The sequence below is a fragment of the Methanosphaera sp. genome (genome assembly GCF_022768985.1).
GTDB lineage: Archaea > Methanobacteriota > Methanobacteria > Methanobacteriales > Methanobacteriaceae > Methanosphaera.
The window spans coordinates 1-57,671 of record NZ_JALEKL010000011.1 but is presented as its reverse complement, the minus strand read 5'-3'; the positions used below and the strand labels follow the sequence as shown (position 1 = coordinate 57,671).

The following is a 57,671-nucleotide window of genomic DNA, read 5'->3' as shown; positions in this document are numbered from 1 at the left end:
GAAATTCCACTTGCAAAGGATCTTGCAGAACGTGTAGAGGGGCTTGTAGGTCCTGAAGGTGTGGCAAAACGTATAAAAGAGCTTGAAGAGTCAATGTCACGTGAGGAAGTTGCATTTCAAATAGCAAAGGAAATTGCAACACGTGATGATGTTGACCAGGGTGAAAATGACTATGAAGTACAGGAAAAAAATGCAGATAGTGCAATACGTACAGCACTTGCTATTCTTACAGAAGGAGTAGTTGCAGCACCACTTGAGGGTATTGCTAAGGTAAAAATTAAAGATAATCCAGATGGAACTAAATGTTTTGGTGTATACTTTGCAGGTCCTATACGTAGTGCAGGAGGAACAGCTGCAGCACTAAGTGTACTTCTTGGTGATTATATTAGGATGGCACAGGGACTTGACAGATATAAGCCTACTGATGATGAAATTGAAAGATATGTAGAAGAAGTTGAATTATATGAATCAGAAGTTACAAATCTTCAGTATTCACCAACATCAGATGAGGTAAGAAAAGCTGTTCGTGGAATACCAGTAGAAGTAACAGGAGAACAAACAGATCCAATCGAGGTACAAAATAGGGATCTTCCACGTGTTGAAACAAATCATATTCGTGGAGGGGCACTTCTTGCTATAGCTGAAGGTATTATTCAGAAGTCAAGAAAGATAGTTAAATATGCAAATACTCTTAAAATTGATGGATGGAAATGGCTTGAAGATTTCACAGCACCAAAATCTGAGAAGAAACCTGTAGAAGATGAAAAGAAAGATGAAGAGGTAAAAATTAAGCCTAAAAAGAAAGCAAAATACATGGAAGATATAATTGGTGGACGTCCTGTAATGTCCTATCCTGGGGCAAAAGGAGGATTCCGTCTACGTTATGGAAGAACACGTGATAGTGGTCTTGCATCAATGGCAATACATCCTGCAACAATGGAAATTGTACAATTCCTTGCTGTTGGAACACAGATGAAGATTGAAAAACCAGGAAAAGGTAACTGTGTTGTTCCATGTGACTGTGTTGAAGGACCTATTGTTAAACTATCAAATGGAGATGTAGTACAGGTAAGTAGTGTATCTGAGGCAATAAAGATAAGACGTGATGTTGTCGAGATCATATTCCTTGGTGATATGCTTGTTGCATTTGGTGAATATCTACGTGGTAATATTCCACTTGATGTATCAGCATGGTGTGAGGAATGGTGGGCACAGGAAGTTGAAGTATCAGATTACTATAAAGAAAGTCATGATGATTTTGGCATAAATTTCAGGGAAGAACTTGAAGTTGATGATCTACTTGCTTTAGATATTGATGCTAAAAAGGCATTTGAAATAGCACAATTAACTGATACACCACTTCATCCAAAGTATACATTCTACTATCATGATGTGACAAAAGAGGAATTAAATAAGTTACATGACTTTTTATATGAAAATATACAATCACCAGATGATGTATTTAATTGTGATGTAAATCCACTGCCACGTACATATCATAAAAGAATACTAGAAGTACTTGGTGTTACACACAAAGTAGAAGATAATAATATTATAGTTTCAAATGATGATCTTTATGCTTTAATGATGACTATACCAGCTCATCTTTCAGATGATGAGAATATTAATACAATTGATGCATTAAATATGATAAGTCCAACAACTATTAAAGCTAAAGCTCCTACATATATTGGTGGTCGTGTTGGTCGTCCAGAGAAAACAAAGGAAAGACTTATGAGACCTGCACCACATTCACTATTTCCAATTGGAAACTATGCAGGAAATATACGTAATATAGTTGAAGCATCAAAGAAAGGAAAGATAAAAGTTACACTTGCAAAGTGTAGATGTACAAATCCTGACTGTCTTGTAACATCATATAGGTCAATTTGTCCTGTTTGTGGTGAACGTACAGAACTTCAAAATTCTGGTCTTAAAACTATAAATCTTGACAAGGAACTTAATCGTGCATTTGAAAATGTAAATATTAGACGTCTTGATGAGGTAAAAGGTGTTAAAGGATTAATATCAGAAGATAAATATCCTGAACCACTAGAGAAGGGTATTCTTCGTGCTCGTAATGGAATTTACACATATCGTGATGGTACTGTACGTCATGATTCAACTGATCTTCCACTTACACATTTTATTCCTAGTGAGATCGGTGTTCCATATGAAAAAATTAAGGAGTTAGGATATACAGAAGATATTTATGGTAATCCTATTGAAAATGATGATCAGATTATTGAAATTAAGATTCAGGATGTTGTTGTAAGTGAAAGTTGTGGAGATTATCTTCTTAAGGTTTCAAAGTTTATTGATGATCTTCTAGTTAAGTATTATAATATGGAACCATTTTATAATGCAGAAAGTCGTCTTGATCTTGTAGGTGAACTTATTGCTGGTCTTGCACCGCATACATCTGCTGGTGTTCTTGGTCGTATTGTAGGTTATACTAAGGCTGCAGGTTGTTATGCTCATCCTTATTTCCATTCAGCTAAAAGACGTAATTGTGATAGTGATGAGGATGCTGTAATGCTTCTTCTTGATGCTCTGCTTAACTTTGGAAAAACTTATCTTCCAAGTACTCGTGGTGGTAGTATGGATGCACCACTGGTTTTAAGTAGTCGTATTGATCCTGAAGAGATAGATGATGAATCACATAATATTGATTGTATGTGGAGAATTCCTCTTGAAATTTATCATAAAACAGAGGAAGGTGGTGTGAAACCTTCTGATGTAAATGATCTTATTGATAATGTTGAATCAAGACTTGGTACTGATGAGCAGTATCATGGTATTATGTATTCACATCCAACATCATCTATTCATGCAGGTCCTAAGATTTGTCTTTATAAGTCTCTTGATTCTATGACAGAGAAAGTTGAAAGTCAGATTGCTCTTGCTGAGCTTCTTCGTGCTGTTGATCAGAAGGGTGTAGTTGAGGGTGTTCTTAATTCTCACTTCCTTCCTGATATGACTGGTAATATTCGTGCTTTTTCAAGACAGAAGGTTCGTTGTACCAAATGTGGTGAGAAGTATAGACGTATTCCACTTTCAGGTCAGTGTAGTTGTGGTAATAACTTGATTTTAAGTATTTCTAAGGGTTCTGTTCTTAAGTACTTGGAGATTTCTAAGGATTTAGCACATCGTTATCCTATTAATCCTTATGTTGTTGAGCGTATTGAGGTTCTTGAAACTTCTATTAATTCTCTCTTTGAAAGTGATAAATCTAAGCAGAGTTCTCTTGATGTATTTTTCTAATACATCTACTTTTTTTTATTAAAAATTTAGTATACCCATACCCGTATAATGTTCGCTAGTTTTTGAACTAAATATTACTTAAATTCTTGAAATTATTGCAAAATTTGACATTTTAAAAAAATATTATCTTAGAAATAAATCTAGTTTTAATTAAAAATATTGCACAAAATTATTTTAAAAATGGATTTTAAATTTTTTAAATTAAAAAATAATACTTTAAATAACTTAATTTAATAAATAAATTAAAATTAATGTTTTATTATGTTAAAAAATTAGTATAAATCCTATTTCACTATATTTTTTATTATTTTTTAACTTCATTTTTATTCATTTAATTGTTTGTTTAACTACTAATTATGTTCGTATAACTTTGAACTATTTTTAGTTAAATATATATAATCTTTTAATCAAAATTAATAATACAAAGAAAATATGACTAAAAAAAATATATGGGTGTGTGATAAAAAATGATGAAAGATCCTGAAACCATACAAGATACATACAATCTAAACGACATATATGTAATGAAAAACGATGGTATAAAAGAAAAATTCAGCTACGAAAAACTAGTAAAATCCTGTATAATGATAAACATTCCACTAGGACTAGCTGAAAAAATAGCATACAAAGTGTCCAAAGAAGCACACGAAGATATGACAACAAAGGAAATAAAAAATAAAATATACAACTTCCTTAAAGATGAAAACGAAACACTAGCAGACAAATACTACAACTACAACACACTACGTGTAAGAACAGCAAGAGACACAATAGAACCATTCGACAAATCAAAAATCGTAAACACACTCGTTCAAGAAACACAAACAACACCAAAACTTGCAAATAAAATAGCAAACGAAGTATACAAAGAACTTAAAAAACTAGAACTAGACTACCTAACAGCACCAATAATAAGAGAAATGGTAAACACCAAACTCACAGAAAACGGACTTGAATCACTAAGACGCAAATACACAAGACTAGGAATGCCAGTATACAACATAACAAACCTAATTGAAGCAGGAAACAAAGACAATGCAAACATGATGCATAACCCTGAAACAATCCACAAATACGTAGCAGATGAATCACTAAAACAATACGCACTACTTAACATCTTACCACACAATCTTGCAGATGCACACATGAATGGAACAATCCACATACACGACCTTGAATTCTTTGCAGGAAGACCAATAAACTGTCTCCAACACGACCTAAGACAATTCATAAGATATGGATTAAAAGTAGATGGAACAGGAGATCACACAAGTGTAGCAGGAGCACCAAATCATATTGAAACACTCATGAACCACTCAGGAGAAATAATGCTTGCAGCACAGCAAAACATGAGTGGAGGACAAGCAATGAGTCTATGGAACGTATTTGTAGCACCATTTGCTGTAGGACTTCCATATGAAAAAATAAAACAAGCAGTAGAAATGCTTATATTCAACCTCAACATGGCATATGCAGCACGTGGAGGACAAGTACCATTTACAAGTATAGGACTTGAATTCACAGTACCAGATTTCCTTAAAAATGAACCAGCATACGGATCTGGAGGAAAAGTAGTAGGAGTATATGGAGACTTTGAAAAAGAAGTAAGACTTCTCCAAAGAGCATTTACAGAAGCATTAATTAAAGGAGATTCAGAAGGAAAACCACACCTTTTCCCTAACACAATCTACTACCTAAGAAAAGAATGTCTAACACCAGAATTTGAAGAAGACATAAACCGTGTACACTACCTATCAGCTAAATTTGGAACAGCATACTTCATAAACATGCTACCAGACTACATGGGAAACATGGCAAACTACATGGGATGTCGTACAAGACTTTCAGATAACTGGACAGGTGACTGGGAAAAAGACTGTCTTAGAACAGGAAACCTCGCATATGTAACAATGAACCTACCAAGAATAGGATACGATGCAAGAGATGAAAATGAAATATTTGACTATCTTGATGATTACATGCAAATATCACAAGATGTACTCATGCTAAGACGTCAAAGAGCACTTAAATGTCTAAATGACTACAAAATCTTACCATTCCTTACACAGAAAATGGGAGAAGATCCATACTACATGGTAGATAACAGTACATTATCATTTGGATTTGTAGGACTTAATGAAATGCTTCTTGCACAAACAGGAGCAGGACTAGAAGATCCAAGTTCAAACAAACTCGGACTTAAAGTAATAAAATACATCAATGAAAGAGTAGATGAACTTAAAGATGAAACACACCTAAGATGGGGAGTAATCCAAACACCAGCAGAAAGTACAGCATACAGATTTGCAACAATGGATCGTGAAAGATACCCAGATCAAGTAATATGTAATGGTGATAGTGATGCTTCATACTACACAAACAGTAGTCACGTACCTGTAGATACAGCAATGAGTCTTCCTGAAAAAATAAAAATAGAATCAGAATACCATCCATTAACACAAGGTGGACACATATTCCATGCATTTATGGGAGAATCATACAGTGACCCTGACAGTTTAATGAGTCTTACAAATAAAATTACAAGAAAAACAGATATTGGATTCTGGGCATACAGTAGTGCATTAAGTTTCTGTATCAACTGTAAAACATTAATGAAAGGACTTCAAACAACCTGTACACACTGTGGAGAAACAAGAAATGTGGAATGGTATGACCGTATAACAGGATATGTACAACAAGTAGGTCATGCAGAAAGTTCATCCGGTGGATGGAATGCAGGTAAAAAACAAGAATTAATGGACAGAAAAAGATGGGAAACTCAATAGAGTTTTCATCACGCCCTGACCCCCTAAATTTAACCTTCACTTAAATTATTATTCTAAAAATTAAAGACATATTATTATTCTAAAGAAAAATGGTGTAGAATATTAATCAAAAGTAAAAAAAGGGGAATTAATTTAAAAATTAGACAAACCTTTTTTTCTTTTATTTTTTTTTATTTTATTTACAACTTAAAATCTGAACTTATTTTAAAGATATTTCTCATCAATAATAACAGCAGTTCCATATGCAATTATCAGCATATCAGGTGGAAGTTGTTGATTATAATTAGTATATTCAACTTTAAGATTAACAATAGCATTAGCACCTATATCATGTGCCTTTTTTTTCAATTCATTAATAATAAAATCCTTAGCCTTAAGATAATCATCATGCTTAATTTTCATCTTATCATCAAGAGAACTTCCAATATAATCCATAACTTCACTTTTTGAACGTTCCTCAAATTCAATAATATCTTCAACAACAATCATACCAAGATACTTTTTAATATCAATACCATTATCTTCATTAAAAATTAAGATATTATACTCATCTTTAATATCATCAATAGCATTAAATTCAATAACATTACTACGCCCTGATAAATTAAGCTTACGACGAATCCATGAAATACAACGTCCAATATTATTAACAATAAAAAGAAGAACACCAATAAGAATACAATTTATTGTAAGAGGAAATGCTGCCTGGATCATAAGAAGAAGTCCACCAACTGTAAAAATATTAAATTTAATAGGATTTGCCGGGAAAAACCATCCAATAATATTTGTAACAATAAATAAAATAATAGCACTTATAGCACCAGATGTCTGTTGTGTAAAATAACGTGCAAGTACAGTTTCAACAAATCCTGCAATAACAGGAGATAAAATAATACAAATATTAAATCCAAACAATGCTAAATTAAATCTAAGACATACCTCAACAGAAAGCAGTCCTGCAATTGTTCCTATAATAATTGCAAAAAGATGAATTCCAGTTTTCTTATTAAATAACTTTTCAAACATTTTATCATCAAAAATTAATTTTTCATTTTAAATAATAATATATAGTTTTTATAGAGTTAAATTATTAATCTTTATTAATCAAAATATGGATAAGTTTATTTCAAAAAATAGATAATTATCTTTATAATAAAAATTTACTATTATTATAATTTAATAATAAACTACTTATGAATTATAAAAAATAATAAATAATTATACTTAAATCATATTTTTTAATAGATCAATATTTACAACATTTACCTTTAAGAAAAAAAAGTCTTTTTTTATATAAATGTAAAATAAGATTCCATAAAACTACTATGGAAAAAATATGTGAAAATAATAAATTAGTAGTAGCAAATTTAGAAAATAAATTCAAAAAAAACTTTTTTAGTAAAATCCATAAGGAGGATTATAAAAATGGCAAATACAGATTTACTAGTAATAGGACATACATGCTTTGATTATATCATGCAGGTAAAACAGTTTTCAAAAGTAAATACATCAGCAAGAGTTAATAAAATGGATCGTTTATATGGTGGAGCAGCAGGAAATGTAGCAGTTATTGCAGCAAAACTTGGTCTTGATGTAGAACTTATCTCATGTATAGGAAAAGATTTCAAAAACAGTGACTATGAAGATCAATTAAAACAAAACAATGTTGAAATTTCAAACATGATCCTAGATGAAAATCTTAACACACCAACAGCATTTGTTCTAACAGATCCTGATGATCAACAAATGTTCTACTTCTACTGGGGAGCAGCAGAAAAATATGAAACAACACCAGTTCCAGAAGATGCAATACTTAATGCAGAAGCACTACACATTGCAACAGGAGATCCTGAATTTAATATAAAATCAGCAAAATTTGCATATGAAAATGATAAACTTGTATCATTTGATCCAGGACAAGATTTAAACTTATATTCAACAAAAAACTTAGAAGAAATAATAGCAAACTGTAACATTCTCTTTGGAAATGAACATGAAATTGACTGTATTTGTGATTTAATGGAAAAAAATATTGATGAATTAATAGAATATGGTCCTGAAATTATAGTAAAAAGTCTTGGAGAAAAAGGAAGTATAATCTATGTTGATGGAGAAGATCCAGTAGAAATTGATCCAGTAGTAGTAGATGCACAAGATCCAACAGGAGCAGGAGATTCATACCGTGCAGCATTCCTTGTACAATACATACGTGGAAATGATATACGATATAGTGGAGAGTTTGCATCAACTGTTGCATCATACATTGTACAAGCACAAGGAACACAGACAAATATTCCAACAACAGAACAAGCACTTGAAAAAATGAATGATTCATTTAATAACTAAAAATAAATTTTAATCATCATCACCCCTAATTCTTATTTTTTTTTATCTTTTTTGAATATTATTTTTAATAAATTTAATTGTAATATTTTGGTGATTTTTACTTTTTTACAAATTACTTGAAAAAAGTTTGAAACTGTTAATATTTTTTACATAAAATCTATAAATTCCCAGTTTTTCAACTAAATTTTAAAAAATTTGGGCAAAAAAATCAAACTCTTTAAATACTATTTTGTAAACATCTATTAGTAAGTCTTAAAAGATAGGCAAAAAATCAAGTGTTAAAATTAAAAATTATCAAAAAAATGGATTATTAACATTAGATGTGTAACTTTCTTTTTTATCCCAGATATTTGGAAGTTAAAATAAACTATCTTAGACATGAAATAAAACATAGGAGTTTATAGATATGACACAAATGTTAGAAGCTATGAAAGGAAACATTACAGATGCTATGAAAGCTGTAGCTGCAGATGAAAAATTAGATCCTGAATACATCAGAAAAATGGTTGCAAAAGGATACATTGCAATACCTGATAACAATCAGAGAGAAACTGTAGCAGTTGGTATAGGTGAAAACTTAAGAACAAAAGTTAACGCAACAATCGGAACATCAACTGATATTAACGACCTTGACATGGAACTTGAAAAAGCAAAAATTGCAGAAGAAGCAGGTGCAGATACACTTATGGAATTAAGTATCGGTGGAGATCTTGACAACATAAGAAGAACAGTACTTAAAAACACAGACAAACCTGTAGGAAGCGTACCTATCTACCAAACAGCTGTAGAAGCAATTGAAAAAGATGGATCAGCTATCACAATGGACCCAGATGATATGCTTAAAAACATCGAAAAACAAGCAAAAGATGGTATCGACTTTATGGCTATCCACTGTTCTGTAAACCGTGAAACATTAAAAAGACTCAAAAGACAAGGACGTAAAGGTGGACTTGTAAGTAGAGGAGGATCATTCATATCCTCATGGATGGTACACAACGACTGTGAAAACCCATTATATGAAAACTACGACCAAGTTTTAGATATTGTAGAAGAATACGATGTATGTTTAAGTATGGCAAATGCTATGAGAGCAGGAGCACTTACAGACTCCACAGACAGAGCTCAAATACAAGAACTAATTGTACTTGGTGAATTAGTAGACAGAGCAAGAGAAAGAGGAGTTCAAACCATCGTAGAAGGTCCAGGACACATCCCAATTAATGAAATTGAAACAAACATCAACATACAAAAGAAAATGTGTAGAAACGCACCATTCTACATGCTCGGTCCTATTGTAACAGATATTGCACCAGCATACGACCACATAGTATCTGCTATCGGAGCAGCACAATGTGCAAGATACGGAGCAAACTTCATATGTTACGTAACACCAGCAGAACACCTTGCATTACCAGGTCCTGAAGATGTAAGAGAAGGAGTAATTGCTACAAGAATCGGAGCTCACGCAGGAGACCTTGCAATTGATCTCGAAAGATTCGGAGAAGAAGACATTCTCATGGCAGATGCAAGAAAAGAACTTAACTGGGAAGAACAATACAAACACGCACTCTGGCCAGAAGATGCAAGAGCTATCAGAGATAAAAGACCACCTGAAGCAGATGATACCTGTACAATGTGTGGTAACTACTGTGCAATTAAAATCGTAAATCAATGGTTAGATAAAGCTGACAAAGACGCTTTCGATAACTAGATTTGGAAGGTAACTTAGGAGTAATTTTCTACTCCTATTTGTAAATCTTTTTTTTATAAGCATTATAAAAAAATTATTAATTAAATATCACAATACACAAACACAAAAAAAATAATTATAAGTCATATTTACTATCTGAATCTAAAATTCAAATATTAGGAATGTGTGTAATATGACACACAATATTATTTTTTTTCAAGAAAGAAGCTAATTTTTTCAAAAACTTATTTTTAAAAACTTATCTTAAATTTATTATTACTACTAAAATTTATTATTTTAAGGAAATTATTAACTTTAAATATAATAAAAAAAATTAAAAAAAAGTAAATTAGGTGGTTATGATCCTTTTTTTGGGGTGTATTATTTTTTTTATAGTATTAATTTTATGATGCAAAGAATTTTGTTACTTCATCTACATAGTCTGACTTTGTAAGTACTGATATTTTCTGATTTTCACTGAATTTTGTATCTTTTTGAGGTATTATTAATTCATTATCTTCATCATATACAGCACATACTATGAAGTTTTCAGTAGGGCTGTGGTCAAGAACATATTCTCCAAACAAATCCTTATTTTCAATTTTAAGATCAAGAAGTTCTGTTGTTCCACGTCCAAGAACTATGAGATCTGCAATTTTTGGTCTGGTTATGATACGTTCAAGATATGTTGCAACTGTTGATTCTGGACTTACTGTAATTTGAATTCCTGCCCTGTTAAATGCTTCTACATGTTCAAGGTCATTTACTCTTGCAATTCTTTTTTGAATATTTGTATATTTCTGGCTAAGTACTGATGTTAGAAGATTTACTGTATCATGTCCTGTTGCTGCTACAAATACGTCTGCTTCACTAATATCTGCATCTTCAAGTATTTGTATTGATGTTGCATCTCCATGAATTACCATTGCATTTACTTCATTTGCAACTTCTTCTGATTTATTTTCATCATTTTCAATAAGAGTAACTGTTATTCCCTGTTTTATTAGTGAATTTGCAAGGTTTAATCCTACTCTTCCTGCTCCTACAATGATTACATACATGTTAATATCACCCTCATATTTCTATTAAAATATATTCATTTTAGTTATATTATATTAATATGTTAATTTTATTATTATTAAATAATATTTGTATTTAGAAAATTATTTTTTTCATAAAAGTAATTATATTACATATTATAAATATTAAAATATATAAAAAACTAACTTTTTTTTATTATAATGAATTTTTTTTTAATTTATGATCTCTTTAACATGGGATAAAATAAAAAAAATTAATATGAAATAATAAATTTTTATAGGAAATTTACTAAATTAAAACTAATATATTTTTGTGATATAAATGACTAAACATTGGACAGAAAGAATAGCTGAGGAGTTATATAAACAAGGTAAAGATGAATATATAGTAGGTAGTGGAACATCTATTTCAGGATCAATACACATAGGAAACAGTTGTGATGTATTTATAGCAAATGCTATAAGTAAGGAGTTAAGAAAACTTGGAGCAAACTCTAAGACATTATGGATTGCTGATGATTATGATCCTCTACGTAAAGTACCATATCCATTACCTGAATCATATGAAAAATATCTAGGACAGCCATACTATGAAATTCCATGTCCAGAAGGATGTTGTGACAACTTTGTAGAACACTTCCAAAAACCTTTCACATCAACACTTGATCAGTTTGATATTGAAGAACTTGAAATTAAAAGTGGAGCTCAAATGTATAAAAGTGGAGCATATATAGAAGCTACAAAAATTGCACTTGAAAATGCTGATCGTATCCGTGAAATATTTAATCAATACAGAGAACATCCTCTTAAAGAAGATTGGCTTCCATATAATGCAATATGTTCTGAGTGTGGTCGTTTAAATACAACAGAAGCATATGATTATGATGGAGTAAATGTAAAATACAGATGTCAATGTGGACATGAAGGAGAAGTAGATTATACAAAAGCTGAAGGAAAACTCACATGGAGAGTTGAATGGGCTGCAAGATGGAAAATCCTAAATATTGTATGTGAACCATTTGGAAAAGATCACGCAGCAAGTGGTGGATCATACGATGTAAGTAAAATTATATCAGAAGAAATATTTGATTATCCTGCACCATTCCCAGTACCATATGAATGGATCACACTTGATGGTGATGCAATGAGTAAATCAAAAGGAGTATTCTTCTCACCTGATGCATGGCTTAAAATTGCAAAACCTGAAACATTAAACTACTACATCTTCAGAAACAAACCATTAAAACCAAAAGATTTCACACCAAAAATGGGATTCCTTGACTTAATGGATCAATATGATAGAATGGAAAGAATCACCTATGGTGAAGAAGAAGCAAGTAATGAAAAAGAAAAAGAAAAACTTTCAAAAATCTATGAAGTTTCACAACTTGGAGAAATGGCTGAAGAAATGCCATTCCAGGCATCATACAGATTCTTATCTGTTGCATATCAAATTGCAAATGGTGATGAAGCAAAAGTTTATGAAATTCTTAAAAAGAACAATCAACTACAATCAAGACTTGCTGATGTTGAATTTGATGAATTAAATGATACAGATCGCACAGATTTCATTGCAAGACTTGGATATATCAAAAACTGGCTTGATACATACGCACCTAAATTTGTTAAATTCCAAGTTATGAAGAAAATGCCACGTCTTGAACTTGCAGATGATCAGAAAGAGTTCCTCTCACAACTTGCAGATGTTCTTGAAAATGAAACATTTGATAATGATGTAGCATTCCACGATAGAATGTATGAAGTTCTTGAAGCTCTTGAAATGAAACCACAAAAAGCATTCCAGGCTATTTATAAAACCATTATTGGTAAAAAACAAGGACCTAGAGCTGCATCATTTGTTCTTTCACTTGATAAGGACTTTGTTATTAAAAGATTCAGATTTGAAGAATAAATATTTTAAACCCCAACTTTAACTTTTTTTTATTTTTTTATTAGATTATTCAAGTAAGTGTTTGAAACCAAAATCAACAGTTGTATTTTGTGCATTATGTGATGCAAAATTAAGAAAACTTTCAACTAAACTATCATTTTTAACATTCAAAGCACTAATAATATGACTGGTATGTTGTTTTAATATATCAAATGTAGGCTGTGATCTATAGGACATACTATTATTTATAAAAGTATAGATGTTTTCATCACCTTCAGTAATCTTTAAAGCCTCATGAAATGAATGGACACTTCCTACAATATCAAAATTAACATCATAATCAACAAGACTATTCCATACAAGACGTTGAGCAGAATTTTCAACTTCAATAAAAGACAAACCATCAAGATCATAAATTGATGTAAAACTTTCATTCTCATGTGCAACAAGACTAAGAAAATCACGACCAAGAGCAACAGGTTCAATATCATAAATATATGCTTGAACAGGATCATCAAAACCTAAAATATCAACCATACCACGATTTGCAAGATCATATGCTGTGTCAATATCAGTTTCAATAACACGAATATTATCAAGATTATAACCAATAGCAAGAGCCTTTAGAAATTCACAACTAATAGGACCTCCTGCAACTGTAATATCACCATCAAAATCATTAAGCCTAAGACTATAAGTTTCATATTCATCAAGAACATTAAATGCAAAATCACTAAGATATGATCCACCACGTGATACACAAACAAGACTCTCATTAAGTTTTGCCTCAGCATTAATAATACGTCTATTAAGAACAGAATGAGAAATTCCAAGAGACTTTGCAGCAGCACGCTGAGAATGAGTTTTATTAATTGCATCTAAAGTTTCAAAGAACTTATAATCAAATAAAACATCTTTAATATACATACTTAATTTCATGTCTTTCATAATAACCTACATCATAACCCTTTTTATATTAAAATTTTAAAATTAGATTCTATTACTAAAATATATGTTATGTAATTATTATTAAAAAATGTTATAAAAAAAAATAAAAAGATATAAGAGGGGGTTAAAAATATAATCTGTGTAATTTAATTATTCTTATGTTATGATTACATCAAGTTTATCTTGAGCAATTGCATTTTTAATTTCTCTTGAAATTCTACGACCCATACTCATTTCTTCACCAAACTGGATGTAGGAGTATGCTGATCCATTCATGAAACTGTTTGTACCACCATCAATTCTTGCACTCATTTCAAAGATAACAATTTCACGGTCATCATTTACAAGACATTGTAGACAGAAAGGACCATTCATTCCAGGAGCAACAAGTTCTTTTGCACTTTCAACTAATTTATCTCCATTTTCAAATACTTTTGGAAGGAGTGATTCACGAATAACAACAGGATGGTTTCCACTTACAACGTATGATGGACTTAAGTTTGCTTCAATTTGATCTTGAGCAGGAATTCTTACAATACCATCAATGTTTGTTTCATATCTGCTGTCCATACCAAGAACTTCAACTTCATCATTTAATGCTGAGTAGAAGTAGTGTATACAGAAGTTAGTACCACATACATATTCTTCAATATGTGCATCTTTTACATCATCATCTGTAATCCAGTCTCTTGCTTTCATTTCATCAATTTTTTCATTAAATTCATCAAAGCTTGAACATATAAAGTATCCTTGTCCACCACGTGCACCAGGGAATTTTACCATTACAGCTTTATCAATGTCTTCTGGTTTATCATACTTATTAGGCATTCTGATTTCTGCTTTTGTAATCATTTCTCTTTCTTTGTCTCTTTCTGCTTCCCATCTTAGAATGTCACGGTTTCCAAACATTGGAACATTAAATTTATCTTCAACATTACTAAGTCCTGCATATGCAACAAATGATCCATGAGGTACAACAATAGCATTAAGACTTCTGAGTTTTTCTTGTACTTCTTCTTTTACAATATCTTTATATTCATCTACAAAGATAAATTCATCAGCTACACCAAATCTTTCATATGGTACTTCTTTTCCTTTTTCACAAACAACTGCTGTTTTAAATCCTTCCTGTTTTGCTCCACGAAGAATGTGAAGTGCTGTGTGACTTCCAAGTGTTGCAATTGTTATATCACTTTTATCATAACTATCAAGAATTTCCATTATATCTGATTTTTTAACTTTTCCCATAAAATTTACCAACCTAATTAAGTTCTTTTTTTTATAAGTAATGTTTATAATTCTATAATTTATCATTATTATATTAGATAGATTATAAAACATGATAATTTAATGAATTAATATTAAAATCTATTAAACTTCTAAATTCAATCAAAAAATATTAATTTTAAGTTAGCTTTATTGTAAATTTTATTAATTAAAAAAAACATAGTAATGATTATATAAAATTATAATGGGAATTACTAAAAACATACAATGTTTTATATCAATCTCTTTTCTATTGTAATAAAATGAAAAATGTTTAATATAATATGAAAAGATTTATTATTTTTTTAATATGAATTCTAAGTATCCTTACTTTAGAGATGCAAAGAAAGTTTGAAATTATTTTTTTATTTTTTCTTTTATCAAATCTTCAATATTTTTTTCTATAAAATAAAATCATCCAATCTAAAAAAAATGTGATAATTAGAATTTTTCATATCTAAAAGTAAGAAATTATAAAAAAAAGAAGAAAATTATTTTTTAGGAGTATAATTTTAAATGTTAAAAATCAATCAAGATCACTGTCTAGGATGTGGAGCATGCGTAATAGTATGTCCTGTAAATGAGCAGATCTGTCCTGAAATAACAGGTGGAAATGGACCTGATACAACAGATGTAATAATGCTTGTTGAAAATGGAGTAATAAAACTCTTCCATCCTGAAAAATGTCAAGAATGTATGATATGTAATAAAACCTGTCCAACAAAAGCAATATATCATGGAAGTGAATAGATAATGCAATCATTAGATGTTAAAATAAATACAGGAACAAGTATAATTCAAGCATTTTATGAAAAAAAGGGTTCAACACTAAAAGATGAATACAGACAATCAACAGCTGTAGCATTTATGGACCTACGTGACATGGAAAAGTTATCATTAAAACCACGAGATAAAATAGAAATAAAAACACAGTGGGGAGAAGTAGTTGTATTTGTTGATAAATCACACGATGCACCACATGAGGGAATGATATTCATACCAAAAGGACCATGGGCAAACATAATAATAAGTCCACAAACACACTGCTGTAGTATACCAACATATAAGGGAATTGATGCAAAAATAACAAAAACAGACAAAGAAGTACTTCTAGTTGCAGATTTAATAAGTCAAACATATAATAAATATGGAAAGTGTGAAAAATCACTAGGACAAAAGCCAGTATTTATAAAAAAAGGGGAATAAAAGCGTATGATACAAAAACCAGTAGAAGATTATGATGAAGAAATAAGAAACTGTTCATGTTCATACTGTGGAAATAACTGTGATGATATAACATATCTTCTAAAAGATAAAAAAATTGTAGCAGTAAGACATGCATGTCGTTTAGGTGCAAGTAAAATAATAAATGATGAAGATCAAAGACTACTAAATCCAATGATACGAAATGAGGAAGGAATACTCAAGGAAGTAAGCTGGGATGAAGCACTAAATAAGGCAGCATCACTACTAAAGGAAAGTGTAAGACCACTATTTTATGGATGGGGTGAAACATCAGTTGAAGCAATAAAATGTGGAATAAAAGTTGCACAAAAAACAGGAGCAGTAATGGATAACCAGTCAACAATATGTCATGGAGCATCAATACAGGCATTTCAAAACATTGGACATCCTGTAATGACACTAGGTGAGGTAAAAAATCGTTCAGATGTAATAATATACTTTGGAACAAATCCAATGGATGATCATCCAAGACACCTGTCACGCTACAGTGCATTTCCAAAAGGATTTTTCAGAGAAAATGGACGTGATGATAGAACAATCATAACAATAGATCCAAAATATACAAACACAGCAAAAGTATCAGATCGTGTAATAAGCTACGCAATGGGAGAAGATTATGCATTCCTAAATGCACTTCGTGTAGCAATACAATCAAAAGAAATCAAATCTGAAGAAATTGCCGGAATAAAACGTGAAGAAATCTATGAACTAGCTGAAATTATGAAAAATGCAGAAAATGGAGCACTGTTCTTTGGACTTGGACTTACACAATCTGAGATGAAACGTAACATAGATATACTTATCCAAATAGTAGAAGATCTTAATGCATACTCTAAATGGTCAATGCTTCCAATGCGTGGATTTTTCAATGTTAATGGATTTAACATAGCAATGACAACAGAAACAGGATATCCATATGGAGTAGACTTTGCACGAGGATATCCAAGATATATGATAGGAGAGACAACAACAATCGATCTTCTAAACCGTCGTGAAGTAGACTTCTTTGCAGCAATTGCAGCAGATCCTGTAATACAATTCCCAGGACATTCAATAAAACACCTAGCTAATATTCCAACAGTACAGATAGATACACACTGGGGACCATATACAGAAATTGCAGATGTAGTACTTCCAAGTACAAGAGTAGGTGTTGAAACTGCAGGAACAGGATATCGTATGGATTCAGTACCAATATATATGAAAAAGGTAATTGAAAAGCCAGAAAATTGTCATTCAGATGAATGGATTTTAACAAAATTATATGAAAAACTACAACAAGATGAGGATGGTAATTAATTATGGAATATACTTTAAAAAATGGTATAGTATTTGATCCAGCAAATAATATCAATGGAGATATGATGGACATCCATGTGCGTGATGGATTTATAGTAGAGGATGTCACATCATCTGCAAAAACAATAGATGTAACAGGAAAACTTGTTATGCCAGGTGGTGTTGATGCACACTCACACATTGCAGGTCCAAAGTTATCAGTTGGAAGAATTTATCGTCCAGAAGATATAAGACGTGGAATAAAACCACCTGTTAAGGGAAAAGTTCAAGGATTTGAGGCAGGATTTTCACTACCAACATGTCCAACAATAGGATACAGATACACAAAGATGGGATATACAACAGTTACAGAGGCAGCTGTTCCACCACTTGAGGCAAAACATGCACATGAGGAAATTAACAGTATTCCAAATCTTGATATTCCAACATTAACACTCTTTGGTAACAACTGGTTTATGCTTAAGTTTGTAAAAGAAAACAATATTGAAGATCTTACACTTTTCATATCAAAATGGCTTAAACTTGCAAAAGGATACGGTGTAAAGATTGTAAATCCATGTGGAAGTGAAGCATGGGGATGGGGACGTAATGTTCATGGAATAGATGATCCTGAAGATAACTGGAATGTAACAGGACGTGAAGTTATACGTGCTCTTTGTATGGCTAATGAAAATCTTGCACTTCCACATTCAATACATGTTCATACAAACGATCTTGGACATCCAGGAAATTATGAAACAACACTTAAGACATTTGATTGTATAAAAGATATTAAGAAAAATCCAAATGTTGAAAGAAACCAGGTAATGCATTCAACACACCTTCAATTCCATGCATATGATGGAACAAACTGGCGTGATGTAACATCTGCTGCTGATAAAATTATTGATTATATAAATAAACATGATCATGTTACAGGTGATATTGGACAGGTAACATTTGATGAAACAACAACAATGACAGCAGATGCACCTATGGAGTATGACTTATATAAACTCACAGGTCTTAAATGGGCAAATAAGGATATTGAAGTTGAAACAGCATCAGGTCTTATACCAACAATATATTCAAGTAGATCTCCTGTTGGAGCATTCCAGTGGGCTGTAGGTCTTGAATTCCTATATGGTATTAAAGATCCATGGAAGATTGTTCTTACAACAGATTCACCTAATGGTGGACCATTTATACGTTATCCAAAAATTATATCCTGGCTTATGAGTAATGAAAAACTTAATGACATGCTTGATAATGAAGTTCACAGCTGGGCTACAAGACGAACAACACTTGCAGAGTATGACCGTGAATATTCATGGAATGAAATTGCAACAATTACACGTGCATCACCTGCTAAGATTTTAGGTCTTACTGATCGTGGACATCTTGGTGTTGGTGCTAAAGCTGATATATCAGTATATGATATTGATGTAAATGATTTTGATGCAACACGTAAATGTAATTCACCAATTGTTGAGGAAAAACTCCTAAATAGTCTTTATACTATTAAAGATGGTGAAATTCTTGTAAAGGATGGTGAAATTACAAAACTTGTTGGTAGTAGACATGTATGGACTAATGTATGTGGACTTGAAGATAAAGAAGAAGAATTAATTAATAGAATAAAACCTGACTTTAATAGATTCTATACAATAAAATATGAAAACTATGGAGTTTCAGATCATTATCTTGAATGTGAAAATAGAGTAGATGTAAAACCTGGATGTGATATTTAATGAAAATTATAACATTATCTATGATAAAGTATTCCCAAATTCCACTAGAATTTGATAATGTTCTACCAGAGCTATTATATGATAAAACACTCAAAGAAATAGGGGATGTAATTGTTTATCGTGGAAATTCGCAGTGTGCTCTTAGTGAATACTTTGATGTTGCAGTTGAAGGTGAATGTAATTGTGCATCTGATTGTAAAATCATAATGAATGGAAATCTTGAACGTGTAAAATACATAGGACTTAACATGTCAGAAGGTATGATTGAGGTAAATAGTGGTGTAGATTTACATCTTGGAGCACAAATGAGTGGTGGACATATCATAGTAAATGGTGATGCTGAAAGCTATGTTGGACGTGAAATGAAAGGTGGACTTATTGAAGTTAATGGTAGCACTAAAGAGTTCTGTGGTGCATCCTATATGGGTGAATGGAGAGGAATGTCTGGTGGAAAAATTATCATTAATGGAGATGTTGGAGAGCAACTTGCTGAATGTATGTCATCTGGTGAAATCTATGTAAAAGGTAATTGTGGAAAGCTTCTTGCAATACACATGATGGGTGGATATGTTCAAATTGATGGTGATGTTGACAGATGGCCTGCAGGACAGATGAAAAAAGGTACTGTTGTAATTAATGGATCTGTTGGTGAAATTCTTGAAGGATTTACTAAAAAAGAGACAGTTGCAAATCCACTAATTAATGGTAAATATCACATTGGATCATACACTCTCTATGTGGGTGATGTAACAGTACGAGGAAAAGCACAACTTTGGATTAAAAACTAGAGGAGTGGATATATTTGGCAGATGAAGTTATATTAGAAGAATGTGAAGTTATAGACTATATTGATCATAATTTCAGGGAAGGAGCACTTATTGAAATAACATATAATCGTGTTTTTATTCCTGGAAAACTATTATATTTTGAATATGATGATGGTGATCTTATTTTAACATTACAACTTCAAGGTGAACTTCTAAGTCAAGTTGTTGATATTAATATTAACAATATACTAGATGATATCATTGAAATATGTTATACATATGATGATAATGAAACAATTCTAGTTATAAAATAAGCTTTAAATTAGTTTTGGAGTTTAAATTTATAGAAAAAGGATTTAATTATAAAATCCTTTACCCTACTATTTTTTTTATATATTTATTCAAGCACAGTATGTCTTGCTTTAAGATCTTTTTCTGTTTGATGTAAATCTTCCATAAGCTGTGCAATTATTGAATCAAGGAAGATTAAACTACTAATTTCAAATATTGTTCCCATTGGTGAGAGTGTGCTGTGAAGTCCACTTATTTGACGGGATGTGTAGTTGTTATCTTCATCTATTTTTGTTCTTCCTTTAAGTTGAATTATGATATCTGCTTCATTTGCAAGAGAACTATTAGTATAGGATGTGATTGCTATTATTTTTGATCCTATATCTTTTGATGTTGCCACAGCACTAAGTATGTGACTTGTTTCTCCTGATCCTGATATTGCAATAAGACAATCATTTGGTCCTATTGCTGGTGTTGTTGTTTCCCCTACTACAGCAACACTTAATCCAAGGTGCATTAAACGCATAGCAAATGCTTTTGCTACAAGTCCTGAACGACCTAATCCCATAACAAATATATTTTCAACTTCTCTAATCATTTGTGTCATTTGTGTGACATCTTCATCTTTAACACCGTGTGTTGTTTTGTTTACATTTTCTATTATGTCATTTAATGCATCATCAAAAATCATTTTATTTAATTCCCATAAAATTATTAACGTTTTGTATATATACTTATATGTTGAATTTTATATTATAATCTTTTTATATTATTAATTTAGTTGTGTTAAATCTAGGTTTATTTTCATAAAAAAAGTAATAAAAAAATTATGTGTGGGGGTTAATTTAAATTAAAAGGCTTTAATTTATTTATAATGTTAATGCTTCATTTGGGCAGTTTCTTATACATAATTCACATGAAGTACATGCTGCCTCATTAATTACAGGATATCCATTAACATCATCTATAGCATCTAGTGCACAAACCATTATGCACACTCCATTTCCAGGACATTTTTCTATTCCATTACATCTATCTTTGTAAATTGTTACAACCATTATTACACCAAATTTTTGATATATATTCCATATTTTTTTTGAATATATAATTTAAATAAATTTTTTTTTATACTAATATATTAATTTCTAAAAATATAAAAAGCTTTTTTATATAAAAAAATAATTTAATACTTTAATTAGTTTAAATAAGGGTAGTTATGTAAAATATGGAAAAAATAGTAAATAAGGGAATTATAATTCTTCAAATTCATTATAATTCATAATACTTTCAAGAGTTTTAACTTCAACAGGTATACCATTTTCTTTTATTGCAACAACAGGATTTAATCCTCCAGATAAGACATATCCAAAGTTATACTTTTCAATTCTTGCATTGTATGTGTATTCATTAGGTTTTCCAATACAAAGAGCATCAAGTCCTGTACTTTCAAGTTCTTCAAATATTGATACGGTTTTTTCACGTGCAATATATGGTACTGTATGAACACTTGCAAGAATTTTACCATTATCATCAATTGCATCTGTAACATTTTGCATATTCTTTTTAATGAATATTTCATGAGGATCAAGAGATGAACCCTGATATGATATTAATTCAATAAATCTCTTATTATTACCATAAATATCTAGAACACCACTATATTTAGGTATGGAATTTATACCAAAGTTTGTAAGAATTCCATCAAGTGTAAGACTACAAATTGTAGCAATACCAACTTTATCTGAATTTGGCACATCAACTAGAGCATATCTGTTTCCAACACAAAATTCAGGCTTATTTTTATAAACACTATTCATAATTTCAATTGCATCATCAACATATTTTTTATCAATATATGATGTATTTGCAAGAACATCTCCTTGTTGAGTTTCAGGATCAAATGAAACATTAGATATTAAATTATAAATCTTGTTCATTAAAAATTCTACTTCCATTGATATGTCAGGATTTATTTCATTAAATGGAAGTTTTGTATTGTAGATATTTGATGATTGCATAGATTCATAATTTGCATAGGAATCTGCAACTTTCACATCAAGATCATATCCTTCCTCTTGTGCAGCACATAGTGGTGTAACACCTCCAATAACTACAATTCCTATCATTTGATCACGAACAGGTATTCCAAGTACTGGTTTTCCAACATCTCCAATACTTATTACTCCACCAATTCCTATCTTTTCAAGTTGCCGGAGAATTGATGTTGCCTTATCTTTCATAACGGCTGGTATTATTCTGAAGTTTGCAGGTATAATTCCTGTTCCTGAATTCATTACATCAAGTACTGATGTTGTATCTTCTCCTGTAAATGCTTCAAGTGGTGTTAGTGATGTTTTTGTATATGATATTTGTTCAATAAATGATATTGGTGTGTTATCTTCAACTTTCAGAAGTCCTCCACATATTGGCTTTGTTATAATACCTTTTTGTTGGAATACTCCATCTATTGTTGTACCACATACTGTTTCTATGTATTTTTTTTCATTATGTTCTACTATGTTGTATCTGTCACTTACTGCTAATCCCTTTTCTAGGACTTCATTTAGTGTTGATTGCATTGCTTCATGATCATCTATTGATGACATATTTACAATTACAGAACCTTTTCCTGTTAGTGGATTAATTGATACATTATACATTTTCTCTTGAAATCTTGAAAATGTAAAATCTACTTGGTCATAGATTAATCCTTCTTTTAGTTCTTCAATTCCTTTTTTTGTTATTTTACGTCCTTTATATCCTACTTTTTGGGTAAGTTCTTTTTCATCTAAGATATGCATATGGTATCTTACAGCTCTTTCTCCTAGTGAATATCCTCTTTTTTCAAGTTCTTCTGATATTACTTTTGCACCTAGAATTTCATTTTTGCTATATAGAATACGTAAGATTTCCATCATTTTCATATCTGTTTCTTGTTTTATGGAAATAGTATCATATCCTCCTTACTTGGGGCTAATTTTTTTTGTTATGATATTTTTCATATATTTTTTTTGATTTACAAGTTTAAAGGACGACTTTGCCTTTTTAACAAAAAAAGTGTTCATGTGTTTAGTTTTTAAAAAAAAGATAAAATAGTGGGGGGTTAGGTTTTAATTAAACATTTATATGTTTAAGAATTTATCACGTTCGTAGTCAAATACTTGTATTCTGTAGTCATCCCATTCTGCTCTTTTTATGTTGTAGAATTGGTTGTATACATACTCACCAAGTGCATTTTGTACAACTTCATCTTTTTCAAGTGCATGGTATGCTTCCCAGAGACTTGTTGGTAGTGTGTCAATACCTTTTTCTGCAAGTTCATCTGGTGTTAATTCAAATGCATTGAATTCTGTTGGTGCTCCTGGATCAATTTGGTTGTCCATTCCGTCAAGTCCTGCTTCAAGAAGTGCTGCAAATGCAAGGTATGGGTTACATGATGGATCTGCTGATCTGCATTCTACTCTTGTTCCAACTCCTCTTGATGCTGGGATTCTTAGAAGTGTTGATCTGTTTCTAAGTCCGTATGCTATGTAACATGGTGCTTCATATCCTGGTACAAGTCTTTTGTATGAGTTAATTGTTGGTGAAAGAATTGCTGATAATGCTTTTGCGTGTTCAAGTAATCCTCCAATGAAGTACATTGCTTCTTGTGATAGTTGTGTTTCTGTATCTGGGTCGTAGAAGATGTTTTCTCCATCTTTAAATAGACTTTGGTTACAGTGCATTCCACTACCATTAATTCCGAAGAATGGTTTTGGCATGAATGTTACTTGACATCCGAGGTTATCTACCATTGCTTTAATTGCTTGTTTGAATGTTACTACAGCGTCTGCTGTTTTTAGTGCATCATCAAATCTGAAGTCAATTTCGTGTTGTCCTGGTGCTACTTCGTGGTGACTTACTTCTATGTTGAAGTTTAATTTTTCAAGTCCGAGTACGATTTCTTTTCTTATGTCAATACCTTGATCTAGTGGTTCTACATCGAAGTATTCTGCTGAATCTGCAGGTACATATTCTCCGTTTTCATCTTGTTCTATAAGGAAGAATTCTGGTTCAGGTCCTATGTTGAATTGGTATCCTCTATCTTCTGCTTTTTTAAGTGATTTTTTAAGTACTCCTCTTGGGTCTCCTTCAAATGGTGTTCCATCGATGTTGTATACATCACAGATAAATCTACATGCACCTTTTTCATCTGGTCTCCATGGAAGTGTTGAAAATGTACTGAGATCTGGTTTTAATGCAAGGTCACTGTCGTTAATTCCTACAAATCCAGGTACTGATGATCCGTCAAAGAGTAATCCGTCTTCTATTACATCTTCTACATCGTCTGGTCTATTTAGTGATACTGATAAGTTTTTAGGAATTCCGTGTATGTCTACAAATTGGAATCTTAAAAATTTAGATCCGTATTCATCTATTGTTTTTACTATTTCATCTATTCTGTCATCACGTTCTGACATAAATCTTTCACCTATATATTTTTTTTATTGTTGTTATATTGTTTTTTTAATGTATATGGAGGGTATTTGTTAATCTAATAATCTTTTTTATTCTAAGATATTTTTGTTGTATTGTAGATTATTTTTTCTTTTTTTTAATTAAACACATTTTAGTCGGAAGTCCTTTTCCTACTTAATGATTATTTTATAAACTAATAGTATATAAACGTTTTGAAAAATAAAAAAATAAACCCCGAAATGAATAATTAAACAAATAATCTATAAAATAGCATCTATCAACTTAAATAAATGGTAAACACCATATTTCCTTCTATATATAATACTATGAAATTAAATAATATTTAAACATTTATCTAAAAAAAATAATAAAAAAATAGACAAATAAATATTTTTTATATAGAAAAAATAGAAAAAAACTTAATTTAATAAAAACATCACTAAACACATTTCATTAAATATCAAAAATATTATCTAATTTCTAAAAAATACACAAATAACCAAATTAAAAAAATAATAAAAAAAAGGGAGGAGAAAATTACGACATTAAAGATAAAATAACTATAGCATAATAACCAGTAATATAAGTTTCAATAAATGCTGCAATAGCAAGCAATATAAAACATATTATAACAGTCACTCCCACAGCTTTAATTAAATCATGTGAATTATTAAGTTCATCTTTATCTGATTTTTCCTTATTTAATGCTGCTTTTATTATACGTACCTCAACATGTGTTAACATAAGTGCACCAGCAAGTGCAATTATAAATGATGAAATTTCAAATATTCCATGTGGTGCAACAATTATCCAAAACATTACAGGACCATACAACATCATACAATATCCAACAAAAAGAAATGAAGAACTACCAAAAAAGAACAATGAAGGTATTGAAAGTAATGCTCCTCCAAAAATCATTCCAAGAGCTATAGCAAAATTATTTGTAAATATTGAAAATACAGTTTCAGACTCACCTCCCATCTGAGCTGCTGAATCAAAAAATACACTTAAATCAGCTGCAAATACATATCCTAATATAACTATTATAACAGCCACTATAAATGCTACAATTAAATACTTTTTTGATGTTTTAAAATACTGTTTTAATTCATTTTTTACTTTATTAATAAAAGACAATTTATTTTCACCCACTACTTTTTGAGTATATACTATTTCTTTTAATATTCTAAATAATTAATAGTTATTAGAGATTCATATAAAATCAAACTAACTAATCAAAAAAAAGAGAAAAAAAGAGGGTTAAATTTTCATTATATTATTGACATTATAAATTGATAAAGTGCTCCAGTTATAAAGTTTTCAATAAATCCTGCAATAAGTAAGAGAATAACAACTAATACTATACTAACAATAATAGCTTCAATTAAATCTTTTGAATCATTAATTTCATCTTTTATTGTTTTTTCATCTGATACAAGTGATGAAAGAAGTCTTATAATAAGTGTTGTTATCATAAATGCTGCAGAAAGTGAAAGTATCCATGATGGAATTTCAAATATACCATGTGGAATTATAAGTAAGAGAAAATCAAAAATTGGTGTAATTGTTGCAACATATCCAAGCATTGCACCATTAATAAACATTCCAAATATACTAATTATTGAAAAAAGTACTCCACCAAATATCATTATAAGATCACTTTGAAGATTATGAGTAAAAATATCAATAAATCCAGCAATTCCAAATATTTCCATAGAATCTGCCATATCAGCCATTATCATATTCATTAAATAGCTGATATCACCACTATACATGATACCAAGAATAAATGAAATAATAAGTATAACAATAGAACAGATTGCATATTTCTTAATAAAGCTAAGATATGACTTTAAATAATTAAAATTTAAATATTTATCAGTAAATGACAAAATATTCACCTCCCACTACTTTTTTATTAGAATTATATCTAAAGTTTATAGTTTAATTACTTTATTATATTCTATAATGGATATAATAGTGAAAAAAAGAGACTAAAAAAAGAAAAGGAGGGGATATTAGATTATAAGTTTATAGTATTCCCAGCATGAAAAGTCCAAGATATCCTAGTGGTTCTGTTATGTTTCCTTCAATAAATGCTGCAACTGCAAGTAGTATGAAACATATTATAAATGTTACAATATATGCTTCAAGTAGGTAGCATGAATTATTATGATATTCATCTTTCATTGTATTGTTTTTTGATAGTGCTGCTTTTGCCATGTTAATTGTGAAGTGTGTTAGCATTAATGCTCCTGCTAGTGCAAATATACTTGATGGTATTTCAAAGATTCCATGTGGCACTACAAATAATAATATTAATATTGGATCTGTTGTTGCAAATGTTGCACCTATTATTATATAATTATAAGCTGAAACCATTATTCCATATATTGACAAAAACAGTCCACTTATCAGGACACTTGCATCAATTGAGAAGTTATGAATAAAAAGTGATAGAGCATCAAGATCATTATCTTCATTATCTGATGTGTTATCTTGAGGTGGTTGGATGTTTTCAACATCTTCACTACTTATTCCCTCATATCCTATATCATCATATATATTATACTTATCATCATAACTTGCATCATCATATAAGTCATAGTTTCCATCAGCATATCCTTCATCAACTACTTCATCATACTGGTATGCTATATCATCAGGTAAAGCACCTATACTAACACTTAATGCTCCAAGTGTTGTTATAATAATTGCAAATATAAGTGATACAAGCAGGTATTTTTTTGATACTTTGAAGTATTCTTTTAGATAATCACGACTAAGATATTGTTTTAGATGAAACATGACAATCTACCACCTCTTTATTTTTTTTAATATATATTTAAAGAGGGAGTAATTTATATATTATTTTATTGTTTTTTTTTAGAATTCTATTGTTCTTAGTGATGTTATGTCAAATATGTCCCACATCATTACTTCTGGTGCTAGTATTTGATTTTCAAGATCTAGTATGTATTTTATTGTTTCATTAACTTCTAGTGCTGCAAATATTGCTGGTGTTGTTCCTAGTACTTGTGGTTTTTTTGAGCTTATTGATAGAAGGTATTCTTTTGCCTCATCTAGTGGTTTATCTTGTGATTTTAGTTTAAAGAGTTGTTCATATGTTGGTGTGGTTTTGTCAAATATTGTTAGTTGTCCTGATGTAGATTCTACTGCTGAGTGTATGAATGTTTTTTGTTGTTTTTCTGCTGCTCTTGATATTAATACTCGTGTGTATACATTATCTACTGCATCTATTATTATTGTGGAGTTTTTAATTATTTCATCTATGTTATCTTCTGTTATGTGTATGTCATATGCATCTATTTGTGCATCTGGGTTTATATTTAGTGCATGTTCTTTTGTTGTTTGTGATTTTGATTTGTTTATTGTTTTAAGGTTGCTTCTTAGTTGACGATTTAGGTTTGTTTTGTCAAATACGTCTTCATCTACTATTGTTAGTTTTTCAAATCCTGTCCTTATAAGTTGTTCTATTACCATTCCACCTAGTCCGCCACAGCCTATTATGCATACTGGTGTAGTTTTTATGATTTGTTGTTGTTCTTTGGTGAATATTTCAGTTTGTCTTTGTATCATTTGTTCATATAGATTTTCCATATTATTTCATACTCCTTGTTGATTTATTTTTTTTTGGGATATATTATATTTATAAAAAAAGAATTATATAACAATTGTTAATTTTGTAAGTATAAAAATTAAAATTAAATGTAATTATCAATAAAAAAAGAATTTTAAAAAAAACCTGGAAAAAATAAAATGTTTCAAACATTTTATTAGGATTTTAACTTATATTATTTTTAATATAAGTGCCGGGGGCGGGATTCGAACCCGCGACCTCACGGTATCCCAGGAAAAAGTCAGAGCTCTGCTTAATACCCTATGAGCCGTGCGCTCTAACCAGCTGAGCCACCCCGGCGTGGCTGCTTAGTAATAATTATATTTGAAGTAATATATATACTTTATGGTTTATTAAACTAAAATATAAAATTCAAAAAAGAAATACCCACAACCAATCTAAAATTATTAAAATAGCAACATAAGTTATATAATAATATAGTAAAACTAGGGAAGGATTGGATTAAAATGAAAGATAGGCACGTAATTGAAGCACTAGGAAATGCAAAAGTAACAATAGAAGATTCAAAAGTAGTAAATGTAGAAGAACCAGACATAGACTACTGTCCAATATTTAATAAATATCATAACATCAAAGAAATAACAAAAGATGAAATAAAAAACAACATAGAATTTAGAATAAAAAAATTTGGAATGTGCACAAAAGACCGACAAATAAAACTAGATGACATGCTAAGTGTAGGAATATCAGAAATACTAAAAACAAACACAGAAATGGGAATAATAGATGTGGTAGTAGGTGCATGTGAAGGAGTAGGAACACTACTAATGACAGATCCTGATATAATCCAAGGAGTAGGAGGACGAGTATCAGCACTAATAAGTACAACACCAATAGATGAAGTAATAGAAAAAGTAGGACGGCAAAATGTAATAGATCCTGAAAATGCAACACTCAACCCAATTGAAGGAATAAAAAAAGCAGTACAACTAGGATATAAAAATATAGCAGTAACAATACTCCCCTCACCACTAATAAAACAAATAAGACAAATGCAACTACCTGATGATGTTAAAATATACATACTAGTAGCACATACAACATCAGCACCAGAAGAATTAATAAAAGATGCATTTAAATATGCAGATATAATATCCTCATGTGCATCAAAATATGTACGATTATATGCACAAAAAAATAAGTCATACTACTATGGAAATAACGTACCAATGTATGCAATAAGTGAAGATGGACGCACACTTCTTGATAACAGACTTAGAAAAACAAATAAAAAACTAAGTATTAATGATTATCCACAGGATCAATCAAATATTCCACATCCTTTAAAATAAAAAATTATAGTAAATAAATAATACTAATATAATATATAACAAATAAAAAAAAAATTTAATAAAAAAATTTATATGAATTTAAAAACTTATTAATGGGGATAATAAATTTGACACAACTAGAACAAGCAAAAAAGGGAAATATCACACCTGAAATGGAATATGTAGCAGAAAAAGAAAATATTGACGTTGAAAAACTACGAAAAAACGTTGCTTGTGGACAAGTGGTTATACTAAAAAATGAAGTGGCAAATACAAAACCAACAGGTGTTGGAAAAGATCTTCATACAAAAATTAATGCAAATATAGGATCTTCAACAGAACAAGAAAGTGTAGAAGGAGAACTAGAAAAGCTTGACATACTACTAAAATATGGTGCAGATGCAGTTATGGATCTAAGTACAGGACCAAAACTTAATGAAATAAGACAGAAAATACGAGCAAAAACAGACATACCACTAGGAACAGTACCATTATATGAAGCAGGAGCAGTAACACTAAAAGATGAAAAAGCAATGGTGGATATGGATCCAGACATACTATTTAAAACCATAGAAAACCAGGCAAAAGAAGGTGTTGACTTCATAACAGTACACTGTGGTATTACAAAAGATTCAGTAAAAGCAGTGGATGATTCAGAACGTTTAATGGGAATTGTAAGTCGTGGAGGAGCACTAACAGCAGCATGGATTATGCATAACGAGTGTGAAAATCCACTATATTCTGAATATGACTATCTTCTTGACATCTGCCGTGAATATGATGTAACACTCTCACTTGGTGATGGACTAAGACCAGGATGTACACATGATGCAACAGACATAGCACAAATTCGTGAACTTACAACACTTGGACGTCTTGTTAAAAGATCAAAAAATGCAGGAGTACAAGTAATGGTAGAAGGTCCAGGACATGTACCAATAACACAAGTACAAGCAAATATGCAGATACAAAAAACAATATGTGATGGAGCACCATTTTATGTGCTAGGTCCACTAGTAACAGATATTGCACCAGGATATGATCATATAACAGCAGCAATAGGAGCATCAATTGCAGGAGCATCAGGTGCAGACTTCCTCTGTTATGTAACTCCAGCAGAACACTTATGTATTCCAAATAAAGAACATGTAAAACAAGGAGTAATAGCATCAAAAATAGCAGCACAAGTATCAGATGTTGCAAAAGGATTACCATCAGCAATTAAACGTGAAGAAGACATGGCTCATGCAAGAGAAGATTTCGACTGGGACAAGCAATTTGAACTTTCAGTTGATCCACAACAAGCAAGAGAATACTATGAAAGTCAGAAAGCTGATGATGATGAAATGTGTAGTATGTGTGGAGATTTCTGTGCAATAAAAATGATAAAAGATCATCATAAAGAACTCTAGAAATTACATCTATATAAAAAGATTTAATATATTTAAAAAAGAAAATAGTAATATAATATAAAATCTTTCTTTTTTAAATGATTTTTTAAAGTAGAGATTAATTTTCAGTTTAAAATAATGGAAAAATATGGGAGAATACAAAAATGGCAAAAGATAAAAAAACATTACCAGCAAGTGGTGCAGGTCTTGTAAGATACTTCAATGATGACAGTTTCGGACTCTCACTTTCACCAAATCAAGTTATTGTAGGAACAATTATTATAATGCTTGTTTGTATAGCATTAAGATTTACAACAAATGTTGCAATTTAGACTCTTTGATAGTCTAATTTTAAACTTTTTTTTTTAATTATTTTATTTTTTATAATCAACTTTTCTTTTTTTTAAAAATATCTCAATTAATTAACAGGACTTTTTTTGAATATTTTATATTAAATATTACATTATTATTAGATAAGTTAATAATAAACAAACAATATAAATTTAAATATAATTATTAATTATGATTAATTATGATAATTTTTATTTCATAAAATAATGTAGGAGTATTTACAGAAAAATATTAACTTATAATTTTAAACTAATTTAACTCATAATAATAGTCTTTAGTTTAAAAAAATTCATTATAATCAATTAACAAAACTTAATATAATAACAGAAAATATTATTTTCTTAAATTAAATTATCACGGATTTAATTTAAATTTAAATGGAATTTACATTAAGTTATAAAAAATTTGGGGAATTAATAAAATAGGTTGGAATATAAGATGAGTGAAAAAAGAAATACAAAAACATCAAATGTACTTTTTAAAAATCACATAAAACCAAAATCACAGAAAAAAGATGTTGATCCTAACGATAAAGGTGAAGATAAATACGTAAGTAAAAAACCAAATCTCTTAAAAAATACAGGAATTAAACTTAAAAAAAGAGTTGCACCAGGTTTATCTAAAATCATCATAAGAAAAAATAAAGAAGAAGCTGAAGCTAAAGCAAAAGCAGAAGCAGAAGCTAAAGCTAAAGCAGAAGCAGAAGCTAAAGCAGAAGCAGAAGAAGCAGCAAAATCTGAAGAAGAATCAGCACCTGTAGAAGAATCTGAAGATACAGAGGAACCTGTTGTTGAAACTAAAGAGGAAGTTGTAGAAGAATCTGAATCTGCAGAGGAACCTGTTGTTGAAACTAAAGAAGAAGTTGTAGAAGAATCTGAAGAAGAAGTTGTTGAGGAAGAAACTGGGGATGAATCTATGAAAGCTACAAAAGAAGATGTAGAAAATGCTAAAAAATACATAGCAGAAATTCAAAAACAAGAAAGAGAAGCAAAAGCAAAAGCAAAAGCAGAAAAAGAAGCAAAAGCAAAAGCAGAAAAAGTAGTAGATAAATACAATTTTGAAGAAAATGCAGATCTTCAACAAGCACTTCTAGAATCTGAAGAAGCAGCACAAGAAGCAGAACAAATCAAAGATGAAGAAGAAGAAAGACTTAAAAATAAAGAAGAAAAAGAGAAAAGAAAACTTGCAAAACAAAAAGCAAGAGAAGAAAAAGTAGAACAAAGAATCAAAGAAGAAGATGCAGCTAAAGCAGAAGCAAAAGCTAAAGCAAAAGCAGAAAAAGAAGCTAAAGCAAAAGAAAAATCAGAAAAAGCTAAAGCTAAAGCTAAAGAAAGCATTAAAAATGTAGAAAAAGAAATTGATAAAGTAGCAGAAAAAGTAAAAGAAGCTTCATCAAAATCTAAAAATGTTTCATTCACACAACTTCTAAAAGAACAAGGAGTAACTGAAAAAGTAAAAGAAGTTGCAGATGGAATAATTGAACAAACAAAACAAACAACACAAAAAATGGTTGAAATAACAAAAGATGTTGAAGAAAAAGTAAAAGAAGTAAAAGAGGATGTTGGAGAAATGAAAGCTAAAGCAAATACACAAGAAAATACAGATGGAAAATCATTCACACAATCTCTCAGAGAACAAGGATTAATTGTAGGATCCGATGCACCTAAAGCTGAAGCTCCAAAATCTGAAGAAGCTCCTAAAGATGAATGTAAATGTGAAACTAAAGAAACACCTAAGGCTGATGCTCCTAAAGCTGCTCCTGCTGGTGGATCATTCACACAATCTCTCAGAGCACAAGGTCTTATTGCAGGATCTGATGCACCTGTAGCTGAAGCACCTAAAGATGAATGTAAATGTGAAGAAAAAGTAGAAGAAGCACCTAAAGCTGCACCTAAAGCTGATGCTCCTAAAGCTGCTCCTGCTGGTGGATCATTCACACAATCTCTCAGAGCACAAGGTCTTATCGAAGGATCTGATGCACCTGCAGCTGAAGCACCAAAAACAGAAGTAGAAGCTAAAGATGAACAAGAATGTCAGGAAGCAGAAAACTGTGATGTATGTGATAAAGCAGATGACTGTGACATTAAAGAAGCACCTGCAGAAAAACCATCAGCTAAATCTGCAGATGGTGAAAACTTAACATTCCCTGAATACTTAAGATCACAAGGTTTATTATAAACCTTCTGTGATTTATCATTTTAAGGAGAGTATTATTTGTTATGTCAGATACAACTATAAACTGTAGACAGATATCAAAAGGAAAAATAACAGGTGATGCAATAGTAACAAAAGATCCTATTAGTTTTCTTGGTGGAGTAGATCCAAAAACTGGTATTGTGATAGATAAAAATAATGAATTATTTGATAAATGTATCACAGATAAGATTTTAGTTATGCCATCAGGTAAAGGTTCAACTGTTGGATCCTATGTTATCTACCAAATGGCAAAAAATAATACAGCACCAAAGGCTATTATTTGTCAGAATGCTGAACCTATTATTGCAATAGGTGCTATTATTTCAAAAATACCTATGGTTGACAATCCTAATGTTGATATTGTCGCAACAGTATCAGATAATGATAATATAACAGTAGATGCTGATGATGCAACTATTGTAATTAATTAAGGTTGCATTGTCATTTCAACCATCTTTTTCTTTTTTTATAAAACCTAATTTAGTTATACCTAAAAGTATATTAAGAGCTGAGTTAATAAATTACTAATGTAAAAAATTTTACATAAAAAAAAATTAAATAAATTATAACAAAATACTAAATTATTTTATAAGAAATTAAATTAAAACGGGGTGAAAGTATAATGGCTCAAAAAACTGAAACATTTAAAGTTGAAGATATGATGTGTGATGCATGCATAAACACAATAACAAAAACACTAACAAACAATGAAAATATAGAATCAGTAAACTGTGATCTTCAAACAAAAAATGTAGATGTAACATATGATGATGAAAATGTAGATGCAGAGGAAATTATCAGTACACTTGACATGGTAGGATTCCCAGCAACTATTAAAAAAAAACTATAAATATTGGGGGCATGACCTGTGTCATGTGTTCAAGATCAATAACCACCGCAGTATCAAGAATGCCAGGAGTTTACTCAATTTATGTTAATTTAGTATCACAAACAGCAGACATACTTTATAATCCAACAGTTGTCCAGTTAGATGATATAGCAGATAGAATTAACAAAATTGGGTTTAAATATCTTGGTGTTGTAGATAAAAATTCCATAAATAATGATAAGATCAAACAGTTACATGAAAAGAATCTGAAAGAAAAACTAAATAGATTAGTTGTAGGATTTATATTTTCAGCAATTTTAATGTTTATAATGTTTGCAGATCTTGGAATTGGACATAATGAAAAATCAATAATATCACTTATTATCTGTATAATTCCACTTATTTATGTATCATATCCAATCTTTAAATCAGGCTATTTTTCACTAAAAAATAAGAATCTTAACATGGATGTTATGTATTCACTAGGAATTGGTATAGCATTTATTGCAAGCTTACTAAGTACATTCCATTTACTTGGAAATTCAAATTTTATGCTTTATGATACAACATTAATGCTTGGATCATTTCTAATGCTTGGTAAATACCTAGAAGATAAGGCAAAATCAAAAACATCAGATTCAATAGATTCACTCATGCAACTTAAAGCAACAGAGGCAACAGTTGAAAAGAAAATTGATGGAAAAATTATACAACAAAAAGTTGACATAAACGATGTTCTAAAAGGCAATATCTTAGTTATAAAACCTGGTGAAAAAATACCAGCAGATGGACGTATAATTGAAGGAAGAAGCTATGTTGATGAATCATTAATAACAGGTGAATCAATACCAATACTAAAAGATGTAGATGATGAAGTAGTAGCAGGATCAATAAATAAGGATGGATCATTTAAGATCTATGTAACAAATACTGGTGAAAAAACAGTACTTTCACAGATTATTACAATGGTTCAAGAAGCTCAAAATTCAACACCACCAATACAACATCTTGCTGATAAAGTTATTGGAATATTTATACCAGCAATACTATTAATTGCATTTATATCATTCATAATATGGTATGTAATAATAGGAAATGGCTTCATGTATAGTCTTAGCATCTTTATATCAGTAGTAGTTGTTGCATGTCCATGTGCATTAGGTCTTGCAATTCCAACAGCACTAACAGTAGGTGTAGGTCTTGGAGCAAAACATGGTATTTTAATTAAAGATGGTGAAACAATAGAAGTATCAGATAAGATAACACACATATTATTTGATAAAACAGGAACAATAACAGTAGGACAACCAGTATTATCTGATGTAATTAATTATTCAAACTTAAGTGATGATGAAATAATAAAAATTGCAAGATCACTAGAGATACATTCACAACATCCAATAGCAGAAGCACTCTTTAATAATGAAGATAAAAATGGATTTGAATTGTATGATGTAGATGATTTTGAAAATATTTCAGGAAAAGGAATAGTTGGAAAAATATGTGATGATGAGTACTATATAGGAAATAAGAAATTAATAGAATCAGAAAATATCACAATTTCAGATAAACTACTAACAGATCTTAAAGCTCAAGAACTTGAAATGAAAACTACAATTATTATGGCATCAAAAAGTAGTGGAGTTATTTCACTTATTTCTGTTGCTGATGTAATTAAAGATAACAGTAAAAAGGCAATAGACTACTTACATTCAATGGGTATTAAAACTACAATGGTTAGTGGAGATAATATAAATACATCCCAGATTATTGCACAAAAAGTAGGTATTGATGAGGTAAAAGCAGAACTTCTTCCAGGTGAAAAACTAGCCTATGTAAAACAATTACAAGATAAAGGAGAAGTTGTTGCATTTATTGGTGATGGAATTAATGATGCACCATCATTAAGTCAGGCAAATGTAGGAATTGCAATAGGTACAGGTACAGATGTTGCAATAGATTCAGGTGATATTATACTTATTAATGGTGATCTGCTTAATGCTGTTGCAGGACTTCAAATAAGTAAAAAGACAATATCAAGGGTAAAACTTAACCTCTTCTGGGCATTTGCATATAACATAATACTAGTACCAATAGCTGCAGGAATACTATATCCATGGCATGTAGTATTTATGCCAGAATATGGAGCACTTGCAATGGCACTAAGCTCTGTAAGTGTAATAACACTATCATTACTACTTAAAAGATACACACCAGAAGTACTTAGAAAATAAAAATAAAAATAGAATGAGGGAAGAATTTATTCTTTCCTTATATATTCTCCCCTTCTTTGATTATTAAAAAACTTTTTTTTTATACATTATGTTTTATTATTTCACGAAGAACAGCAGTTGCATAACATCCTCTTGGTATGAAGAATTCAACACATATTCCATCATCAATTTGTGTAACATTTGTATCTTCAATTTTAAAACGAACAGATCGTCTTACACCATGACTTCCAAGTTTAGGTGTTTTAGGACACTGGAATGCTTCTTTTGTAATGTTCTCTTCATCCATTACTCGTCTTTCAATTTCACCTTCAACTCCATCTGCAAGAGGTACTTTAGATCCATAAAGTGGTGCTGTAGGATTAACTTTAAAATTATCAATATCATCCTGTATTGTCTTTTCATCTACATCATGAACCCATCTTTCCTCACCATCAATTATAATATCACCAGGGAGATACTTGTTAATTCCAACCTTTGCACGTTCATTAATAACCTTATTGAAGAGATATGATTCATATGCATTTACAAACATTCTTTTAAGAGGTTTTGGAAGAGATTCAATAGCTTTAATATAATCTTTTTCATCAACATCTCCTCGTTTACGCTCAGCATCAATTAAAACTTTAATCATTGACTTTTCATATCTCATACTTTTTGGCATAAGTTCATATGCACCTTTAAGATCTCCCTCATCATAGAGTTTTCTTGAATCATAATGGATTCCTTTTTCATTTTCATTAGGATTTCCAATGTATGTATCAACAGCACCTTTAATGTCTCCTTCAACTAGACATTTTCCAACAAGATGTGTTGTTGATCTTAATTCACCAAAACGTTGATATCCATAATAGTTAGGAACACCAGTCTTTTTTAGTGATTCAAGAACTTCTTCGGCAATTTCTTTATCCTCAGCAGGATTGTTTGTATTTTTAATATTTAATTTGAACTTATTTCCTTTTAGTTGTCCCATTCTAAGCTTTTTCTGACTTTGTTGTATGTCAAGAATTTTAACATTATGAAGTTGATCCTCTAAATTTGGAAGTTCTTCTTTTGTCATATTACTTACACATAGCCATTGTCTGGTTATTGCAGATCTGTCCTTCATTCCAGCAAATCCTGTTCTTTTACGGCTGATATGAAGTATTTTTGCAATGTCAAGTACTACATCTAGTGTTGTTCTTCCATTTTTTTCAATTTGAATCCATGTATTTTGTCCTTCACCTGTAGGCATCTGTAGTGGAACTTCCTCTACATAGAAGTCCTCATTTTCTTCTCTTATTATTCCACCTGTTGGTTTGGTGTTTGTTATGAATGTTTCTGCATTTAACATGATATGTATTTCCTTTTAAAATAAGTTAATTTAATATAATATTCTATTAGTATTTAAAAAAATAAAATTTTTTGGGAGGTTAAGTTTATTTATAATTCATTTTTTTTTATTCTGTTACTTCAATTTCAGGGCTAGGTTCATCACTACCACCTGAACTTCCACTACTTGATCCACCATTACCTGATCCACTACTACTTGATCCACTACTACTTGATCCACTACCACCATTATAATGATGGCGTTGTGAACTACTGCTACTGCTGCTGCTACGTTTTTGATAGTTGCTTGATTGAGAGTAGCTATTTGAGTTTTGATTTGTATTTGATGATTGTTGTATTGATTGTTGTGAATTGTCTGATGAAGTATCAGAACTTACTGTCTGTGTTGTTTGATTGTCTTGTATTGTTTCATTAGTAGTATTTGTAGTATTATTTCCACTTAGATTTACAGAATCATTAAATAATGTACTGTTTTCATTAAATACTCCTGCCATTATCGCATTAACACAAATAAGGGAAAGTATGATAATTATTGGTAATAATACTAATGTTATTAGTTTTTTTTCTTCCATAAGTCATCAACTACTAAATTAGTATGTATAATATATATTTATAAAATATTAAATTAATATTTCTTTCTTTAAATAAGTGAATTTTCATCTTTTATTATATATAAGTAAACTTTAAAAATTAAAATAAAAATAAATATAATACAATATAGAATTTTTTTATTTTTTTTTTAAATAAAAATAAGGAGGATGCTTTTTATATTTAAACAATCATCAAGATATATGCTAATGGTTTCATTGATTTCATTATTGCCATTTATTTTATTGTTAACATTAGATTTTCCTGATTATATAACAATCTTGTTATTTACAATAGAATTTTTACTTGTAGGAATTAGTGTAACATGCCTGTTTTATCCTGATATTTCATTTAAAGAAATTACAAGAAAGCCAATATTAATAGTTGCCTTTAGTATTATATCTACATTAATAAGTATGATAATAACAATTTATCTTCTTAAAACAAGAGTTATGAACGTTGTAACTGTACTATCTGCATTTGCTGTTATATTTTCATACATTGCACTTTACAGACAACAAAAGCTCATGGTAGAAGATAAAGAAGAATCTCTTGAAATAATTCATAATATCTATACAGTTATATCATTAAGTATCGTTGCAATTGTAGGAATATTTGTACCACCATTTAATAGGGTTTTAGGATGGGCTGCTTTTGCTTTACCATTTATGGTATTTTTACCAGGATACTATGTATTTAATGGTCTTATTCCTCAAAAGGATGAATTTTCATATACAGAACGTGCAGTAGCTGCAATATTTATAAGTGCACTTATGACATCTGTTATTGGAATTATATTAATGGAAGTAGTAGGAGAACTTGACATAGCACATCTTTCACTTATAATGATCATGGTAACAATTGTTTCAATGATATATTATGTTTCAAAAACAAGAACTGTTGGAAAATACAAGTTATTCTATCATAAAAAGACAAATGATGTACTTAAAGTTATAACAATTGTTGCACTTATTGCTGTACTTCTAAGTGGAATTCACATCCAGGATCAGGAAAGTTCTGGAAATGCAACACTTGATGTTAATGGAATTAATAAAACAGCAAATGAGGATGGATATGTCAACTTTACAAATGGAGAAGTAATGAATCTATCAATTGATGTTGCAAATCATCAATTTAATGATAAAAACTATGTAATGAAAATTGTAATTAATAATGATACAACAAATAAGGTACTTGAAGAACATAAAGTATCACTTAAAAACAATGAATCAACAACAATTACAACAAATATTACAATGAGTCCTGGAAATAAGGATATTCAGTTTATATTATATGATGAAGATAACAATCCAGTTGTAATACGACATCTTAAAGTTTCAGTATCAGATTATATGGATGATTACTCATATTCAGATACTACAACATCTGATACATCAGCATCATCAAGTAGTGATGCTTCAGCATCTGATAGTGGAAATTAATTAAATTATTATAAAATAAGAGATTTTAAAAAAAAGAGTTAATTAATAGAAAAGAAATAAAATTTCTATTAATGTATTTTCTCCCTTTCTTTATTTTTTCTTTGAAGGGAGTTTTACTAATTTTTATTTATTTAATTTTTTTGGATTTATTTTCCTACAGCATAGTAGTCAAATCCATTTTTATTCATGAAACTATTTTTAAATTGATTTCTTCCATCAAATATAATGTTATTTTTAAGTAATGATTTAATTCTATTGAAATCTGGACTTCTAAATTCTTTCCATTCTGTAATTAAAACAAGTGCATCTGCACCTTCAAGTACTTCATATTTACTATCACAGTAGTTAATATCTAAGTCTTTAAGATAGAAGTCTTTTGCTGAATCCATAGCTTTAGGATCGTATGCATTTATCTTTGCACCTGCATCTATTAATTCATTAATTATTACAATTGATGATGCTTCACGCATATCATCAGTTTCAGGTTTAAATGCAAGTCCCCATATTGCAAATGTATAACCTGTTAGGTCATCACCAAGTACTGATTTTATCTTGTTTACAACGTAGTGTTTTTGGGAATTATTTACATCTTCTACACTTTTAAGTAGTTTTGCATCGTATCCATTGTCTGTTGCAGTTTTAATAAGTGCTATTACATCTTTAGGGAAACAACTTCCACCATATCCACATCCAGGATAGAGGAAACTATGTCCTATTCTTGTATCACTACCCATACCTTTACGTACATTATCAACGTTTGCTCCTACCTTATCGCAGATATTTGCTATTTCATTCATAAATGATATACGATTTGCAAGCATTGAATTTGATGCATATTTACTCATCTCTGCACTGCGAACATCCATTATTATCATTCTTTCATGATTTTTTGTAAATGGTTCATAAAGGTTTTTCATGTATTCTATTGCATCAGCATCATCTGTACCAACAATTACACGTTCAGGTTTCATGAAGTCCATAACAGCACTTCCTTCTTTTAGGAATTCTGGATTTGATACGACAGATACATTATAATCTACAGATCTTTTTTCTAGTTCTTCTTTAATTATTGAATCTACAATATCTGCTGTTCCAACTGGTACTGTTGATTTATTTACAACTATCATGTCATGTATTATTGCTTCTCCAATTTGTTTTGCTACTTGTTTTACATATTGTAAGTCTGCACTTCCATCTTCACCCATTGGTGTTCCTACTGCTATGAAACATATTTCTGAATTTTCTAGTGCTTCTGCAAGATTTGTTGTAAAGTGAAGATTTCCATTTTTGTAGTTATTTTCAATTAGTACTTCAAGTCCTGGCTCATATATTGGAACTTCGCCACGTTTTAATGATTCTATTTTTTCTTCAATTACATCAACACAGTATACTTCATTTCCCATTTCAGAGAAGCATGTACCTGTTACAAGTCCCACATAGCCTGTTCCTATCATTGTAATGTTCATTTTTTCATTTCCCTTTTTTTCTTTTATTATAAATATATTATATTATTATTTTTTAATTAATATTTCCTTATTGTACTTGACAAATTATAAATCTGTCATTTTCAAATACTTTTGTTGTATATTCTGGTTGTATTGCATGGAAGTTTTCATCTGTTATTTTGTTTGTAAAGTAGTATGTTGGATAGAAGCTTCCATTGATACATATTACATCTTGATGTGCATAGCTGCTTGAATTGTTAACAACAAGATTTTTATCATATAGTATGTATCCTATTTTTTCTTTATGCATTGATTTTTGTGTTGTTGTATGGTTTTGTGCAATGTATGTGTCAAATTTATAATGTATTGGCATTTGATCTGTTGATGATATTACAGTTGCAAAAAACATGTTATTTGATAGTATTGACTTGTTATGATCTGCATTTTCAAACCAATTTATAACTTCTACTTCACTTGATGTAGGTGGAGCTATCTGATATGTTGAAGCTTCAGTGGTAGCTGATGTTGTAGTTAATGCAGGATCATTTATATTATTATATCCAGCTATAAATGATAAAATTATTAAAGCTAAAATTAATATTATGCTATATGATTTATTTTTAGTATTTAGTTTTTCAACTAGGCGTGCAACACCATAACCACCCACAATAACAGCTGGCATAAGAACATAAATTAACATCCTATATGTATATACAGGAATTCCAAACCAGTGAAGATTACTAAGAACAAATGCAACTAAAGTCCACATAGATACAAATAAAAGTCGTCTATCTTTAAATGAATAATAAAGACCAACAATACCACAAACAAGCACTATAACTCCAAGACATTTAATATATCTTTCAAGACCCATAGCTTTTTGTCCCATGAAAATAGACATAGGATCTGAAATTATAGACACTGCACCACCTATAAGATCCATAAGATGTGATGGACTAATAATATATAATAATACAGCACCAATTAATCCTACAACAGCAAGAACACATAAAAAGTAAATATAACTTTTAAATGGTCTGGATGTTCTTTCAATAAATAATTCAACAACCATAAGCACACTAAGAAGTATGATATAATAAATAAATGATGAAAAATGTATTGAAACAATAAGCAGTGAAATAATAGCCGAAACAAGCACATACTTTGCCTTACCATATCTGCATGCAAGATGGAATAAGTAAATTCCAACAAAGAACAATACCATTGTAACAGATTCAGGAATTGGAAGATATAATCTTGTAAAGATATAACTTGAAACGAGAATTAAACCTGTCACAAGTGCTGAAATTTCATTATACATTCTATATGAAACATACATACATATGATCATAAATATAACAGGAATTACAACCTGGAAAACCTTAGCAGAATCAAACAAGCTAAGACCTGTAAGTTTTGATACCAGTATTAGTAATGCATGAAACATTGGTGGATAACCAATTGCCTTCCCACCAGGTGCATTAAGAAGTGGATCAATAGTAGTAATTCCATGATTAATATAAGTAAGAGCATAGTTAATATGAATAAAAATATCCCAACTTAGTGGCCAAGCATAATTTAAGCTTATTGCAAGTGTAAATATTAACACCATAAGTATGGGAATTAACCAGTAAGCTCTTTTATCTATCTGAATATTCATTTAAAAAAGGACACCTCTAAATTTTTTTACTATACTTTTTTTCTAATTAGTATGCATTTTTATCAGTTAAAAGAATAACAAGAGTCTTAAAAAATATCTTAATATCAAGCATTAAAGACCAGTTTTCAACATAATAAATATCATACTCAATTCTACGAACAATAGAAGTATTTCCACGATAACCATGAATCTGAGCCCAACCTGTCATACCAGGACGTACATGATGTTTAATCATATACTTAGGAACTGATTCTTTAAATTTATTTACAAAAAATGGACGTTCAGGTCTAGGACCAATAAGACTCATATCACCTTTTAGAATGTTATAAAACTGTGGTAATTCATCAATACTAGTTTTACGTATAAAATGTCCAATCTTTGTAATACGCGGATCATCTCTTTGTGTCCATGTAAGATGATCATTACTATCATTGTCATCTTCATCAACACGCATACTTCTAAATTTATACATCTTAAATATTTCACCATCACGACCTACACGATCCTGTTTATATATAACAGGACCTGGTGATGTTAACTTAATAATAACTGCAACAACTAAAAGAAGAGGTGAAATTATTATAGAAACAATAATAACAAATAATATTTCAAAAATTCTCTTAGTATAATTATTATATGAAATATCAAGTGGAAGATATCTAACACTGATAAGTGGAATATTATCAATCATCTCAATACTAGGATGTGATGTAATATATCTGTAGTAGTCAGGTATTATATCAACACGAACACCCATCTTTTCACATCTTTGTGTTAGATCTTCAAATACCTTAAAATGATGTGGTGCAATACTAATAACTACACGATCAACAATATTATCTTCAATAACATCTTCAATATCATCAAGTTTACCTATAACATCAATACCTGAAACATTTCCTATAACATTATCATCAAGAAATCCAATTACTCTATATCCAAGGTATGGATTACGGTCAATTGTTTCAACAAACTTACGACCATACTGTCCTGCTCCAACAACAAGAATATATTTAATATTGAAGTTACGAGAACGCATAGCACGAAGAACAACACGTACCATTGCACGTTCAATTATTGCAAGAATTGTATTTACAACTAAAAATATTGCAAGAAACTCACTTGTAACTTTTAGTATGCCAAATGTAGACATCATAGTTAAAAATAAAAATTCAAGAAAGTTTGCCTCCATTATCTTTGATGCTTCAGAAAAAATACTCTTATTTGTACGCTGAGGCATATATAACTTTAATTCATAAAAAAGTATAAGATAACTTGGAATTAAAAGTATAAAAAATAAGTATGGTAATTCATATGTTAATGTTAATGATATACCAGTAATGCTATTTAAATTTGCTATTATAAAAGAACATATTGAAAATATTGATATTAAAACTACATTAACATCAAAAATAACATTTAAGATATTAAATAATTGTTGATTTTCACGAATCATTTTAAAGATGTTCTCCCATAATTTACTAATAGTATAATTTATATTCTTTATAAGTAATAAGAATTATTAAAATAAAAAAAAAATAAGAAATAGAAGAAATACAACTATCTTCGTATATAACTTAATATTAATTTAACATAGTACATAAGCCAGATAGAGGCATGAATAAATGTATTTACTATGAAATTATTTTCATCTTTGTAATGTTTCCTGTAGAATATATCCATGGAATTATAAAACTCATATAACAAACGCTTATTTTTACCACTTGCACCCTTATAATGTGTTATAGTATTTTTACCATAGTAAATTACATCATATCCAAGCTTCTTAATTTTATAACACAAGTCAATATCCTCACCATACATGAAGTAATCCTCATCAAGTCCACCAACTTCTTTATAAAGACTACTTGGCATTAACATGTATGCTCCAACAAGACAGTCAATACTATGAATTTCACACTCATCAAGATATGATAGATTATATCTATTAAAACGTGGACTATTTGGAAATAGCTTTGAAAGACCACACATTCTATAAAATGACACATCAACAGTTGGAAATGAACGTTTACAAGCCTTATCAAGTGAACCATCAGCAAGAAGAATACGACATCCAACAGCTCCAGCATTAGGATGATCTTTAATATAGCTAAGAGTATTGTTTATTGTATCATCTTTTACTATAACATCACTATTTAAAAGAAGAGTATATTCACCTTTTGCATTTCTAAATCCAATATTGTTTGCAACAGCAAATCCATCATTTGATGAATTAAGAATAATATTAATATTTTCATAATCTTTAAATTCATCTATAAGTTTTTGTGCACTATCATCTGGTGAATCATTATCAACAACAATAATTTCATATGAAATATCATACACTGTATCTATAACTGAATGTATTGTATCTGATGTCATCTGATATGTTGCATAGTTAACAATAATAATTGAAAGATCCAAGATAAATAAACCCCCTTTATTTTTTTCTAAATTTAGAATATGTATGTTAATGTATTTTTTATCATTTCAAATTCAACTTTTAAGTAGTTTTTAGCTTTGATATTTTCAGTTTTCTTAAGATTTCCACGACTTTTCATAGCTTTTCTTATTCCACTTATGTATTGTTTTTCAAATCCCTTATGATGGAAAAATAGGTATTTTATTATAATTCCAAGACATATAAATATGAAATTTAAAACTAACATAAATATGTTCATATTTTTATATATCATATAAATATTGTTTCTTGCCGATATTTCAACTTTAAAAGCATTATATCTTGAACCTGTAGCTGCACTTCCATAATGATTAACTATTGAATTTGCACTGTAGTATATCTTATATCCATGTAATTTTGCCCTGAAAGATAAGTCCATATCCTCAACATAACTTCCAAAGTTTTCATCAAAATATCCAATTTCATCAAAGATATCACGTCTGTATAGTGCTGCTCCTGCACATGCACTGAAAACTTCACTATCATGTGCATATTTTATAATAGGCTTTCCATCTCCTCTTTTTTTACTCCAGCCCATTATTGTATATTCATCACCTGCATCATCAATAAATCCAGGATTGTTCATCTGAAGCATCTTAGATGATACTGCAAATATGTTATTCTCACTATTTATTGTTTTAAGTGCCTCTATTAGAAAGTCCTCATTTACTGTTGTATCATTATTTAGAAGATATATAAATTCTGATGTTGTATTTCTTATTCCACAATTTACAGTGTATGCAAAGCCATGATTTTGTGTATTTGCAATAAGTTCTATGTCAGGATAGTTTTCTTTTATAAACTCTACACTGTCATCTTGGGAGTTATCATCTACTATAAGTATAGAAAATGGATATTTATGTTGTGCATCATCTAGTGATTTTAGAAGATTTTCAAGTAGTTGTCTATTATTATAATTTGGTATTATAACTGTTACCTTATTTTCCATATAAATCAGCTAAATAAATTATATATACTTCAATGTATATTTTTTTAACTTAAATAAAAAAAAGTAAAAAATAAAATAGGGGTGGTGAATTATTTCTTTTGATCTACAAATTTCATGTATCTATCACAGATTTCATTAACTTCTCCATCTGCCACAATATTTCCATGATCAAGCCATATTGCTCTATCACATAAGTCACGTACCTGACTTATTGAGTGTGATACAAATAAGAGGGAAACATCATTATCCATTAAATTACGCATTCTTTCTTTTGATTTTCTCTGGAAAGATGCATCTCCTACTGATAATACCTCATCAAGTATAAGAATGTCTGGATTTACAGATGTTGCAATTGAAAATGCAAGACGTGATTTCATACCTGATGAATAGTTTTTAACAGGAACATCAATAAAATCACCTATCTCTGAAAATTCAACAATTTCATCAAACTTCTTATTCATATAAGATTTTGAATGTCCTAGAAGTGAACCATTAAGAAATATATTTTCACTACCTGTATAATTTAGGTCAAAACCTGCACCTAATGCAAGAAGAGGTGCAAGACTTCCTTTAACCTTCACATCTCCTTTTGTTGGTTTCATAACTTGTGCAATTATCTTAAGTAGAGTACTTTTTCCTGCACCATTTAATCCTATAAATCCTACCTTTTCACCCTTATGTATCTGTAATGAAATATCCTTCAAAGCCCAGAATGATTGAAATCTAAGTTCTTTTTTAATAGCTTTAATGACGTATTCTTTAAGGTTATCTGTTTTTTCCTGGTTAAGATTAAATTCCATACCTACATGTTTTACATCAACAACTATGTCATCATCCATAAATAATCTCCCTTTTATAAAATTTAAAAGTCTAATTTATACATATAATATAAATCTATCTTGATATTTGTATAGTAATAGTATACCAACTATTAATAATAGTATTGCACATCCAAATCCAAATAGAAGTGTGGATATTGGATACATCTGTCCATATAAGAAACAATCTCTTAAACATGAAATTAACTGATATAATGGATTGTAATCTTGTATAAATCTGAATGCTGCAGGTACAATATCTGCTGGGTAAAATATAGGCATACCATACATTAACATCATACAAAATACGTTGTATAAATATTCCATATCTCTAAAGAACACATTTAATGTTCCCATTATAAGTCCTGCACCTACTGTCATTATAATAAGTCCAAGTATTGGTAGACTTGCAAATATTATGTATATTGTAAAGTGAACATTTAACACTGCCATTAGTACAAGAAGAACAACTAATGAAAGTAGGTATGTAACAAAGTTTGACAGTACTGCCGATAGAACATATAAAAACTTTGGAACATAGATTGTCTTCCAAATACCTGATGATCCTACAAGGGATTTCATTGCAGTTTTAGATCCACCACTAAATAGTTGGAATGCAAGAAGTCCTGAAAGATAGTATATTGGGTAGTTTGGAATACGATGAAACAACGTAGAAAATACAATTGTTAAAACTATCATGGATAATAAAGGATCTAAGAAGCTCCATAAGATTCCGAGAACTGATCGGCGATATTTTATCTTAATATCTCTTCTTATTAATTCACTTAATAATGATCTGTAACTTTTAAGATCATGAATTATCTCACTTATCATATTCATTTTTTACAATGCCTCAATATAATTTCCTATTTTTTATTATAATCTATGAAAAAATAAGTTTTATAATAAAAAAGAAATCTTCATTAAAAATTATATAATATTATTATTTTTATAATCAAAGTTTAATATATTTTATATATAAATAGAATTTTTTTAAGAAAAAAATAAAAAAGAAGTTAATTTTTATTTAAAATAATAATCATGTATTATTTGACGTAGTTTATATGCACGTATTTTATATGTATGATTATTTAATACAATTTGCTGTAGTTGTTTTATCTTATTTTCATATTTATCTTCATGTTGCATGTAGTAGTTTATCTGATTTTTAAGTTCATCTTTTGTGTGATATTCAGGTATTAAGCCACTAAATAATTCATTATTTCCCAGTGTTCCATTGGTAATGACTAGTTTTCCTGCAGCTATTGTATCAAATACTCTGCTATTTACAGATCCATACTTTGCTGTTGCATGATTTGCATCATCTACTACTATTTTTGTTGATGCATAGATTTGTGGCATCATCTCATATGATATAAATCCTTTTGAATAATCTTTAAATTCACTATCTTCCCAGTTAGATCCATAGAGGTGGAATTTATATGTGCATTCACCCGGTGCAAGACAACCTGTAATTTCACGTTTTGCACCCCAATAGCTACCTGTAAAGCAGTAATCACATATAAATTCATTACAGCTATTATTTTCTTCTTTAAACATCTTTGTATCTGTTGCAATTGGGAAAAGATGTGCTTTTTTATCTGTTATTTTTTCAATTAATTTACATGCTTTCATACTACTTGCAAGTATGATGTCAAAGTCTATGAAAAATGGTTGATCTATCCATCTTTCAAACCAGTTACGAGGCCAAGCAATAAGAAGTGGATTGTTATCTGATTGAATATTGTTTATATTATATCTTTCAAGAAGTGATACTATAACATCAACATCCTCATCTATAAAATACCAGTTTTTCTGGTTAGTTGTTGGATTTTGTGCAAGATACACTACATTCCATTTGAGTTCTTCTTTGATATTTGATGCAAAGCTTTTTGCTGTAAAATAATCACCTGCTGTTGTATTGTTATCTGATTGTGTAACACAAAATGCTATACATAATGGGTCTGTGAAGATATTTTTTGCATATATCTTATCATAGTAGAAGTTTTCATAGATCATATCATACCATTTATCATTGATGTATTTATCTCTACAATCTGATATGACCTCACATGTGTGTTTATGATGTATTGCTTTAATTGGAAGAATATAATTATGATAACCTGCCTTGTGTAGTTTTAATGAAACATCAAGGAAAATATCACATGAACTACATTTATCATCAAATAATTCACATTTCCTAAGTATGTCAGATTTAATTAAAGCAACAGTTGATGAAACACTAATTGTTTTGATAACATCTCCATTAAATTGAGGAGTACTTTCATATTTATTATTAATAGCTTTAATGCTATTTTCTATTTTTCTAAATTTAACACCAACACTTTCAATATTATATGTATTTGAATCTAGAATTTCACAACTAATAAATCCAGCATCATCAACTGTGTCAATAAATCCAGCAATTGCCGTGATAAATCCACTAAAAAAAGTTATACTACTATCTAAAAATAGAAGATATTCACCACATGCAACATCAAAGGCACAATTAAGACACTCAGCCATATTCATATCATCATTTTTTATAATAGTTCTATAATCTAAATTATCATCTAAATTAAAACTATCATCATCACAGATTATAATTAATTCAAAATTAGAATATCCATCATTCCCAATACAGTCGATAACCTCATCAATAGAATCAGTATTTTGGATAATAATTGATATTTTAGGTTCATAAGTGTTGCATTTAAAATTATTATATTCATCTCTGATTTTATGATCTATTTCATCTTTTAATTGTTGGCTTATCGGTGTTATTTGCCGTTTTTCTGTGTTTTTAATAACTTTTTGTTCTTTGTAGATTTCTTTTTTGTCATGAAGTGAGTTTTTCATACGTCTAAGCTTATTAAAACCCTTCTTATCTTTAATTTTTCCTGATATTTGCAACACTAAAACCTCATAATTTAATTTAGATAAAATAATTCTTTTTCTTAATTATTTATTTATAATTTAATATATAATATAGAATATTATAAATTTAAAAAAATATTAGGGATTAATCATGGTTTCAAAAAAGAAAATCTTGTTAGTAGTAATACTTGCAATTGTAGCTGTTATGGCTGTTGCTGGAGTATACTTTATGACAAGTTATAATGAAGGTAAAGAAACTTTCTCTGGTGAACAAAATGTATTAGTATTATGTACAGATCCATCAGAAAACAGACCAGGAATAGGTGCTGTTGACATGGCATTTGTAATAAACTTAAAAGATAGCTCAATTGGTAATATTACACCAGTTTATCCTGGAGGACTTGCACATCCAACATTAAAACCAACAGCAGATATGCAAGCTGAAGGACTTAATCAGTGGTATTTACATGATTCACTATGGAGTTCAGACTTAGAAAATGGTACAAAAATAGCACAAGAAATTGTTAAATATCATACAAATATCTCAACAGATATGGTGGTAGTGGTAACACCAACAGCAATAGATGCAATGCTTAATGCTGTGGGACCTGTACAATCAAATGGACAGGAAGTTTCAAATGTAAGTTCAATAGACTTCCTACGTGAAGATCAATCAAATCATGGAGCAACTCGTGGAGATGCAATTGAAAATCTAGCAGATGGAATTAGGGATGCTGCAGATAAAAATGGTAAAAAAGGTGACCTTATAAAAGCAGCACTTGATCAATATTCACAGGGAAATATTAAAGTTACACCAGAAGATAAATTTGCAAAATTTGTAACATATGAAGGAATAAATAGTATTCTAGGATAAGAATACTTTAAAATTCAACCTCCCATTCTTTCTTTTTTTTTATTAGATAAATTCTTATTTAAATAATCTGACCAACTTTTTTTTATCATAAATTTTCACTTATTATATAATAGAAAAACAAGGTAGGTTACCAAATGGTAATCTCATTACTAAAAGGTTATTTAGTCACTTAAAGGTTATTTGGTCTCTTAATGTATTATTTGAATTGTCCATTTTTTATTAAAAAGAACAACAGCTTTATCAATTGGACATGTAAATCTTGCTTTTTCTTTTGAATTAATATTTTTTAATATTTTTACTAATTGTAAATATAAACTTTTATATAATAATGTGTGGTTTTGTCTAAATTATATTAAATGTCTAATTTTTTTTATAAAAATGGTATAATCATATTTCTATTTTTATTTCATTACTAACTTTTTAAAATTAATTTAATGAACTTTTAAAGTTAATTTAATTAGTTTCTTTTAATTAAAATTAGGTAATTATTAATCAATTTAATAAAAAATTATTGTTTCTAATCTTTTTATTTACTTATTTAAACTGTTTAATAAGATTATTATATTAAAAATAACGTCTTTATGGTTAGTTATATGTAAAACAAAGAATTTTTTAATTAAAAACAAAATAAAGAGATATTTTATATATAAGAAACATAAGACATATAATTACTATTAAAAACTTAAGTTAAATCTAAAATTTAATTATTTTTAATAGTTTAAATTATTTAAAAAGTGAATATGTAAAAAAAACATTCACTAATTTTCATTTAAAAAAAAATCAAAAAAAGAAAACTAGTGTAGTTATTTACAATTTTTTTTAGATAAAAAAAATATTATATTTTCGTGTTATACAAATAAGATTGTATCATTTATCACAACACGAAGAAGAAAAACAAGAGTCTCTTTGAAGTAAATTTTTTTAAAATTAAAAAAAAAGTGATTCTTTAAATTACCTAACCTCCTCCTTAAAATTTCAAAAAATAAAGAAAATTAATCTTTTATTAGTAGTGGAAAAGGTTAATTTCAAATAAGTAGTGGAAAGATTACTCTTTTAGTAGTGGAAAGATTAATCTTCATAAAAATAATAAAGTAAAAGTAAAACTTAATTTTCTAGTTTTATCCTTAAATTCAAATCAAAAAAAAAGATATGGGAAAAATAATAAAGTAGTGTATAAATTAAATCTCCCATTTTTCTTTTTATTTTTTTTAAATCTTTTTTTATAAATTACAAAAAAAATCTTCACAAAAAAAGTGTTAAAACTAATTCTAAAAAAATTAAAACTAAAAAAAAGGTGGAGGTTAGTAAAATTTTGATGTGTGTTTATTTGTGTCTTTCAATTAATTCATCAAATACATCATCAATAGGTATTCCTTTATATACAAGATTTACTATCATGAAAAATAATAAATCAGCTGTTTCATGAACTAAGTCTTCATTATTTTTAGAAGCAAGAATAACTTCTGTAGCTTCTTCACCTAGTTTTTCAAGAATTTTATCTTCAGCCTTTTTATGTGAATCTTTCATAAGATTAGATGTATATGAATCTGTAGGATTTTCCTTTCTATCAACTAATGTTTCATAAACTTCTCTTAAAATTTCTTCTTTCATTTTATCATCTTATTTTATTGTTGTATTTTTATCTCTTAAACTTCCAGTTACAGCAATAAGTGGATGTTGAGCATCAGATATAATTTCAATATCATCAATTGTAAAAATTCCACTATTTTCTGCAGTCTTTTCAACTCCAAGTTTTATATCCTTACTAAGCTTAATAACATTTGCTGTAAGTTCATCTTTTCCCATCTGATGTGATGCAACAAGACGATGATGACCATCAATAACAACATAGTTATTTTCATCTTTTTCAACTACAATAATAGGTTCTGCAAGTCCACGTTCAATTTCATAAGTTCGACCTTGAAGTTCATCAGCATATACCTTATCCTGTGTAGGATGAAGTGCATCAATTCTAACTTTCTTCTTAATGACAGTAGTTTTAATATTATAAAGACCTTCAAGTGTTTTTCTAAACTCATTTACCTTAGCAGGTGTAGATCTTTCAATATGTGATCTTAAAATATCTGTATTTGTTATAATACCAAGAACTTTTCTATTTTCATCAGTAACGGGAAGTCTTGAAATACCTAAACGAAACATAACTCTTGATGCATCATTAATTGACAAATCCTCATTTGCAATAACAATATCATCAGACATCATACCCTCAACAGTAGGGGTAACATCACGTATAAGAAGATCAGAAGCAGTGATTATACCTACAATTTCATCGTCTTTTTCCACTGGAAAACCATCGTGTCCTGTCTTTTTGATTATGTTTCTAATTTCATCAATAGCCATATCTGGTGTAACTGTAATAACATCCTTTGTCATGTAATCTTTTACTTTTTTATAATCATCACTCATGCTTTATCTCTCCCTTGGAATTTATTTATCATAAAACTCAAAAAAATCATACACTATTATGTAGTAATGTGAGTTTTTGGAAGTTTAAGTAAAGAAAACTAAATAAGAATTTAGTCTTTAAAAAAAATGAAAACTTAAGATGCTTATAATGCATCAAGTTTTTCACGAATCATCTTATTTGTTTCTCCTGCATTAGCTTTACCTTTTGTAAGTCTCATTACTTGACCTACAAGGAAGTTAACAGCATTTTCTTTTCCATTTTTATAATCTTCAATAGCTGCAGGGTTAGCTTCAATAGCTTCATTAATAGCATTTTCTATAGCATCATCTTCAACAACACCAATAATATCCATTTCTTCACCTATTTGTTTTGGTGATTTTTCATTATTTGGCATTTGTTCAATAAGTTTATGTGCAGCTTCAGGTGTTACTTGTTTTGATTCAATTAAGTTGATAAGTTCAACAATATCATCTGGTGTAATTTTACTATCTTTGTACTGTATTTTATTGTAGTGAAGAACACGTTTTAATTCATCACGCATAAGTCTTGCTGCTGTATTTGCATCAACTTTAGCTGCAACTTCTTCAAATGCATCTGCAAGTTCAAGTTCAGAAGTTAATACTTTAGCATCAGCTTCATCAATACCATATTCTTCTACAAATCTTGCTGTTTTAAGATGAGCAGGTTCTGGCATATTTTGACGAATTTCTTCAACATGTGCAGGATCTATTTTTATTGGTGGAAGATCTGGATCTGGTATATATCTGTAATCATCAGCATCTTCTTTAAGTCTCATAGGAACTGTAATCATCTGAGATTCAAGATATGCACGTGTTTCTTGTTGTACTGTTCCTCCTCTACGTAGGATATTTTTTTGTCTTACAAGTTCAAATTTAAGAACTTTGTATGCTCCACGTATAGAGTTTACATTTTTAACTTCAGCTCTTTTTCCACCTTCAATTGAGATGTTTACATCTGCTCTCATGGTACCTTCTCCACGAGCACATCCACTGTAGTTAAGTACACGTATAAGTTCATTAAGGAAGCTTCTTGCTTCTTCTGGTGATTTCATATCTGGTTCTGTTACAATCTCAATAAGAGCAATTCCAGATCTGTTAAAGTCAACAGTTCCACGGTCAGGTTTATATTGTCCTGGATCTTCTTCAACGTGTATTTCATGGATTCTTACTCCATTTAGTTCACCATTAATTCCAACAGGAACTGAAGTTCTCTGATATCCACTTGATAAATCAGCGTAGTCATAGTGTTTTCTCATGAAATAAATAACATCTTCTGATATATCACATCCAAGCATTAATGCTACTTTAATTGCATTGTCTATAGCATACTGGTTTGGTGGAAATGGTTTTGCACCTGGCTGATTTAAACATACATGACATATGTTTGTGTTTGTTGGTGCAGATTGGTAGTTTGTAGGACAGCTACAAAATAGCTTTGAGTTTGTATCTAATTGTACGTGGATTTCGAGTCCACACATCATATCTGTAATATTAATTCCTCCAAAAATATTCCTATTAATTATATAATTTTGACTAAAATCTAAAATTGATAATAAATAATTTTATATTATATTTATATTTATATTTCTGTTAATTTAAATTTTTATTTTATTTAAATATATTCTAACTATATTATGATGAATTTTTAATATTAAAAAACTCTAGATATAATATATAATAGAAGTTAAAAAAAAGTTTCATAAAACTTTTCATTTTTTAATAGGGAGAATTGTAATAAAATGGATGTTATTGAAAAAATACGAAATAAAGAAGTACTTGAATTACTTGCTGAATCTGATAAAATAACACGAAAATATCATTCAACAGATGTAACACTTGAACGTGCTATATTTCTTTCATGGTATTGTGAAAAAGGAGATTGTAAATTCTGTTACATGTCATCACAAAAAGATAGAATTGATGAACCAAACAAGGCAAGACGACATGTAAAGGGTATTTATGCAGAGGCAGAACTTACAAAACGTATGGGATGGAATATTGAATTCTTATCAGGTGGATATGGTGTATATTCAACAGAAGAAATTCAGGAAATTTCAGAAACAATATATGATATAACAGATAATCCTGTATGGCTTAATATAGGAATCACAGATGAACTTGATAAGTATGGTGAAGAAATTATTGGAATTACTGGTGCTGTTGAAACTGCAAATCCAGAATTCCATGATGAAGTATGTCCAAGTAAGTCAATGGATGATATTAAATCAATGCTTGTTAATGCAGAAGAATTAGGATTTAAAAAGGCAATAACAATAATTATTGGTCTTGGTGAGGAACTTGATCATCTTAATGATTTATTTGATTTAATTGAAGAATTAGATATTGATAGAATTATTTTCTATTCATTAAATCCACATCCTGATACTGAATATAATCTAACACCACAACCTGCATCATTATATTATGCAAGTATTGTTGCAGCTGTAAGAATTAGATTCCCTCATATTGAAATTATTACAGGTACATGGACTGATAATCTTGCAAATATAGGTGTTCTTCTAAAAGCTGGAAGTAATGGTCTTACAAAATTCCCATTATTTAAGATGTATGGAAATAGATATGGTAGACGTGTTGAAGAAGAAGTACGTTGGGCAGATCGTAAATTGAAGGGAAGTTTTTCAGATTTAAGTTTACTAGAATGTGAGAACAATTTAAGACCTGAACTTGATCCATTTATTCAAAGATATATTGATATGTGTTATGATAACATAAACATTAAGAAGATTTAGTTATTTAGTTAACTGTTCTTTTTTATATTTTTTTGAAAAATAAAATCATAACCGTAACCTTTATATACTATGAAGATTAAAGTTTATATTGTGCTTACATAAGTATAATACTTTATGTATGTCATTAAGTAAATTGCTTTGTAGGTAAGTTTATATATAAGTTATTATAAATAAACTATTATAGGATGAAAAAATATCGTGCCGTCGTGGCTCAGTAGGTAGAGCGTTCGGCTGTTAACCGATTGGTCACAGGTTCAAGTCCTGTCGACGGCGCTTCTCATTATTTGGGCCTATAGCTTAGCCAGGTAGAGCGCCCGGCTCATAACCGGGCGGCCATGGGTTCGAACCCCATTGGGCCCATTTAAATATTTATAATCCAACATTTGCTCCGATAGTGTAGTCCGGCCAATCATTTCGGCCTTTCGAGCCGAAGACTCGGGTTCGAATCCCGGTCGGAGCATTTTCTAGAACTTTTTTATTTAAATTATTATACAAGATTTAGTTTCTAGAGTTCATTTAAGCGATACATTCCTTATATAAAGTACAGGTTATAAGGGGTGCCTCGAGCTTTTATATGCGGGGGTGCCCGAGCTGGTCAAAGGGGACAGGCTTAGGACCTGTTGGCGTAGGCCTCCCAGGGTTCGAATCCCTGCTCCCGCACTTTAAAATAATGAATGATATATTTTTAAATGCCTGGGTAGGATAGTGGTTATTCTTCGGGACTGTGGATCCCGTGACTCGGGTTCGATTCTCGGCCCAGGCCCCATTTAAAAAAAATAGATAGTTCTATTTTCTATTGATAATAATAAATAGTTTTTAATGTATTTGCTCCGATAGTGTAGTCCGGCCAATCATTTCGGCCTTTCGAGCCGAAGACTCGGGTTCGAATCCCGGTCGGAGCATTTATCCTTATTCTAAATTTTAATTATTTTTAATTATTATTTCATATTTTAATAATAATTGTTAATGATGGATAACTTTTTAATTGTATCTGCTCCGATAGTGTAGTCCGGCCAATCATTTCGGCCTTTCGAGCCGAAGACTCGGGTTCGAATCCCGGTCGGAGCATTTAT

The 57,671-nt window shown here is 29.8% G+C and carries 46 protein-coding genes and 8 tRNA genes (1 of these 54 running past the window's edge); 28 read left to right on the top strand and 26 right to left on the bottom strand.

What is annotated here, in order from left to right; genetic code table 11:
- On the top strand, positions 1-3,264 hold the 3' portion of the coding sequence (polC, locus tag MRZ80_RS05630) for a DNA polymerase II large subunit (RefSeq protein WP_292537083.1). It extends 81 nt beyond the left edge of the window; only the last 3,264 of its 3,345 coding nucleotides appear in the window; the start codon falls outside the window, past its left edge; its stop codon occupies positions 3,262-3,264.
- Positions 3,265-3,731: 467 nt separating this feature from the next.
- Positions 3,732-6,050, top strand: coding sequence for an anaerobic ribonucleoside-triphosphate reductase (gene nrdD, locus MRZ80_RS05625; protein WP_292537082.1), 2,319 nt, complete (start codon positions 3,732-3,734; stop codon positions 6,048-6,050).
- Between the two features lie 204 nt (positions 6,051-6,254).
- Here nrdD and MRZ80_RS05620 read toward each other — a convergent pair whose 3' ends face one another.
- Positions 6,255-7,076, bottom strand: coding sequence for a heavy metal-binding domain-containing protein (locus MRZ80_RS05620; RefSeq protein WP_292537080.1), 822 nt, complete (start codon positions 7,074-7,076; stop codon positions 6,255-6,257).
- 399 nt (positions 7,077-7,475) lie between these two features.
- Here MRZ80_RS05620 and MRZ80_RS05615 point away from each other — a divergent pair, with 399 nt between their 5' ends.
- The gene (locus tag MRZ80_RS05615) at positions 7,476-8,396 is read left to right on the top strand and encodes a carbohydrate kinase family protein (protein ID WP_292537078.1); all 921 of its coding nucleotides are present in this window, start codon (positions 7,476-7,478) and stop codon (positions 8,394-8,396) included.
- Between the two features lie 406 nt (positions 8,397-8,802).
- Positions 8,803-10,107 carry a phosphomethylpyrimidine synthase gene (thiC, locus tag MRZ80_RS05610; protein WP_292537076.1) on the top strand — a complete coding sequence of 435 codons (1,305 nt, stop codon included), beginning with the start codon at positions 8,803-8,805 and terminating at the stop codon, positions 10,105-10,107.
- A gap of 383 nt (positions 10,108-10,490) precedes the next feature.
- Here thiC (MRZ80_RS05610) and MRZ80_RS05605 read toward each other — a convergent pair whose 3' ends face one another.
- Positions 10,491-11,147 (bottom strand): TrkA family potassium uptake protein, encoded by a 657-nt coding sequence (locus MRZ80_RS05605; RefSeq protein ID WP_292537073.1) that lies wholly within the window; start codon positions 11,145-11,147, stop codon positions 10,491-10,493.
- Between the two features lie 301 nt (positions 11,148-11,448).
- On the opposite strand from MRZ80_RS05605, the gene lysS reads away from it, so the two are divergent.
- Entirely contained in the window at positions 11,449-13,038 is a 1,590-nt protein-coding gene (gene lysS / locus MRZ80_RS05600) for a lysine--tRNA ligase (protein ID WP_292537070.1), read from the top strand.
- Positions 13,039-13,083: 45 nt separating this feature from the next.
- On the opposite strand, the gene MRZ80_RS05595 is transcribed toward lysS, so the two are convergent.
- Positions 13,084-13,965 (bottom strand): LysR family transcriptional regulator, encoded by an 882-nt coding sequence (locus tag MRZ80_RS05595; RefSeq protein ID WP_292537069.1) that lies wholly within the window; start codon positions 13,963-13,965, stop codon positions 13,084-13,086.
- Between the two features lie 156 nt (positions 13,966-14,121).
- Positions 14,122-15,213: a formate--phosphoribosylaminoimidazolecarboxamide ligase gene (locus MRZ80_RS05590; protein WP_292537067.1), complete on the bottom strand. Its 1,092-nt coding sequence runs from the start codon at positions 15,211-15,213 to the stop codon at positions 14,122-14,124.
- A gap of 534 nt (positions 15,214-15,747) precedes the next feature.
- Between MRZ80_RS05590 and MRZ80_RS05585 the strand changes: the two genes are divergently transcribed.
- The 6 genes from MRZ80_RS05585 to MRZ80_RS05560 are packed head-to-tail and all read left to right on the top strand — an operon-like array spanning position 15,748 to position 20,586.
- The gene (locus MRZ80_RS05585) at positions 15,748-15,981 is read left to right on the top strand and encodes a ferredoxin family protein (protein WP_292537066.1); all 234 of its coding nucleotides are present in this window, start codon (positions 15,748-15,750) and stop codon (positions 15,979-15,981) included.
- 3 nt (positions 15,982-15,984) lie between these two features.
- Complete coding sequence (locus tag MRZ80_RS05580; RefSeq protein ID WP_292537064.1) at positions 15,985-16,437, top strand: molybdopterin dinucleotide binding domain-containing protein; 453 nt, start codon at positions 15,985-15,987, stop codon at positions 16,435-16,437.
- 6 nt (positions 16,438-16,443) lie between these two features.
- Positions 16,444-17,775 (top strand): formylmethanofuran dehydrogenase subunit B, encoded by a 1,332-nt coding sequence (locus tag MRZ80_RS05575; RefSeq protein WP_292537062.1) that lies wholly within the window; start codon positions 16,444-16,446, stop codon positions 17,773-17,775.
- A complete protein-coding gene (locus MRZ80_RS05570) occupies positions 17,775-19,505 on the top strand; it encodes a formylmethanofuran dehydrogenase subunit A (RefSeq protein WP_292537504.1) in 1,731 nt (576 codons plus the stop codon). Before MRZ80_RS05575 ends, MRZ80_RS05570 begins: the two co-directional genes overlap by 1 nt.
- Positions 19,505-20,293, top strand: coding sequence for a formylmethanofuran dehydrogenase subunit C (locus MRZ80_RS05565; RefSeq protein ID WP_292537060.1), 789 nt, complete (start codon positions 19,505-19,507; stop codon positions 20,291-20,293). Before MRZ80_RS05570 ends, MRZ80_RS05565 begins: the two co-directional genes overlap by 1 nt.
- Positions 20,294-20,307: 14 nt before the next feature.
- Positions 20,308-20,586 (top strand): DUF2097 domain-containing protein, encoded by a 279-nt coding sequence (locus MRZ80_RS05560; protein WP_292537058.1) that lies wholly within the window; start codon positions 20,308-20,310, stop codon positions 20,584-20,586.
- 83 nt (positions 20,587-20,669) lie between these two features.
- Here the strand turns inward: MRZ80_RS05560 and hxlB are convergent, their stop codons facing one another.
- The 9 genes from hxlB to MRZ80_RS05515 form a co-directional block, all read right to left on the bottom strand.
- Positions 20,670-21,254 (bottom strand): 6-phospho-3-hexuloisomerase, encoded by a 585-nt coding sequence (gene hxlB, locus MRZ80_RS05555; RefSeq protein WP_292537057.1) that lies wholly within the window; start codon positions 21,252-21,254, stop codon positions 20,670-20,672.
- Positions 21,255-21,432: 178 nt separating this feature from the next.
- Positions 21,433-21,621, bottom strand: coding sequence for a 4Fe-4S binding protein (locus MRZ80_RS05550; RefSeq protein ID WP_292537055.1), 189 nt, complete (start codon positions 21,619-21,621; stop codon positions 21,433-21,435).
- Between the two features lie 192 nt (positions 21,622-21,813).
- Positions 21,814-23,487, bottom strand: coding sequence for a DUF128 domain-containing protein (locus MRZ80_RS05545; RefSeq protein WP_292537053.1), 1,674 nt, complete (start codon positions 23,485-23,487; stop codon positions 21,814-21,816).
- 198 nt (positions 23,488-23,685) lie between these two features.
- Positions 23,686-25,023, bottom strand: coding sequence for a type I glutamate--ammonia ligase (gene glnA, locus MRZ80_RS05540; protein ID WP_292537051.1), 1,338 nt, complete (start codon positions 25,021-25,023; stop codon positions 23,686-23,688).
- A gap of 535 nt (positions 25,024-25,558) precedes the next feature.
- Positions 25,559-26,161 (bottom strand): stage II sporulation protein M, encoded by a 603-nt coding sequence (locus tag MRZ80_RS05535; protein ID WP_292537049.1) that lies wholly within the window; start codon positions 26,159-26,161, stop codon positions 25,559-25,561.
- Positions 26,162-26,295: 134 nt separating this feature from the next.
- Entirely contained in the window at positions 26,296-26,916 is a 621-nt protein-coding gene (locus tag MRZ80_RS05530) for a stage II sporulation protein M (protein ID WP_292537047.1), read from the bottom strand.
- 139 nt (positions 26,917-27,055) lie between these two features.
- Positions 27,056-27,832, bottom strand: a complete 777-nt coding sequence (locus MRZ80_RS05525) for a stage II sporulation protein M (RefSeq protein WP_292537045.1) — start codon at positions 27,830-27,832, stop codon at positions 27,056-27,058.
- A 78-nt stretch (positions 27,833-27,910) separates the two neighbouring features.
- Positions 27,911-28,645 (bottom strand): ThiF family adenylyltransferase, encoded by a 735-nt coding sequence (locus tag MRZ80_RS05520; RefSeq protein ID WP_292537043.1) that lies wholly within the window; start codon positions 28,643-28,645, stop codon positions 27,911-27,913.
- A gap of 210 nt (positions 28,646-28,855) precedes the next feature.
- Positions 28,856-28,964: transfer RNA gene (locus tag MRZ80_RS05515), tRNA-Met, on the bottom strand.
- A gap of 167 nt (positions 28,965-29,131) precedes the next feature.
- Between MRZ80_RS05515 and MRZ80_RS05510 the strand changes: the two genes are divergently transcribed.
- From MRZ80_RS05510 to MRZ80_RS05480, 7 genes are all read left to right on the top strand, one after another.
- Positions 29,132-29,977 carry a methanogenesis marker 8 protein gene (locus MRZ80_RS05510; RefSeq protein WP_292537041.1) on the top strand — a complete coding sequence of 282 codons (846 nt, stop codon included), beginning with the start codon at positions 29,132-29,134 and terminating at the stop codon, positions 29,975-29,977.
- A gap of 107 nt (positions 29,978-30,084) precedes the next feature.
- Complete coding sequence (gene thiC, locus MRZ80_RS05505; protein ID WP_292537039.1) at positions 30,085-31,368, top strand: phosphomethylpyrimidine synthase; 1,284 nt, start codon at positions 30,085-30,087, stop codon at positions 31,366-31,368.
- A gap of 143 nt (positions 31,369-31,511) precedes the next feature.
- The gene (locus tag MRZ80_RS05500; protein WP_292537037.1) at positions 31,512-31,679 is read left to right on the top strand and encodes a preprotein translocase subunit Sec61beta; all 168 of its coding nucleotides are present in this window, start codon (positions 31,512-31,514) and stop codon (positions 31,677-31,679) included.
- A gap of 457 nt (positions 31,680-32,136) precedes the next feature.
- Positions 32,137-33,876, top strand: coding sequence for a hypothetical protein (locus tag MRZ80_RS05495; protein ID WP_292537035.1), 1,740 nt, complete (start codon positions 32,137-32,139; stop codon positions 33,874-33,876).
- 41 nt (positions 33,877-33,917) lie between these two features.
- The gene (locus MRZ80_RS05490) at positions 33,918-34,325 is read left to right on the top strand and encodes a DUF126 domain-containing protein (protein ID WP_292537033.1); all 408 of its coding nucleotides are present in this window, start codon (positions 33,918-33,920) and stop codon (positions 34,323-34,325) included.
- A 191-nt stretch (positions 34,326-34,516) separates the two neighbouring features.
- Complete coding sequence (locus MRZ80_RS05485; RefSeq protein ID WP_292537031.1) at positions 34,517-34,744, top strand: heavy-metal-associated domain-containing protein; 228 nt, start codon at positions 34,517-34,519, stop codon at positions 34,742-34,744.
- An 11-nt stretch (positions 34,745-34,755) separates the two neighbouring features.
- Positions 34,756-36,957, top strand: coding sequence for a heavy metal translocating P-type ATPase (locus MRZ80_RS05480; RefSeq protein ID WP_292537029.1), 2,202 nt, complete (start codon positions 34,756-34,758; stop codon positions 36,955-36,957).
- Between the two features lie 79 nt (positions 36,958-37,036).
- Here the strand turns inward: MRZ80_RS05480 and truD are convergent, their stop codons facing one another.
- Entirely contained in the window at positions 37,037-38,287 is a 1,251-nt protein-coding gene (gene truD / locus MRZ80_RS05475) for a tRNA pseudouridine(13) synthase TruD (protein WP_292537027.1), read from the bottom strand.
- Between the two features lie 106 nt (positions 38,288-38,393).
- Positions 38,394-38,858: a hypothetical protein gene (locus MRZ80_RS05470; RefSeq protein WP_292537024.1), complete on the bottom strand. Its 465-nt coding sequence runs from the start codon at positions 38,856-38,858 to the stop codon at positions 38,394-38,396.
- A 186-nt stretch (positions 38,859-39,044) separates the two neighbouring features.
- Here MRZ80_RS05470 and MRZ80_RS05465 point away from each other — a divergent pair, with 186 nt between their 5' ends.
- A complete protein-coding gene (locus MRZ80_RS05465) occupies positions 39,045-40,316 on the top strand; it encodes a DUF1616 domain-containing protein (protein WP_292537022.1) in 1,272 nt (423 codons plus the stop codon).
- 146 nt (positions 40,317-40,462) lie between these two features.
- Here the strand turns inward: MRZ80_RS05465 and MRZ80_RS05460 are convergent, their stop codons facing one another.
- The 8 genes from MRZ80_RS05460 to MRZ80_RS05425 form a co-directional block, all read right to left on the bottom strand.
- Positions 40,463-41,782: a UDP-glucose/GDP-mannose dehydrogenase family protein gene (locus MRZ80_RS05460; RefSeq protein WP_292537020.1), complete on the bottom strand. Its 1,320-nt coding sequence runs from the start codon at positions 41,780-41,782 to the stop codon at positions 40,463-40,465.
- A 67-nt stretch (positions 41,783-41,849) separates the two neighbouring features.
- A complete protein-coding gene (locus MRZ80_RS05455) occupies positions 41,850-43,421 on the bottom strand; it encodes a hypothetical protein (protein WP_292537018.1) in 1,572 nt (523 codons plus the stop codon).
- A gap of 46 nt (positions 43,422-43,467) precedes the next feature.
- Complete coding sequence (locus tag MRZ80_RS05450) at positions 43,468-44,877, bottom strand: undecaprenyl-phosphate glucose phosphotransferase (protein WP_292537016.1); 1,410 nt, start codon at positions 44,875-44,877, stop codon at positions 43,468-43,470.
- 104 nt (positions 44,878-44,981) lie between these two features.
- Positions 44,982-45,845 carry a glycosyltransferase family 2 protein gene (locus MRZ80_RS05445; protein WP_292537014.1) on the bottom strand — a complete coding sequence of 288 codons (864 nt, stop codon included), beginning with the start codon at positions 45,843-45,845 and terminating at the stop codon, positions 44,982-44,984.
- Between the two features lie 32 nt (positions 45,846-45,877).
- Positions 45,878-46,831 carry a glycosyltransferase family 2 protein gene (locus tag MRZ80_RS05440; RefSeq protein WP_292537011.1) on the bottom strand — a complete coding sequence of 318 codons (954 nt, stop codon included), beginning with the start codon at positions 46,829-46,831 and terminating at the stop codon, positions 45,878-45,880.
- Positions 46,832-46,920: 89 nt separating this feature from the next.
- Complete coding sequence (locus MRZ80_RS05435; protein ID WP_292537009.1) at positions 46,921-47,670, bottom strand: ABC transporter ATP-binding protein; 750 nt, start codon at positions 47,668-47,670, stop codon at positions 46,921-46,923.
- 36 nt (positions 47,671-47,706) lie between these two features.
- Positions 47,707-48,489: an ABC transporter permease gene (locus MRZ80_RS05430; RefSeq protein WP_292537007.1), complete on the bottom strand. Its 783-nt coding sequence runs from the start codon at positions 48,487-48,489 to the stop codon at positions 47,707-47,709.
- 183 nt (positions 48,490-48,672) lie between these two features.
- Positions 48,673-50,562, bottom strand: coding sequence for a glycosyltransferase (locus tag MRZ80_RS05425; protein ID WP_292537005.1), 1,890 nt, complete (start codon positions 50,560-50,562; stop codon positions 48,673-48,675).
- Between the two features lie 115 nt (positions 50,563-50,677).
- Here MRZ80_RS05425 and MRZ80_RS05420 point away from each other — a divergent pair, with 115 nt between their 5' ends.
- Positions 50,678-51,400, top strand: coding sequence for a DUF4012 domain-containing protein (locus tag MRZ80_RS05420; protein WP_292537003.1), 723 nt, complete (start codon positions 50,678-50,680; stop codon positions 51,398-51,400).
- Positions 51,401-52,723: 1,323 nt separating this feature from the next.
- On the opposite strand, the gene hisE is transcribed toward MRZ80_RS05420, so the two are convergent.
- The 3 genes from hisE to gatB form a co-directional block, all read right to left on the bottom strand.
- Positions 52,724-53,011, bottom strand: a complete 288-nt coding sequence (hisE, locus tag MRZ80_RS05415; protein WP_292537001.1) for a phosphoribosyl-ATP diphosphatase — start codon at positions 53,009-53,011, stop codon at positions 52,724-52,726.
- Positions 53,012-53,020: 9 nt separating this feature from the next.
- On the bottom strand, positions 53,021-53,827 hold the full coding sequence (locus MRZ80_RS05410; RefSeq protein ID WP_292536999.1) for a CBS domain-containing protein: 807 nt from the start codon (positions 53,825-53,827) through the stop codon (positions 53,021-53,023).
- A 143-nt stretch (positions 53,828-53,970) separates the two neighbouring features.
- A complete protein-coding gene (gene gatB / locus MRZ80_RS05405; protein ID WP_292536998.1) occupies positions 53,971-55,329 on the bottom strand; it encodes an Asp-tRNA(Asn)/Glu-tRNA(Gln) amidotransferase subunit GatB in 1,359 nt (452 codons plus the stop codon).
- A 258-nt stretch (positions 55,330-55,587) separates the two neighbouring features.
- Here gatB and MRZ80_RS05400 point away from each other — a divergent pair, with 258 nt between their 5' ends.
- From MRZ80_RS05400 to MRZ80_RS05365, 8 genes are all read left to right on the top strand, one after another.
- The gene (locus tag MRZ80_RS05400; RefSeq protein ID WP_292536995.1) at positions 55,588-56,598 is read left to right on the top strand and encodes a radical SAM protein; all 1,011 of its coding nucleotides are present in this window, start codon (positions 55,588-55,590) and stop codon (positions 56,596-56,598) included.
- Positions 56,599-56,798: 200 nt separating this feature from the next.
- Positions 56,799-56,871: transfer RNA gene (locus MRZ80_RS05395), tRNA-Asn, on the top strand.
- A 13-nt stretch (positions 56,872-56,884) separates the two neighbouring features.
- Positions 56,885-56,958 (top strand) — tRNA-Ile (locus tag MRZ80_RS05390).
- A gap of 25 nt (positions 56,959-56,983) precedes the next feature.
- Positions 56,984-57,058, top strand: a tRNA-Glu gene (locus MRZ80_RS05385).
- Positions 57,059-57,174: 116 nt separating this feature from the next.
- A tRNA-Leu gene (locus MRZ80_RS05380) sits at positions 57,175-57,258 on the top strand.
- 31 nt (positions 57,259-57,289) lie between these two features.
- Positions 57,290-57,364: transfer RNA gene (locus tag MRZ80_RS05375), tRNA-His, on the top strand.
- A gap of 61 nt (positions 57,365-57,425) precedes the next feature.
- A tRNA-Glu gene (locus MRZ80_RS05370) sits at positions 57,426-57,500 on the top strand.
- Between the two features lie 91 nt (positions 57,501-57,591).
- Positions 57,592-57,666 (top strand) — tRNA-Glu (locus MRZ80_RS05365).
- The last annotated feature ends 5 nt before the right edge of the window (positions 57,667-57,671 follow it).

Coding starts and splice junctions, on each gene's coding strand:
- MRZ80_RS05565 (WP_292537060.1), top strand. CDS start 19,505: ATGAAAATTATAACATTATCTATGATAAAGTATTCCCAAATTCCACTA.
- MRZ80_RS05525 (WP_292537045.1), bottom strand. CDS start 27,832: ATGTTTCATCTAAAACAATATCTTAGTCGTGATTATCTAAAAGAATAC.
- MRZ80_RS05465 (WP_292537022.1), top strand. CDS start 39,045: ATGCTTTTTATATTTAAACAATCATCAAGATATATGCTAATGGTTTCA.
- MRZ80_RS05545 (WP_292537053.1), bottom strand. CDS start 23,487: ATGAAAATGATGGAAATCTTACGTATTCTATATAGCAAAAATGAAATT.
- MRZ80_RS05595 (WP_292537069.1), bottom strand. CDS start 13,965: ATGAAAGACATGAAATTAAGTATGTATATTAAAGATGTTTTATTTGAT.
- MRZ80_RS05585 (WP_292537066.1), top strand. CDS start 15,748: ATGTTAAAAATCAATCAAGATCACTGTCTAGGATGTGGAGCATGCGTA.
- MRZ80_RS05500 (WP_292537037.1), top strand. CDS start 31,512: ATGGCAAAAGATAAAAAAACATTACCAGCAAGTGGTGCAGGTCTTGTA.
- nrdD (WP_292537082.1), top strand. CDS start 3,732: ATGATGAAAGATCCTGAAACCATACAAGATACATACAATCTAAACGAC.
- gatB (WP_292536998.1), bottom strand. CDS start 55,329: ATGATGTGTGGACTCGAAATCCACGTACAATTAGATACAAACTCAAAG.
- MRZ80_RS05460 (WP_292537020.1), bottom strand. CDS start 41,782: ATGAACATTACAATGATAGGAACAGGCTATGTGGGACTTGTAACAGGT.
- MRZ80_RS05485 (WP_292537031.1), top strand. CDS start 34,517: ATGGCTCAAAAAACTGAAACATTTAAAGTTGAAGATATGATGTGTGAT.
- MRZ80_RS05510 (WP_292537041.1), top strand. CDS start 29,132: ATGAAAGATAGGCACGTAATTGAAGCACTAGGAAATGCAAAAGTAACA.
- MRZ80_RS05590 (WP_292537067.1), bottom strand. CDS start 15,213: ATGGGAAAAGTTAAAAAATCAGATATAATGGAAATTCTTGATAGTTAT.
- truD (WP_292537027.1), bottom strand. CDS start 38,287: ATGTTAAATGCAGAAACATTCATAACAAACACCAAACCAACAGGTGGA.
- MRZ80_RS05495 (WP_292537035.1), top strand. CDS start 32,137: ATGAGTGAAAAAAGAAATACAAAAACATCAAATGTACTTTTTAAAAAT.
- MRZ80_RS05420 (WP_292537003.1), top strand. CDS start 50,678: ATGGTTTCAAAAAAGAAAATCTTGTTAGTAGTAATACTTGCAATTGTA.
- MRZ80_RS05430 (WP_292537007.1), bottom strand. CDS start 48,489: ATGAATATGATAAGTGAGATAATTCATGATCTTAAAAGTTACAGATCA.
- lysS (WP_292537070.1), top strand. CDS start 11,449: ATGACTAAACATTGGACAGAAAGAATAGCTGAGGAGTTATATAAACAA.
- MRZ80_RS05550 (WP_292537055.1), bottom strand. CDS start 21,621: ATGGTTGTAACAATTTACAAAGATAGATGTAATGGAATAGAAAAATGT.
- glnA (WP_292537051.1), bottom strand. CDS start 25,023: ATGTCAGAACGTGATGACAGAATAGATGAAATAGTAAAAACAATAGAT.
- MRZ80_RS05450 (WP_292537016.1), bottom strand. CDS start 44,877: ATGATTCGTGAAAATCAACAATTATTTAATATCTTAAATGTTATTTTT.
- hisE (WP_292537001.1), bottom strand. CDS start 53,011: ATGAAAGAAGAAATTTTAAGAGAAGTTTATGAAACATTAGTTGATAGA.
- MRZ80_RS05480 (WP_292537029.1), top strand. CDS start 34,756: ATGACCTGTGTCATGTGTTCAAGATCAATAACCACCGCAGTATCAAGA.
- MRZ80_RS05580 (WP_292537064.1), top strand. CDS start 15,985: ATGCAATCATTAGATGTTAAAATAAATACAGGAACAAGTATAATTCAA.
- MRZ80_RS05615 (WP_292537078.1), top strand. CDS start 7,476: ATGGCAAATACAGATTTACTAGTAATAGGACATACATGCTTTGATTAT.
- MRZ80_RS05435 (WP_292537009.1), bottom strand. CDS start 47,670: ATGGATGATGACATAGTTGTTGATGTAAAACATGTAGGTATGGAATTT.
- MRZ80_RS05440 (WP_292537011.1), bottom strand. CDS start 46,831: ATGGAAAATAAGGTAACAGTTATAATACCAAATTATAATAATAGACAA.
- MRZ80_RS05620 (WP_292537080.1), bottom strand. CDS start 7,076: ATGTTTGAAAAGTTATTTAATAAGAAAACTGGAATTCATCTTTTTGCA.
- MRZ80_RS05520 (WP_292537043.1), bottom strand. CDS start 28,645: ATGGAAAATCTATATGAACAAATGATACAAAGACAAACTGAAATATTC.
- hxlB (WP_292537057.1), bottom strand. CDS start 21,254: ATGATTTTTGATGATGCATTAAATGACATAATAGAAAATGTAAACAAA.
- thiC (WP_292537076.1), top strand. CDS start 8,803: ATGACACAAATGTTAGAAGCTATGAAAGGAAACATTACAGATGCTATG.
- MRZ80_RS05470 (WP_292537024.1), bottom strand. CDS start 38,858: ATGGAAGAAAAAAAACTAATAACATTAGTATTATTACCAATAATTATC.
- MRZ80_RS05575 (WP_292537062.1), top strand. CDS start 16,444: ATGATACAAAAACCAGTAGAAGATTATGATGAAGAAATAAGAAACTGT.
- MRZ80_RS05410 (WP_292536999.1), bottom strand. CDS start 53,827: ATGAGTGATGATTATAAAAAAGTAAAAGATTACATGACAAAGGATGTT.
- MRZ80_RS05605 (WP_292537073.1), bottom strand. CDS start 11,147: ATGTATGTAATCATTGTAGGAGCAGGAAGAGTAGGATTAAACCTTGCA.
- MRZ80_RS05400 (WP_292536995.1), top strand. CDS start 55,588: ATGGATGTTATTGAAAAAATACGAAATAAAGAAGTACTTGAATTACTT.
- MRZ80_RS05490 (WP_292537033.1), top strand. CDS start 33,918: ATGTCAGATACAACTATAAACTGTAGACAGATATCAAAAGGAAAAATA.
- MRZ80_RS05455 (WP_292537018.1), bottom strand. CDS start 43,421: ATGAATATTCAGATAGATAAAAGAGCTTACTGGTTAATTCCCATACTT.